The sequence below is a fragment of the Micromonospora sp. HM134 genome, assembly GCF_007833915.1.
GTDB classification, from domain to species: Bacteria; Actinomycetota; Actinomycetes; order Mycobacteriales; family Micromonosporaceae; genus Micromonospora; species Micromonospora wenchangensis.
On record NZ_CP041061.1, the window covers coordinates 506,145 to 563,013 of the forward strand.

The following is a 56,869-nucleotide window of genomic DNA, read 5'->3' on the forward strand; positions in this document are numbered from 1 at the left end:
GGGCCTGTGCATGCAGTCGCTCATCCTCGGCGTGCAGAACGCGGTGGACGTGCGGAACCTGGGCGCGGCGACCTCCTCGGCGACGTTCTTCCGGTCGCTGGGCGGCTCGTTCGGGGTGGCCATCCTGGGTGCGGTGCTCTCCACCCGGCTCGCCGGCGGGCTCGCCGACCGGCTTCCCGGTGCGATCGCCCAGCTCCCGCCCGAGCAGCGGGCGGCGGTGGCGGGCGGCGGCACGAACATCTCGATCAACGACCCGGCGACGATCCTGGCCCTGCCCGGTCCGGTCCGGGCGGCCATCCAGGCGTCCTTCGTCGAGTCGCTGCACCTGGTGTTCCTGACCACCGGCCTGATCGCGCTGCTCGCCGTGCTGGTCACCCTGGCCCTGCCGAACGACCAGCTCCGGGGTGCCGGCCCGCAGGGCGCGACCGGCGGCACCGACCCGCTCGGCGGCCCGGCCCCCGCCCCCGGCGGCAAGCCCCTGACCAGGGAGTCCAAGGAGGAAGCCGCCGCCGACCTCAACGCCAAATCCCAAACCATGCTCTGACCCGCGCCCCACCCGGCCCCGCCCCGCGTGGCCCGCCCTGTCCCGCCCCGCCCCGGTGATCAAGAAGTTTGCGTCAGAAATCGCGCGGAGGCTGACGTGAACCTCTTGATCACCGGGGCGAAAATGGGCACCAACTGGGCGAAACGGGCATCGCTGGGGTGAGGCGAGATGGGGCCTCAGCGGGGAAGCCGGCCAGGGTCAGCGGGGACCGGGGGCTACTTGAGGATGAGGCGGTTGGTCTGGGTGAAGACGTCGAGGTCGGCGAGGGTTTCCGGGACCGAGAGGGAGAGCGGGGCGGGGAACTCGTGCGGGTGCAGGAACGCTGCGTCGGTCGTCTCGTCGGTGACCCGGGCCAGCTCGCCGTCCCACTCGTCGACCCGGAACGCGGTGGTGAAGATCTGGTAGGTGTGGCCGTACATGTTGGTGTGGGTGCGGTCGGGGCCGGTGTAGAGGGCGAAGGCGCTGACCCGCAGGGCGCGCAGCCCGGTTTCCTCGCGTACCTCGCGCACCGCGCAGTCGGCGATCGACTCGCCGAGTTCCATCGCGCCCGCCGGGAGTGCCCACTGGCCGTTGTCCGAGCGGCGGATCAGCAGCACCCGCCCGTCGTCGTCGCGCACCACGGCCCGGGCGCCGACGAACATCAGCGTCCGGTCACCGGCCAGGGCGCGTAGCTGTCCCACGTACGAGTCGGCCCAGGAGATACTCACCCGGACAATCTACGCACCGGTCCGAGGATGGTCCGGCGTTCCGGGGGTTCCCAACGTGTGACCGGCGACACTAGCTTGTCACCCATGCGTAGCACGATGATGGACGCCCCGCTCCAGGTCGCCCGGATCCTCGAACACGGTGTCACCGTGCACGGCACGGCCGAGGTGGTCACCTGGACCGGGGCCGAGCCGCGCCGGTTGTCGTACGCCGAGGTGGGGCGGGTGGCGGCCCGGCTGGCCCACGCGCTGCGCGACGAGTGCGGGGTGACCGGCGACGAGCGGGTCGCCACCTTCATGTGGAACAACACCGAGCACCTGGTGGCGTACTTCGCGGTGCCGAGCATGGGCGCGGTGCTGCACACCCTGAACATCCGGCTCTTTCCCGACCAGGTCGCCTACATCGCCAACCACGCGCAGGACCGGGTGGTGCTGGTCGACTCGACGTTGATCCCGCTGCTGGCCCGGGTGCTCGGCGAGCTGACCACGGTGCGGCACGTGGTGGTGGTCGGCGGGGGCGACCCCGGGCCGCTGCGGGCGGTCGCCGGTGACCGGGTCACCTTCCACCACTGGGACGACCTGCTGGCCGGCCGGCCCGAGCACTACGACTGGCCCGAGGTCGACGAGCGGGACGCCGCCGCGCTCTGCTACACCTCCGGCACCACCGGCCACCCCAAGGGCGTCGCCTACTCGCACCGGTCGATCTACCTGCACTCGTTGCAGGTGTGCCTGCCGGAGGGCTTCGGGCTCGGGCCGGGTGACCGGGAGCTGGCCATCGTGCCGATGTTCCACGCGATGTCCTGGGGGCTGCCGTACGCGGCGTTCCTCTCCGGCGCGTCGCTGATCATGCCGGACCGGTTCCTCCAGGCCGCGCCGATCGCCGAGATGATCGCCGCCGAGCGGCCCACCCTGGCCGGTGCGGTGCCGACCATCTGGAACGACCTGCTGGCCCACCTGGACGCCCACGAGGTGGACACCTCGTCGCTCAAGGAGGTGATCGTCGGCGGTTCGGCCTGCCCGCCCGCGTTGATGCACGCGTTCGCCGAGCGGCACGGCATCGAGGTGATCCACGCCTGGGGGATGACCGAGATGTCCCCGCTGGGGTCGGTGTCCCGCGCTCCGGCCGGGGCGACCGGCGACGACGCCTGGCGGTACCGCTACACGCAGGGGCGGGTGCCGGCCGGGGTGGCCGCCCGGATCGTCGGCCCGCTGGGCGAGCCGCTGCCCGCCGACGGGGCGTCCGTGGGGGAGTTGGAGGTACGTGGCCCGTGGGTGACCGCCCGGTACGTCGGCGACGACGCCCCCGACCCGGAGAAGTTCCGCGACGGCTGGCTGCGTACCGGTGACGTGGGCACGCTCTCGCCGGACGGGTTCATCACCCTCACCGACCGGGCCAAGGACGTGATCAAATCCGGTGGGGAGTGGATCTCCTCGGTGGAGCTGGAGAACGCGTTGATGGCCCACCCGGACGTGCAGGAGGCCTGCGTGGTGGGGGTGCCCGACCAGCGGTGGGGTGAGCGTCCACTGGCCACCGTGGTGGTGCGGGAGGGCGCGTCGACCAGTGTGGAGCAGCTCCGTGCGTTCCTCGCCGGTTCGGTGGCACACTGGCAGCTGCCGGAGCGCTGGGCGGTCATCGACGCGGTGCCAAGACCAGCGTGGGCAAGTTCGACAAGAAGGTGGTGCGTTCGCGGTACGCCGACGGCGACCTGGAGGTACGGGAGCTGGCGGGGCCGTAACACTTTTCGGCGCTCCGTCGCCGATAGGGGTAGGGACGTCACTCCTGAAACATCCCTCCCCACGGGGCGGCCCCGGCGTTCGCACCGCGCCGGGGCCGCCCTTCCTCGCGGGTGACCCGCCATGTCATTGTTGCGAGAATTGCTCGCGTCTGTCCGGGCGATTGCGAAATGTCCTCGGAACTACTGCCCGGCGGTGTCGATCAGCACCTTCCCCACCACCGCGTCCTCCACCGCCCGGTGCGCGTCGGCGGCCTGTGCCAACGGGAAACGGTGCAGCGGCAGGCCGGCCTCGCCGCCCACCCGTACCGCCCCCTGGGCGACCGCCGCCGCCACGTCGGTCACCGCCTGCGCCTTGGCCGCCTTCGGCGCCGTGTAGACCAGCACGAACTGCCAACGGGCGTTCGGGGCCATCAACGGCCGGATCGGCGGGGTCACCTCGCCGCCCCCGTCGTCGGCGTAGACGCAGACCGCCCCACCGGGACGCAGCAACTGCACGTCGGTGGCCGCGTTGCGGGCCGCGGAGACCTCCACGACGGTGTGCACCCCGTCGGGCGAGATCTTGCGGACCTCCTCGACCACGTCCTGCTCCCGGTAGTCGACCACGAAGGACGCCCCGGCCGCCGCCGCCAGTTGCGCCTTCTCCGGGCTGCTCACCGTTGCGATCACACAGGCGTCTCCCCAGCGGGCCAACTGGATCGCCGCGTTGCCGACCGCGCCCGCCCCACCCTGCACCAGCACCACATGGTCGCTGAGCGCCCCGGCGTGCAGGGCGTCCGGCATGTACTCCCCGACGGTCAGGCAGCGGTGCGCGGTGAGGAACGGGATGCCCAGGCAGGCGCCCAGCTCGAAGGAGGCGTCCCCCAGCGGCACCACCTGCCGGACCGGCACCACCGTGTACTCGGCGGCCGTACCCCACGGGCGCTGCCAGGCGGCCTCCCAGACCCACACCCGTTCCCCGGTCAGACCCCGGTCGACCCCCGCGCCGACCGCCTCCACCACGCCCGCCCCGTCCTGCCCCGGGGTCTGCCAGCCGACCGGCAACGGCTGCTGCCGCCGGCTCTTCCAGTCCGTCGGGTTCACCCCGGACACCGCCAGCCGGACCAGCACCTCCCCCGGGCCCGGCTCGGGCACCGGCCGGTCGACCAACCGGAGCACCGACGGGTCACCGGTGCGTTCGTACACGATCGTCTGCATGCCGTCTCCTCAGGCCGCCGGTTTGAGCACCACCTTCGAGTAGCCCGCCTCGCGGCGGTCGAAACGCTGGTACGCGTCCGGCGCCGCGTCCAACGGCAACTCCTTGCTCACCACGAAGCTCGGCGTGGCCCGCCCCGCCGTGATCAGGTTCCGCAGGTACTCGTTGTAGGTCTTCACGTTGGCCTGCCCGGTGCCCATCCGCAGACCCTTCTCGAACAGCTTGCCCACCTTGAACAGCAGCTCACCCTTGCCGGAGTGCTCGTCCGGCGCACCCGGGTCGTTGGCCAGATAGAGGCCGACCACGCCGATCGCGCCGGTGGCCCGGACCACCTCGACCAGGCTGTTCAGCACCGCCGCCGGCTGCTCCGCGCCACCCTCCCCGGTGGCCTGGTAGCCGACCGCGTCCACTCCGTGGTCGGTGCCCACCCCGTCGGTCCGGTCGAGGATCTGGGCGACCGGGTCCCCGGCCGAGAGGTCGATCGGGGTCGCCCCGATCGACCCGGCCAACCGCAGCCGGTCCGGCACCCGGTCCACCAGGAACACCTCGGCGGCGCCCATCAGGAGCGCCGAGTACGCGGCCATCAGCCCGACCGGCCCACCACCCATCACGGTGATGTTCTCGCCCGGCCGCAACCCGGTCATCGCCACCCCGTGGTAGCCGGTGGGGAAGATGTCGGCGAGCATCGCGTAGTCGTTCTCGTGCTCGGTGCCGGGCGGCAGTTGCAGGCAGTTGAAGTCGGCGTACGGCACCCGTAGGTACTCGGCCTGCCCGCCCCGGTACGGCCCCATCGCCACGTAGCCGTACGCGCCACCGGCGAAGCCGGGGTTGACGGTGAGACAGAAGCCGGTCTTCTGCTCCCGGCAGTTGCGGCAGAACCCGCACGCCACGTTGAACGGCATCGACACCCGGTCGCCGACCTTGATCCGCCGTACCCCCGTGCCGGCCTCGACGACGGTGCCCATGTTCTCGTGGCCGAAGACGATGCCCGGCTCGGCGAGCGTGCGCCCCTCGTACATGTGCAGGTCCGAGCCGCAGATCGCGGTCGTGGTGATCTGCACGACGACGTCGTCGGGGTGCTCGATGCGCGGGTCCTCGACCTGGTCGACCGTCACCTCGTGCGGCCCCTGGTAAACCACAGCTCTCATGGGTCCGACGCTAGGCGGCCCGGCCGGGTCGCGGAGGCGGTTCAGCCGAGCCGGTCCACCACCTCCGGGGTGAGGTCGTGCACCGAGGAGAGCACCGTCGCGGCCAGCTCCGCCGCGTCCGGGTCCAGCGGGTACGACCCGTGCGGCACCGCGACCACCCGCATCCCGGCGGCGGCGGCCGAGCGGACCCCGTTGGAGGAGTCCTCCACGGCGGCGCACCGGGCCGGGTCGACCCCGAGCCGCTCGGCGACGGCCAGGTACACGTCGGGCGCGGGCTTGCCCCGGGCGGTCCGCTCGGTCGACAGGGTCACCCGGAACTCGGCGGCGAGGTCCGCGGCGGTCAGCGCCGCCGCGATCAGCCGGGTCGGCGAGGAACTGGCCAACCCCAGCGGCCACCGCGCGGCCAGCCGGCGCACCACCAGGTCGGCGTCGTCGATCAGCGGTACGCGCACCGCGTACCGCCGGGCCATCTCCTCGACCACGTCGACGGCGACCTGCTCGGCGCTGCGGTCGACGCCCAGCTCACCGCTGAGGTACTCGGCCCACTCGCCGGTGCTCATCCCCATCAGCCGCCGCTGGGTGTCGGGCTGCCAGGTGCCGCCCCGCGCCGCCACGTACGCCCGGCGCACCTCCTCCCAGACCGGCTCCGAGTCCACGATCACGCCGTCCAGGTCGAACACCACCGCATCCACCGTCACCCCGCCATCCTCCCCGACCCCGCCCGTCGGTCTTGTGGTGGCCCCTGGTGGGGTCAGCCCTGCTCGTCCTCGTCGGCTGGCGGCTTGGGGCGGCGGTAGTCCCTGATGTAAGCCTCAACGTCCGACCGCAGCCAGATCGCGCCGGCCTGCAGGATCTGGAACGGGCGCGGGAAGTACGGCTGCAAGATGATCTGCCTGAACCGCGACCGGCTCACGCCGAGCATGTCCATGATCTCGCCCGGACCAACGAGCGGTCCCGGAACCTCCGGCTCACCCATGCGCACGACGGTAGACACGAGCTTTCCTACCCAAGTCGGTGCGGCATAAGCGGCCTGCCTGTAGGCATCTACGTCTACAGGTCTACCTGTATTGACAGGTCGGCACCCTGCGGTGTGGAATCGGTGACGCGGGACCCCCGCCCTGGTGGAGCTGGGCTCGGCGGGGCGGGGTGCCGCAGTGGCCCGAGCCCTGGGAGGCGACCGTGACGCGCGAGGTGCCGTTGCTGGTGGAGCTGGCGTGGTGCTGCCTGGAGTGCCACCGCTACGAACGGTGCGAGAAGTGCACCGACAGCGGCTTCTGCCCGGCGCTGGAGGCCGCCCGCACTCGGATCAGGGCGTGGCGCAGGTACCGCATCGTGTTCGGATGGCGCTGATGGGGGTGCCACTGCCTGCGGCTCGCCAGCCTTGCCAGGTTCGTACGGAGAGCGTGGTAGCCCCGGCGGGGTCAGTCCTCGGCGGCGGGGCTGGGGCGGTTCGTGGCGATCCAGGCCCGGACGGTCTTGCCATCCCAGACCCGGCCCATTTTCAAGGTGACGAGGGGATCGGGGAATCCCTTGCGGCCCACGATGATCGTGGCGCGCTGCTTGCTGATCCCGCCGAGCAGGTCGCGGATCTCATCCAGCCCAAGCAACTCCACGATCTGACGGTATGGTCTGAAGGACTTGCACAAGGCAATAGTGGGACAGGCAACCCTTTGAGGGGTTGCCCTCGTACAACTCCTTCTGCTGTGGTGGACCGATGACGAACCACGGACCCGTTCTGCCTGCCTGGACGTGTGCCGGGTGTGAATCGCCCTGGCCGCTGTTCGTCAACCAGCGCTGCCTCGCCGATCATGGAGTTGTGGTGGGTAACAAAACGCCCGTAAAACCCCCAAAATCGGCACCACAACTCCATGATCGCCAAGCGGGCCCACCCCGCTCCCCGATCGGGCACTTCCTGTCCCTGGTTGACCAGCCGCCCACGGCGTTAGCGCAACGGTGTTGCGACCGCCCTCCGGTGTCCCTCGCCCTCTACCTGGGCGGGCCGTGAGTCGTGACCGGGCAGCTAAGGGACCTGCGATGACCACACTCCGCGCAGGTGACCTGGTTCAGGTGGGCCGGGCCGCCAGCGTGCAGTTCGTCAAGCCCATCCGGTGCCGGGTCATCCGGGTGCTGGACTGGATCACCTACGACGGGTGGTGCTGGCTCGACGTCTACCAACTGGACGACAAGGGTGACGCGGTGGCCCGACGGTCGATCTTCGTACGGCCGGCGGGGTTGGTCGTCCACCGACGGACCGCCACCGTACCGGTCGGGCGACAGCGGCGGCCCAGCTCGAAGGTACGGCCATGAACTCAGCGGTAGGCTGCGGCCTGGGTGCCGTAGAGGGTGGCGTACACGCCGCCGAGGCGGATCAACTCGTCGTGGGTGCCCACCTCGCGTACCCCGCCGTCGCCGATCACGATGATCAGGTCTGCGGTGCGGACCGTCGAGAACCGGTGCGACACGAACACCGTCACCCCACCGCTGTCGGCGGCGACCCGGGCCGCCCCGTCGGCGTACCTGGCGAACAACCGGTGTTCGGCCTCGGCGTCCAGCGCCGACGCCGGCTCGTCCAGCACCATCAGCAGCGGGGCGTCGCGCATCATCGCCCGGCCGAGCGCCAACTGCTGCCACTGCCCGCCGGAGGCGTCCACCCCGCCGTCGGCGTGGCTGCGCCCCAGCCGGGTGTCCAGCCCGTACGGCAGCCGGTCGGCGACCTCGCTGTGCGCGCGGGCCAGACCGGTGCGGACCGCGTCGTCGTCGGTGGCCCGGGGCAGGTCCCCGATGCCGACCGCCAGCCGGGCGGTCAGCTCCGGCCGCGCGTAGTCCTGGAACGCGGCGGTGGTCCGCGCCCGCCAGGCGGCCAGGTCGAGGTGCCGCAGGTCGACCCCGTCGACCAGGATCGCGCCCCGGTCGGGTTCGTAGAACCGGTTGAGCAGCTTGACCAGGGTGGTCTTGCCCGCGCCGTTCTCGCCCACGACCGCCACGGTGCTGCCGGCGGGCAGCAGCAGGTCGACGTCGCACAGCACCGGTTCCGCCGCGCCCGGGTAGGTGAAGGTCACCTGCCGCAGCCGGATGCCCTCCAGCAGGCGCGCGGGCGGGCGCAGCGGCGTGGCGGGCGCGTCGGGCGGGGTGACCGGCTGCGGCACCAGCTCACGCACCTCGTCCAGGCGTTGCAGGGAACGGCCACTGCGCGCCAACTGCTGCGTGATCGTCACGGCGGCAGCGACCTGCTGGTTGAGCTGCGAGGCGAGCATGATCGCCAACACCACGTCGCCGACGTCCGCCCGGCCGCGTACGGCGTCGCGGACGACCAGGACCAGGGCGGCGACGTACCCGAGGGCGAACACGGCCTGCCCGGCGGCCCGCCACAACCCGGCGGCCAGCTCGCCGCGCCAGAGCCGGGCGGTGGCGCGCTGCCAGTGCGTGGCGTAACGCTGCTGGAGATGCCCCACCAGGCCCAACAGGCGCAGCTCCTTGGCCGAGGCCGCGGTGGTGGTCAGCTCGAACAGGTGCCGGGCCTGCCGGGTGTCGACGACGCTGTCCGCGCGGGCCCGGTCGGCGGCGGCCTGCGCCCGGCGACCGGCCAGCACCGGCAGCGCGGCCAGCAGCGGCAGCACCACCAGCGCCGGATGGGTCAGCGTGAGCAACACGGTGGTCAGCAGCAGGCCGACCGCCAGCGACCCCCCGGTCAGCAGCGCCTGGAGGCCCTCGCCGATGCGTTGCAGCTCGTCCTGGGCCAACGCCATCCGGTCGGCGTGCTCGGGCCGCTCGTGGTGGTCCAGGTACGGCGTGCCGTTGCTGATCGCGATGAGCTGCTCGTCGGTGCTGAGCACGTTGAGCTCGGACACCTCGAAGTACCCGATGTGCGCGAAGTGCGCGCAGGTCAGAGCGGCGATCGCGGCCACCGCGACGGCCAGCCCCGCCCAGGCCGCCGCCCCGGACCGACCGGCCGCCGCCGCGTTCGTGAGGTGTTTGAGCGCCACCGCGCTCGCCGGCACCGCCACCGCGTTGCCCACCATCAACGCCAGCGCCACGGCCATCTTGCGCCGGTCCTGCCGCCACGACAGCCGCAACAGCCCGGTGATCGCCCGCATCATCGCCTCAGCCCACCCGCTGCGCCAGCGGCCCGGCGCCCTCGTCGGTGTCCCGGTCGGCCCCGTCGTCGGCGAACCGCTCCGCCTGGAGGGTGAACATCGCCGCGTACCGGCCGCCCGCCGCCATGAGCTCGTCGTGGCTGCCCTGCTCGACGACCCGCCCCCCGTCGAGCAGGACGATCCGGTCGGCCAGCCGGACGCTGGACAGCCGGTGCGAGATGAGCACCGTCGTGCGGCCCCGGGTCAGCTCGGCGAACCGGGCGAAGAACTCGGCCTCGGCCCGCACGTCCAGCGCCGCCGTGGGCTCGTCCAACACCAGCACGCTGCTGCCGTGGTAGAGCGCGAACAGGGCACGGGCGATGGCGATGCGCTGCCACTGCCCGCCGGACAGGTCCACCCCGCCGTCGTACGCTCGCGACAGCAGCGTGTCCATGCCGTCCGGCAGCGCGTCGAGGGTGTCGAGCAGCCCCGCCGCCTCCGCCGCGCGGCGGATCCCGGCCCGGTCGTCGAGATGTTCCACCGCGCCGAACCCGATGTTGGCCGCCACCGACAGTTCGTAGCGGACGAAGTCCTGGAACACCACGGCGATCCGCCGCTGCCAGTCCCGGGCCGGCAGGTCGGCGAGGTCGACACCGTCGGCGCGCACCGTACCGGCATCCGGCGAGTAGAGCCGGGCCAGCAGTTTCACCAGGGTCGTCTTGCCCGCGCCGTTCACCCCGACCAGGGCGGTGCAGCGTCCGGCGGGGATGTGCAGGTCCAGGCCGTCCACCACCGGCGTGGCCCCACCCGGGTAGCCGAAGCGCACCCCGGCGAAGTCGATGGCCGGGGCGGTGGTGGCGGGTGGCCCGGCACCGCCCCGGTCGGCGGGTTCCGGGTAGCGGGCCATCGCCTGCTCGAACGCGGTGATGGCGGTCTCGGCGTTCATGCCGTACTGGGTCTGGGTGTCGGAGTCCGGGTAGAACTCGCCCAGCCGGATCAGGGCCAGCACCGCCTGCAACACCAGCGCCAGCGCGGCCAGGTCGTACGCCCCGTCGGCGGCGCGGACCCCGGCCAGCGCCAGCACCGCCGCCACGCCGACCAGCCCCACCGCCGTGTACGCCAGGTAGGGCCGCAGGTAGATCCGGCGGCGCTCGGCCCACACCGGGGCCAGGGCCCGGCGGTAGACCTGCCGGTAGCGTTCGGTCAGCCAGCCGGTGAGCCCGAAGACCCGCAGCTCCTTGGCGGCGGCCGGGCCCATCGCCAGCCCCCGCAGGTAGCGGCTCTCCCGGCGCAGGGCCGCCACGTCCCGGATGACCCGGGCGTAGCGGCGCAGCCCGCCGCGCTGGCCGTGCCGGAACAGCAGCACCACCGCCAGCATGACCAGCGCCGCCCACGGCCCCAGCACCACCGCGACCACCACCGTGAACCCGGCGACCTGGGTGTACGGCCCGACGAGGGCGATCAGCCCGGCGTAGGCCGCACCCGGGGTGCGGAACGCGAACCGCAGCTCGTGCCCGGCCTCGCCCAGCTCGTCCAGCACCGCCGGGTCCTCCAGCGGGGTGATCTCCCGGGTCGACAGCGACGCCTGGATGAGCCGCCGGTACATGTGCCCGTCGACGCGGCGGCTGAGCTGCTCGGCGACGGCCTTCTGCGCCGCCTCCGCCAACTGCGCCGCGATCAGCGCCGCGCCCGCGACGGCCAGCGGCCACCACACCCCGGCCGGTCCGGCCGTGCCGTGCAGCACCGGGCCGATCCGGCCGACGGTGGTGCTGACGGCGATCGCGAAGACGACCGGCAGCACCCCCCGGGACACGCTGAGCGCCAGCGCGACGGCACTCCAACCGGCTCCGGCGGCGGGCCACTGCCGGGCGATGCGCAGCCGGGCGGCGGCGGCCTCACGCCACTGCCCGACGCCGGAGGGGGAGGCGGCCATCGCGGTCAGCCGAAGATCTCGTCCCGCAGGGGCGCGGGCAGGGCCAGCTCCTGCGCGCAGGACCGCACCGAGACCTCGTAGGACCCGACCACCTCGGCGCTGTCGGCCACGGCCAGTTCCGCGTCGGTCAGGACCGTCACCGACCGGGGCCGGAAGCGGTACTCGTCGGCGTTGCCGTGCAGACCGGGCACGACGTAGGGCTCCGGCTCCACCGGGTTGTGGATCTTCGACTGGTCGGAGTTGAGGTCGCCGGCCGCACCCCAGCCGGTGAGCATCTCCGGCCGGTACAGGTGGCCGATGCCGAGGCGGTCGAACAACCGGGACACGGTCTCCTGCGGGGCGCGGCTGCACTCGTACGGGAAGTGCGTCACCGCCAGCCCCTCGGCCCCGGCCCAGGCGCGCATCCGCGCGTAGTTGAGCGTGCTGAGCACGAAGTTTTCCACCACCCGCTCGCGCCCGATCCTGCCCTCCCACTTGGCCATCCACGAGTCGAGCGAGGCGCGCGGCTGCCGGTCCAGCACCAGCAGGCGCAGCCGGTCGACCGGCCAGCCCGCCTCGACGAGGCAGCGGGCCGGGTTGAACAGCGCCTCGAACGGCACGTACGGCCCGGCCATCTCCTTGGCGAACAGCACCGGCTCGCCGTCGGGCAGCTTCCACGGCGAACCCTCGCCGCCGGTGAGCGCGAACCGGCCGATGGTCTTGACCGGCTGGTAGTAGGCCGCCGCCCGTGCCATGCCGAACAGGTTGGTCACGGCGGTCGAGCCGACCCGGCAGCGTCCCCAGCCGAGCACCAGCAGCGGGAAGTCGTCCGGGCCACGACCGGCGAACCCGTCGCGCAGGGTACGCACGATCTGGGCGGTGACCTCGTCGACGGTGGTGGTGACGACCTGGTAGCGGCCGTCGGGCGGCAGCGCGACGGTGGTGAGCGCGTCGTCGTCGGCGGCGGCCAGCCGGTGCAGCAGCGGATAGGGGTCGGTCATCGGGACTCCCGGTGGTCGGAGGGGCGGGTGCGACCGAGGTCGAGCAGCGCGGCGACGTCCCGCAGGGCCACCGGGCGCGACGCGGCCTCGCACAGCAGCGTCTCGATGCCCCGCAGCGCCCGCTCGCAGACGGAGCCGGGCACCCGCCGGGTGTCGGCCAGCAGTTGCAGCGCGCAGCCACCGGCCAGGTAGGGCATGGCCAGGAAGAAGGTCATGTCGTGCCGGGCCACGGCGGTGACCTGCCGCACGGTGGTGTGCGCCGCCAGGGCGGTCAGCGTGGCCCGGTCGGGCGGTTGCGCCGGGACGTCGAAGTCGCGGCCCAGGCGGGCGTCGTTGAAGTACACCGACAGGTCGGCCTGCGCGCCCTCGGCCGCGACCAGCGCGTCCAGGGCCTCCGGCGGGTAGGTGGCGTGGAAGTAGGACTCCGTCGAGTCGCGGTAGCAGCGCCGCACGGCGTCGTCGACGTCACCGTCGCCGATCTCGAAGACCAGCAGCGCGTTCTGGGCGATGCCGGTGGCCAGTTGCCGCTGGCGGGGGGTGTTCCGGTTGCCGGCGATCAGCTTCACCACGGCCCGGTCCCGGCCGGTCAACGCCGCCTGGACCAGCAGCGCGGCGGTCAGCACCACGGTGGACGACGACGCGCCCGTCCGCTCGGCCAGCGTGCCGGCGGCAGCGGCCACCGCGGTGGACTCCATCCGCCAGGTGACGACCGGCAGTGGGCCGGCGTCCTGCTCCGGCCCGTCGAAGATCCGCTGCGGCACCAGGGGCAGCCGCTCCCGCCAGTACGCCAGGGACCGGTCGGCCCGACGCTGCCCGGCCGGTGACGCCTCGTAGCCGGCCTGGTCCAGTGGCTGCCAACCCGGTGCGGGCAGGGTCCGTTCGCCCTCGATCAGGGTGCGCAGCTCCGCCAGCAGCAGCTCCAGCGACCAGCCGTCCAGCGACACGTGCGAGGCGGCCACGGCCACGGCCTCGACCTGGCCGTCGACGCGCAGCAGCGCCCACCGCACCGGCCAGTCCCGGTCCAGCCGGAACGCGGTGCCGGCCAGTTCGGCGGCGGTGGTGTCCGCCACCGCCGGCAGTTCGGCGGCGGTGGTGTCCCGCACCAGTGGCGCGTACGACCCGTCGGCCAGCAGGTGCTGGCGGGGTCCGTCGGCGTCCTCGGTCATCAGGGTGCGCAGCACCTGGTGCCGTAGCACCAGCTCCGACCAGGCCGTGGTGACCCGCTCGGTGGTGACCGGGGCGGTCAGCCGCAGCACCCGCCGGATGTTGAAGTCCCGGCTGGCCTCGCCGAACCACTGCATCGGCCGGTACATGGCCATCTGCCCCCAGGTCAGTGGCGCGGAACCGGCGGACGCTCCGGAGAACCGGGCCTGCACCGCCGCGTCCCCGACCGCCGGCTGGCCGGTGTCCGCCCGCCGGGACCGGTCCGGGTGCTCCCCGGCGGGCGTCGGGGTCACGGGGCCCGGCGGCCGGTGGTCGGGCAGCCCGGCGGCCAGGGCGCGCACCGTACGGCGGTCGAACAGGTCGGCGATGCCCACCGGCAGGCCCAACTCCTCGTCCAGCCGGGTGACGACCTCGACCACCTGCATGGAGTCGCCGCCGAGTTCGAAGAAGTCGTCGTCGACACCGAGCCGGTCCACCCGCAGCACCGCGCCGACCACCCCGGCCACCGCCGTCTCCAACTCACCGGAGGGCGCGACGTACGCGGTGCTCAGCGCGGGCCGTACCGTCGGCGTGCCGGGCAGCCGACGGGTGTCGACCTTGCCGTTCGGGGTGAGCGGGTACTGCGCCACGTACAGGAACCGGCTCGGGACGGACGCCTCCGGCAGCAGACCGGCGGCGTGGGCGCGCAGCTGCGCCTCGGTCGGCCGGGGCTCCTCCTCGGACCGCAGGTAGGCGACCAGGTGCAGGTCGTGGCCGTCGGGTTCGGCGATCACCACCGCCTCGGCGACGCCGGGGCAGCGGCGCAGCGCGTCCTCGACGGCGGGCGGCTCGACGCGCTGACCCCGGATCTTCACCTGCCGGTCGGCGCGGCCGAGCACGTCCAGCACCCCGTCCGGGCCCAGCCGGCCCAGGTCGCCGGTGCGCAGCAGCCGCCTCCCGTCGCCACCGGGGTGCGGGATCCACCGCTGGGCGGTCAACACCGGCTGGCCGTGGTAGCCCCGGCCGATCACCGCCCCGCCCAGGCAGATCTCGCCGGTCTGCCCCGGCGGCGCGGGCCGGCCCTGCTCGTCGAGGATGTGCACCTCGGCGTTGGGGATGGGGGCACCGACCGGCAGCCGCCGCCCGACCGTACGGTCCGCGCCGATCCAGTACCAGGTCGCGCCGACGGTCTCGCTCATGCCGTAGTGGTTGCCGAAGCCCGACTTGGGGCTGCCGCTGATCCACGCGTCGAACTCGGGGGTCAGGTACAGCGGCTCGCTGCCGATCATGACCTGGCGGGCGACGTCGTCGACACCACCCAGGGCGGTCATCGCCCGTACGTGTGACGGGGTGAGCTTCAGGAACCCGCACGGGGCGGCGGCGGTCAACGCGATCAGGTCGTCGAACGCGACCGGCTCGGGCGCGACCTCCAGCTCCCAGTCCGCGACCAGCGCCGTGAACAGCGTCATCACCGACCCGACGAAGTACAGCGGGGCGTGCAGCACCGCCCGCTCCCCGGGCTGGAACGCGAACTCCTCGGCGCACCAGTGCACATAGTTGACGAGCTGCCGATGGGTGCCGAGCACCCCCTTGGGAGCGCCGCTGGTGCCGGAGGTGTACATGATGAACGCCAGGTTCTCCACCCGGCAGCCGCCGTCACCGTCGTCGCCGGCCGGCTCCGGCAGGTCGGTCACGTCGAGCACGGTCGACGGGTAACCGGCATCCACGAGGCCCCGGTGTTCCGGGCCGGTCAGCAGCACCGGATCGCCCGCGTCGGCCAGGATCCGGGCCCGCCGCTCCGCCGGGTCGTGCACCGACAGCGGCAGGTACGCCGACCCGGCCGCCAACACCGCGAGGATCGCCACCACCGCGTCCACCGAGCGGGGGAGCAGCACCGCGACGGGGGTCTCCGGTCCGGCGCCGTGGCCCCGCAGCACCCGGGCGGCGTGCCGAACCCGGGCCCGCAGTTCCCCGGCGGTGGCCGCGACCCCGGCACAGCGCACCGCGACGCGCTCCGGATCGGCCGCCAGCGCCCGGTCGACGAGGACGTGCAGCGGGGTGTCACCGAACGGGCGGCGCGGGCCGGTGGCGACCGACGACGCGGCGTCCACCGTGGCCGGCTCCGGCCGGACGGCGGGGCCGGCGCCGGCACCCCCGGTGGTACGCAGCGAGGCGGGCCGCAGGTCGGTCCAGTGTGCCGCGACGTGCTCCAGGCACGCCTCGACCGGCCCGGTGAACACCGTCGTCCAGCCGCCCGGCAGCGGCCGGTCCGCCGGCCACAGGGAGTACTGGTCCTCGCCGTTGACGACGACCTGGTGCGGGGCGACGCTCACGCGAGCCCTCCGACCGTCTGCTGTGCCGCGTCGAGCCGCTCGACGGGGTCCCGCCAGGACTCCTTGGTGTACCAGTCGCCGCCGAACGCGGTGATCGTCGGGGTCCAGCCGTCGTGCGCGTCGGCGTAGCCGGCGATCTCGCGCCAGAACACGTCCACCAGCGCCGAGTACCGGCAGGCGGTCCGCAGGTCGGCCAGGGTGAACGGCGGCCCGTCCATGCGGACCAGCCGGATGTCGAACGCGCCCCGGTACTGCCGGCCGCCGACCGTGAACGGCTGCTTCCACATCGCCGCGCCGGGGGCCCGCAGGGTGTAGCGGACGCGGGAGGTGCTGTGCCCACCGTGGCGCAGGTCGCCCCACTCGGCGATGTCGGGCACCAGCGGCGGGAAGAAGTAGTGCCGCTGCCGGGGCACCTCGACCCGGTCGAAGTTGCCGGGCACGAAGTGCCAGCGGTTGTACATCATCCGCTGCGCGACCTGCCACAGGATGTCGGTGACGGTGGGGGCGGGCAGGTCGGCGGCCATCTCGGGGCTGGGCAGCACGCAGCAGAAGAAGTCGGGTTTCTTCAGCCCCGCCACCTCCTCGTCGTACCGCCCGACCGGACCGTCGAGGCGGGACAGGTCCCGGATGCCGCTGGACATGCCGTAGTCGGCGCGGCTGTCGACGACCGCGCCCAGCACGATGCCCTCCAGGATGCCGGTCAGCTCGCGCTCGTCGCCGCCCGCGTGTACGCCGCGCAGGGCGGCCGTGGTGGCACGTCGCACCCAGGCGGCGGCGTCCTCGCCGTCGACCGGCCCGGGCCGGGTGCCGGTCAGCGTGCGCAGGGTCGGCGGCAGCTCGACCTGACTGCGCTGCTCCTCCTCCCAGGGCAGCAGGTACTCGTCCTTGGCGTAGGTCAGCCCGTTGATCCGCCGGTAGCGGATGTGACCGCTGCCGTCGACGAGTTCGACCAGCTCACCGGCGAGCGTGGCCAACTCGGCCAGGGTGGCGGTGCTCAGCTCCCCGGTGGCCTGCTCGCCGAGCGCGCGCAGGTACGCCGCGCAGCGGGTGGTCAGCACCTTCCGGAGGCTGACCGCGCTGAGCTGGCGGCCGTTGAACTCCTCGAACCGGACCGCCCGGCCGGTGCGGAACAGCAACTGGATGGACGCGACGAAGAGCCGCTCCTCCGGGCTCCAGTCGGCCGGTGGACGTTCCCGCAACGCGGGCAGCACGCCGTCGCGGATGAGGGTGCTGGAGCCGGAGTCGGAGCGGGAGAACACCCGACGTTCGATGAAGATCAGGACGGTCTCGACCCGTTCGACCCAGTCGATGACCTCCTCCAGCCGCTCGGCCAGGCTGCCGTCGGCGTGCCAGGTGTGCAGCATCCGGTCGAGCTCGCGGCGCTGGTACTCCTCCTCGGCCTGGGCCGGCAGCCACTCCTCGTCGATCATCTCGATCATCCACCCGGGCAGGGCGAGTTCGGCCACCACCTCCTCGACCGGTAGGTCGCCGCGCGCCGGTTCGTGGATGGTCAGCCTGCCCAGCGCCGAGTGGGCCAGCACGAACCGGGCGGGGGCGGCGTCGGCACCCGGCGCGGTCAGCCGGAGTTGCTGCCGGCCGAGCAGGTGCCGGACGATCGCCTGCTCACGCAGGGTCAGGCCGTCGAGAGCGGACCGGAAGGGCACCTTGCCGGCCATGGTGAGCAGTCGCAGCACGGCCGTCTGGGCGCTGCCGCCGAACAGTTCGACGGGGTCACGCACGTCGCGCAGTTCCTGGCTCCACTGGTCGAACTTCGTACGTCGCACGGTCCCGCCTTTCTCGACCGGGGCAGGCTGCGGCGTTCGCACGATGCGGCTCGTACGACGACGGCCACCGCCGCGCGGTGACGACAGGGCATACGGCGGCCGGCAGCCGACCTGGAGGGTGGAGGGCTCGCGTGGCAGTGCCACGGCGAGAAGGAGACGACACTCCACCCCGGTGTGGGAGCGCTCCCGATCACGAAGTCTCGCCGACGATGAAACATGTGTCAACAACGTGTGTCGGCCACCGACGACCTGCTACGACGTGTCTGCCCGGTACGACACCGATGGTCCGACTCGGGCGACGGGCCGCGGTGGTCAGGAGGAGAGCGCGGGAAGCCCGATCGGGCTGTCCGGGGGGATGACCGTGTGGCAGGCGCGGGCGACCGGGACCAGCAGCTCACGGAGCCGTTCCGTGCCGTCCGGGCCGAGGGCCAGCCAGGGACGGGCGGCGGCCCGGTCGGTCGCGTCCTCCACCGCCCGCAGGCCGGCGCGCCCCGCCTCGGTGGGGGCGCCCCCGTCGGTCAGCCACCCCCGGTCGACCAGCCGGGCCCGCGCCTGCGCCCACTCGTCCCGGGTCCAGCCCCGGCCGAGCAGATGCTCCTCCGGCCGGTCCAGGGCGACCCGGAACGCCAACGTCTCGACCGGGTCGAGACCGGCGGCGACCAGGGCGGCCACGTGCCCGTCGCCGCGGTGCTCGCGCAGCGTGGTGGCCGCCTGCCAGAGCCGGGCCAGCGGGTAGTCGCCGCGCGGCAGGGCGGCGTTGGCCGCGCCGAGCACCCGGCCGGCGGTGTCCGCCCCGACGGCCGCGGCCTCCAGCAGCGTGGCCGCCTCGGCCAGGTGCGCCTCGGGGAGTTCGTAGGTGAGCTCGGCGAGCGCCTGCACGGCCCCGGTGAGCCGGGCGCGCAACGCCTCCTGCGGGGCGGCGAGCTGCCACACCGCCGGCAGCGCCCGGCTCACCATCGGCGGGGCGAAGGTGAAGAAGACGGCGGTCACCGGGGCGGCGTCGACCGGCCCCAGCGGGGCGGCCCGGCCCGCGAAGTAACCCCGCCAGTAGCCGCGCAGCCCGATCGCCTCGTGGGCGGCGCGGGCCCGGGGGTGGAAGTAGGTGATCGCGTGCAGAGGTTCGACGTGCGTCCACATCAGCCGGGCGGTCCGCCCGGGGTCGTCCAGCGGCGGCACGCGCACCTCCGGGTCGGTGAGGGTCACCGTGGCGCGGACCGGCCGCCCACGGTGACCCCGAACCTACTGCCGGTAGGTGCCGGCCGGAAGACCCGTGTGGTCTACTGCACCGCCAGCACGTCGACGATGAACCGCAGCGGGCCGGCGGGCGCGCCGGGACGCTGCGGCTTGTCGCCGTACGCCAGGTCGGCGGGGATGTCGAGCTGGACCCGGCTGCCCACGGTCTGACCCTGCATGCCCTGGTCCCAGCCGGGAATGACGTTGCCCTGGCCGAGGCCGAAGGTGAACGGCTCGGACCGCTTCCAGGAGGCGTCGAACTCCTCACCGGTCTTGTACGACACACCCACGTAGTTGACGGTGATCTGCTGGCCGGCCTGGGCGGCCGGGCCGGTGCCCCGGATCAGCGGGGTGGCCTTGAGCCCGGTCAGCTCGCCCTCGCCCTTGGTGGCCTGCGGCTTGGTGCACAGCGCCTGGTCGGCCCCGTCGGGCAGCTTGGGGAAGTCACCCGCGCAGCCGGCCGGCGCCGCCGCCGGCTTCGGGTCGTCCTTCTCGCCGTTGCGGACCACCACGAACACCCCGACGATCACCGCGATGACGGCCACGCCGGCAACGGCGCCCAGCCACGCCTGCCGGCGCTTGCGCGCCTCGGCGGCCTTCTGCGCCGCCAACTGGGCGGCGAGTCGCCGCTGTGCCTTCGTCTCCGGGGCCTGACCCTGGCCCGCCGAACGGTTCTCCGTACGCTCGCTCACGTCCTCGACTCCCTGCTGATGTGGGTGGCCGGCCCGGCGACCCGGTTCCGTGGCCAGCGCACACGGTACCCGGATCGATGCCGAGGGTGGGCCGTCGCCCGCCCGTCGTGCCCCCGAACGGGCCGGGGCGTGCCGTTACGTGCCGCTCTTTCCGGGTGCCGGGAGCCGTCCGGCGGTAGGTTCTCGACCATGGCGATCCTCACCGACGAAGACAAGACCCTGCTCGCCGAGCCGCAACTCGCCCACGTGGCGACCATCGAGGCGGACGGCACGCCGCACGTCACCCCGGTCTGGGTGGACGTCGACGGCGAGCACATCCTGTTCAACACCGCCAAGGGGCGGCAGAAGTACCACAACATCGCCCGCAACCCGGTGGTCGCGGTCTCCGTGGTCGACCGGGCCGACGACTTCCGCACCCTCTGGGTGAAGGGCACCGCCGAGTTCGTCACCGAGGGCGCCGACGCGCACATCGACCGGCTGGCCAAGAAGTACCTCGGGCAGGACACCTACCCGTTCCGGCGGCCCGACGAGGAGCGGGTGATCGTCCGGATCACCCCCACCGAGAAGCTCGGCCGGGGCTGACCGACGCACGACCCCCGGCGGACGGCCCACCGTCGCGCCGGGGCGTCGGGCGGGTCCGCCGCTCAGGCGCTGCGGCGCGGGGTGGCCTTCTTCTCGGCGGTCTTCTTCGCGGCGGCCTTGGTGGCCTTCTTCTCCGTGGTCTTCTTCGCGGCGGTCTTCTTGGCCGGCTCCGCCTGCTTGGCCGGGGTCTTCTTCGCGGTGGTCCTGCGGGCGGTGGTCTTCTTCGCCGGTTCGGCCTTCGCCCCCGGTGCCTTCGCCGCCTGCTTGGCCGACCGGGCCGACGAGATCGGCGTCGGCTCGCCGGCCCCGCCGGACGGCGTCTCGCCCCGGGCCACCCGGGCCCGCTCCACGGACGCCTTCAGCGCCGCCATCAGGTCCACCGCTGCGGCCGGCGCGGCCTCCTCCTCCGCCGGCTGGACCACCTCGCGCCCCTCGACCTTGGCGTCGATGACCTCCTGTAAGGCCGCCCGGTAGTCGTCGGTGAAGGCGTCCGGCTGGAACTCGCCGGCCATCGAGTCGATCAGCGAGGCGGCCATCGCCAACTCCGGCGGGCGGACCTTCAGGTCCTCGTCCAGGAAGCCGAAGTCGGGGGTACGTACCTCGTCGGGCCAGAGCATCGTGTTGAGCAGCAGCACCCCGTCGCGGACCCGCAGGGTGGCCAACTGCTCCCGCTGGCGCAGCGCCACCTTGACGATCGCCACCCGCTCCGAGTCGGCCAGCGCGTCGCGCAGCAGCACGTACGGCTTGGTCGCGGTCCCCTCCGGCTCCAGGAAGTACGCCTTGTTGTAGAGGATCGGGTCGACCTGCTCGGCGGGGACGAACTCCAGCACGTCGATCGCCCGGGAACTGGTCAGCGGCAGGTCGGCGAAGTCGGCGTCGGTGAGGATCACCAGCTCGCCGCCGCCCAGGTCGTAGCCCTTGGCGATGTCGTCGTAGCTGACCTCCTCGCCGCAGACCGAGCAGGTGCGCTTGTAGCGGATCCGGCCGCCGTCGTCGCGGTGCACCTGGTGGAACCGGATGTCCTTCTCCTCGGTGGCCGAGTAGAGCTTCACCCCGATCGAGACCAGCCCGAACGACACGGCTCCCTTCCAGATCGCCCGCATCCCGATGCTCCTCTCCCCGACCTGACCAGGATCGCAAACGATCGAAGCCCCCGCACGTGCTTCCGTGCGCAACTACAGTCGGACAGGTGCCCGGCGCGCCGTTGAAGCCGATGCTCGCGATGACCGGGCCGCTCCCGGTGGGTGCCGGCTGGGCGTACGAGTTCAAGTGGGACGGGGTCCGCGCGCTCGCCGACCTGACCGGCGGCCACCCGCACCTGTTCGCCCGTTCCGGCGTGGAGATCACCGCCGCGTACCCGGAGCTGGTGACCCTGGCCGAGCAGGTCGACGACGCGCTGCTCGACGGCGAGGTGGTCCTCTTCGACCCGGCCGGGCAGCCCTCGTTCACCGCCCTCGCCGAGCGGATGCACGTCCGGGACCGGGCGAAGGCGGCCCGGCTGTCGGCGACCATCCCGGTCACGTACATGATCTTCGACCTGTTGCGGCTGCGGGGCGAGGACCTCACCGGGTGGCCGTACCACGAACGGCGGGCGGCGCTCGACGGCCTGGGGCTCGGCGCGGCCCGGTGGGCGGTGCCACCCTCCTTCACCGACGGCGCGGCGACCTACCAGGCGGCCGGGGAGCACGGTCTGGAGGGGGTGCTGGCCAAGCGGGCCGACTCGGTCTACCGGCCCGGGGTGCGCTCACCCGACTGGGTGAAGGTCAAGCTGGAGGTGACCGGCGACTTCGTGGTCGGCGGCTGGCGGCCCGGCGCGCGGAAGATCGGTGGGCTGCTGGTCGGGGTGCCCGGCCCCGACGGGCGGCTCACCTACCGGGGCCGGGTCGGCGGCGGGATCGGTGCGGCCCTGGAACGGGAACTGCTGCGCGAACTCGAACCGCTGCGCACCGACGGGTCGCCGTTCGCCGGGGACGTGCCGCGCGAGGATGCCCGGGGCGCGATGTGGGTAACCCCCCGGATCGTGGTGGAGGTCAGGTACGGCCAGCGCACCCCGGACGGGCGGCTGCGCTTCCCCCGGGTGCTGCGGCTGCGCCCCGACAAGCCGCCCGGGGAGGTCGAGGATGCCTGAGCGGGTGAAGGTGGAGGTCGACGGCCGGGCGTTGGAGCTGTCCAACCTGGACAAGGTGCTCTACCCGGAGGCCGGTTTCACCAAGGGCGAGGTGATCGACTACTATACCCGGATCGCCCCGGTGCTGCTGCCGCACCTGGCCGACCGGGCGCTGACCCGGATCCGGTTCCCCAACGGCGTCACCGGTGGCTCGTTCTTCGAGAAGAACGCCCCCGCCGCCACCCCCGCCTGGGTACGCACCGAGACGCTGCCTGTGCCCGGGTCGAGCAGGGGCCGGGAGACCATCGACTACGTGGTCGCCGACGACCTGCCCACCCTGGTCTGGCTGGCCAACCTGGCCGCCCTCGAACTGCACACCCCGCAGTGGCGGATCGGCACCCACCCGGACCTGATGGTGGTCGACCTCGACCCGGGCCCGCCGGCCACCCTGCGCCACTGCTGCCAGGTGGCCGTCCTGCTGCGCGACCGGCTCGCCCGCGACGGGGTGACGGCGTACCCGAAGACCTCCGGCAAGAAGGGCATGCAGCTCTGCTGCCCGATCAGCGCCACCCAGGACGCCGATCTCGTCTCCGACTACGCGAAGCGGATCGCCCAGGAGCTGGAACGCGAACACCCGAAGCTGGTCGTGTCGCGGATGGCGAAGAACCTGCGGCCCGGCAAGGTCTTCATCGACTGGAGCCAGAACAACGCGGCGAAGACGACGGTCGCGCCGTACTCGCTGCGGGCACAGGCGGTGCCGGCGGTGTCCACGCCGCTGACCTGGGACGAGGTCGAGGCGGGGGCGGCCGGGAAGCGGCCTTCGGCGAAGCCGTACCCGGCGGGGGAGGTGCTGCGGCGGGTGGAGAAGCAGGGAGATCTGCTCGCCCCGCTGCTCGACGGCGGCCCGGTGCTGCCGGCGTGAGCTGCGCGACGGCCCGGCCGACCCACAGCTACGGCGGGTCGGCCGGGCCGTCGGCTCAGCGGCCCCCGAAGACCTTCCGGTACGTGCCGAGCCGCAGCAGGACGGTCTCGCCGGTGGCGTCCAGGACGCCGTCGTTGTCGGTGACCGCGTACACCTGGCCGTCGCCGCCGACGGTCAGCCCCTCCAGCTTCTCCTGGGTCCACCCGTCGGTGGCCCGCAGCGCCGGCAGCACGTCCACGGCGAGCGTCTTGGGCAGCACCGTCAGCGGGCCGGCGGCGGCCGGGCCGGTCGGCAGCGGCACCGTGTAGATCCGCTTGACGGCGGCGGCCGGGCCGTTGAGCTTGTCCCGTTCGATCACGGCGAGCCGGTCACCGACCACGGTGACCTCGGAGAGCCCGATCCAGTCACCGGGGACGGAGGTGCCCTCCAGCCGGTAGCCGAACCAGCTCCAACTGTCGGCGGTCACGTCGTACCGGCCGATCCGGACGATGCCGGTCGGGTCGGTGGCGACCTCCCGCTGGAGCACCGCCCAGACGATCTCCCGGCCGTGCCGGTCGGTGCTCGCGGTGACCCCCTCGAAGCCCTGCTTGCCCAGCCCGGCGGCGACCTGGGCCGGCAGCGGCACGGTCTGCTCGGTACGCCCGTCGCCGTTCAACCGGACCAGCCTGTTCTCGCTGCCCTTCGCCCCCTCGACGGCCAGCCAGAACCCGCCCTGCGGCCGGGCGAAGATCCCCTCCGCGTCGTACCCGACGGGGGTGCCGGCGGCGTCGGTCACGGTGGTCGCGTCGGTGATCACGGCCGGCGAGCGTCGGGTGTCGACGGTCAGAATCCGGGTCGGCGTGTACGCGGCGTCGGTGACGGTGTAGAGCTGCTGCGGCCGGCCCGGTACGGCGGACAGCGCGCCCAGCGCCCCCCAGCCGATCGGCGCGCCCGAGGCGTCGTCGGCCGAGACGATGCTCGGGAAGCCCGGCTTGTCCGCACCCAACCGGTAGAGCGACACCGAGGCGCGGACACCCACCGAGGCGTCGTCGGTCTCGCTGGAGACCGCGAGCAGGTCACGGGAGGGGATGGGCAGCAGCCCCTCCGGGCCGTTGGTGGTGGGCAGCACCTGGCGCAGCACCGGGGCGGTGGGCCGGGTGAGGTCGTAAACGGCGACGAAGTTGCTCCGCTCCGAACCGACGAACGCGTACCGCACGCCGTGGTACTCGGCGATCGCCACGCCCTCCGGCTCGGTGCCCTTCTTCGCGGCCCGGTCGTTGTTGTGCAGCCCGTAGCGGACGGCGAGCCGCTCGAACGTGTTGCCGGCGTCCCAGACCACCTGACCGGTCCGGCTGTCGAAGACGGACCAGCCCCGGGTGCCGCCCCGCCAGTCACCCTCGTTGGCGGTGGCCAGGTAGCGGTCGTTGATCCAGGCCACCGCGTCGGGCTCCCGGGGGACGTCGGTGATCGACCCGGTCAGGTCGATCCGGCCGTCCTTGACCGTGTCGATGCCGCTGACCGAGGCGGTACCGGCGATGAACGCCCGGGTGATCCGGCCGGTCGGCAGGTCCACCAGCACGACCCCGTTGTTCTCCTGGAGGGTCACCGCGAGCTGGTTACGCCCGTTGATCGAGACGTACTCGGGTTCCGGGTCGGTGGGCTCGGTGATCCCGGCGGCGGCCAGCACCGGCAGCGCCCGACCGTCGGGCGCGGTCAGTGCGACGGTACGCAGCTTCCACCGCTGCGGCGTCGCCTTCCCGTCGAGGTCGATCAGCTGGACGAAACCGGCGGGGGCCTGCGGCAGGTCACCCTTCTTACGACCGGGCGGGGTGGCGTCCTCGTCCCGCTCGTTCTCGATGGCGATCGCCGCGTACCGCTCGTCGTGGCTGATCGCGATGGAGTCGGGTTGCCCACCGAGGTCGATGCTGCGTACCCGCTGCCGGGTGGCCAGTTCGATCACGTCCAGCCGACCGGACGGGGTGGTGTAGCCGGCGCTGGTGTTCACCACGACCAGCACGTAGCGGCCGACGACCGCCACCGAGGTCGGCTCGTCCTCGGCGTTGCCGAGCTGCGCCAGGGAGAGGGTGCCGAGGCCGCGCGGCTGATCCGGCCTGCCGATGTCGAGGAAGCCGATCCGCCGGGCCGCCGCGTCGGTGTAGACCAGGGTACGGCCGTTCGGGCTGACCGCGGAGATCTCGGCCACCGTCGCGGTGCCCGGGTCCTCACCTTCGGGCCGGTTCTGGAACACCGGGTAGGTGGCGGTGCGGTCGAAGGTGAGCTTCCGGTCCGGGTAACCCTGGGTGGCGTCCGCGCTGCCCGTGCCGGTGCGCCCCTGGGCGGCGACCGTGCCACCCGGGGCGGGGTGATCCGGGGCGGCGACCGCACTGCCCGGGGCGGTCAGGGTGGCCAGCGCCAGGCCGGCCACCACCGTCGAGGCGAACACTCTTCTCGCTGTCACTGCTCCTCCGAACGTTTCGATTCGGACGGAGGCTGGCAGGCGTGACCGAGCGCAGGTCGACCAGCGGGTTAACTGCCGGCGACGGGCCGGCGGTGAGCTGGCTCGCCGGCCTCGTCGTTTCGGCTGGTCTTCCCTGGTCGAAGCGGTGGCCGGGCGGGGCCGCTCCGGTCACCCGTCGATGATGACGCCGTTCGCGTCGATGCCGTGGTCGCGCCAGTAGACGTCCCACTCGTCGTCGACGTGCTGGGGAACCTTGCCCTCCGGGTAGCGGACGTAGGGCGCGGTGGGCTCCTGACCATCGGGGAAGCAGGCGCTGCCGCCCTGCCCGCCCACGGCGATCGCCGGGTACTCGCCATCGTTACAGATGTCCTCCCGGTAGCCGCAGCCGCTGGTCAGCATCAGTGCACTCAGACCCACTCCGGCAAGGGCGATCATGATCCTCGTTCGCATGGGTCGAGTCTGGTCGCGGCGGACGGCGCTGTCATGCGCACGCGTACTCACCTCTTCCCGGCTCGGTAGGGTGGGGCGTTCCGTCCGGACAGGAGGACCGATGGTTGCCCCGCTCGCCGTGACCCCGTCGACCGATGCGCCTGAGCAGGCCGACCGGCCCCTGCTGACCTACTGCGACGACGCGACCGGGGAGCGGACGGAGCTGACCGCGAGCGGGCTCGGTGACTGGGCGGCGCGTACCGCCGGGCTGCTGCGCGACGGGTGCGGGCTGGGGCCGGGCAGCCGGGTCGCGGTGCTGTTGCCGCCGCACTGGCGTACCGCCGCGGTGTTGCTCGGGGCCTGGTCGGTGGGGATGGCGGTGTCGTTCCGGCCGCGCGCCACCGCCGGGTTGCCGGTCCTCGAACCGGGCGGCGAGCGACCGTACGACGCGGTCTTCGTGACCCCGGAACGCCTGGACGACTGGCTGGAGGACGTGCCGGAGGGGGTGCACCGCTACCTCGTCGGCACCGCCCCCGGACCACTGGCCGACGTGCCGGTGGGCTGGCTCGACTGGTCCGCCGAGGTGGCCCGGCACACCGACACCCCGCCCGACTACGCCGCCGTCCACCCGGCTGCCCCGGCCACCCCCGACGGCACGAGCTACGGTGCCTGGGGACGCCTCGCCCGGGAGGTCGCCGACCGGCTCGACCTGCGCCCCGGCGACCGGCTGCTGGTCGACGCCGCCGAACACGAACAACCGGTGAAGTGGCTGTTGGCCCCGCTGGCCGTCGGCGCCTCCGTGGTCATCTGCGCCAACCTCGACCCCACCACCCTGCCCACCCGGATCGCCACCGAACAGCCCACCCACACCCTCTGACCCACCCCGCCCTGCCTCGCACGCTGGGGGGTGCTCCCGGTGATCAAGAGGTTTGCGTCAGTCTTGATCTTCAAGTTGACGCAAACCTCTTGATCACGGGGGCTGGGGCGGCGGGTGTGGCGGGGTCCGGGGTGGCGTGTGGGGCGTTGGGTTGTGATCAACTCGGGGGAGTCGATGTAGTGGTGTCGGGATGAGTCGGACAGCGCTACGTCGACTCCCCTGAGCGGATCATGGTGTGCGTGTCGGCCAGGGGGTCAGCAGGTGGTGTTGCCGGCGGGGACCCAGCCGTCCAGGGACGGGTCCTCCGCGCCGTGGCCGTAGATCCAGGTGTCGTTGTCCTCGGACCAGCCCTGGCCGTGCCAGCGGAACCCGCGCCCGGCGGTCAGGGTGCGCAGCACCTGGCCGTGCGGAGCCGTGCGCAGCCAGGTGTTCTGGGTGAGGTTGCACAGGTAGCCGGGTGCGTCGCTCGCCGAGGCCGGCGAGGCGGCCACGGCGGTGCCCGGGATGACGACGATCGTGATCGCCAGTGCGTGCAGGAGTCGGCGCTTCACTCGGATTCCCTTCGACGTGACGGTGTCAACTGTCTACTGTGGACACCGTACCCCTCGGGCGACGCGGACGCCGGTCGGGCGAGACGAGAGTCTGCCGGCCAGCCGGAACGGTTGCCTGCCGGGCTGGGCTGCCTCCCCGGGCCGGGCGCGGCCGGGGAGGCAGCGGCTGGCTGAATCGTTGACGTCATCAGCTCGAAAGGACGCGCGAGGGACAACCCACACCCGCCGCACGCAGCGCAGAGGGCGGCGGTGAGGGGCGCAGAACACCCGCGCCTGGGCGCAGCCGCCCGGCGCGTTGATCAAGACGGCCTGTCGGCTACCCGCACCCCGCCGCGCCGGTCAGTCGACCGTGGGCAGCTTCGGGCCGAGGACGTCGTCGGCGTCCACGATCGTGTACGCGTACCCCTGCTCGGCGAGGAAGCGCTGCCGGTGGGCCGCGTACTCGGTGTCGATGGTGTCCCGGGAGACCACCGTGTAGAAGTGCGCCTGCCGGCCGTCGGCCTTCGGGCGGAGCACCCGACCCAGCCGCTGCGCCTCCTCCTGCCGGGAGCCGAACGTGCCGGACACCTGGATCGCCACCGCCGCCTCGGGTAGATCGATGGAGAAGTTGCCGACCTTCGAGATGACCAGCGTGCGCAGTTCACCCGAGCGGAACGCGTCGAACAGCCGCTCGCGCTCCTTGTTGGTGGTGGAACCCTGGATGATCGGCGCGTCGAGGTACTCTCCGAGCTGGTGCAACTGGTCGATGTACGCCCCGATCACCAGTACCTGGTCGTCGGGGTGCCGCTGCACGAGGGCGCGAACCACCGGCAGCTTGGTGCGGGCGGTCGCCGCCATCCGGTAGCGCTCCTCGGCCTCCGCCGTCGCGTACGACATCCGCTCCGCGTCGGTCAGGGTGACCCTGACCTCGGTGCACTCGGCCGGGGCGATCCAGCCCTGCGACTCGATGTCCTTCCACGGCGCGTCGTACCGCTTGGGGCCGATCAGGCTGAACACGTCACCCTCCCGGCCGTCCTCGCGGACCAGGGTGGCGGTCAGGCCCAGCCGGCGGCGGGCCTGGAGGTCCGCGGTGAACCGGAAGATCGGCGCGGGCAGCAGGTGCACCTCGTCGTAGACGACCAGACCCCAGTCGCGGGCGCCGAACAGGTCCAGGTGGGTGAACGCGCCGCCGCGCCGCGAGGTGAGCACCTGGTACGTGGCGATGGTGACCGGACGGATCTCCTTGCGCTCGCCCGAGTACTCCCCGATCTCGTCCTCGGTGAGCGAGGTGCGGGCGATCAGCTCCCGCTTCCACTGCCGGCCGGCGACCGTGTTGGTGACCAGGATCAGCGTGGTCGCCTTCGCCTCGGCCATCGCCGCCGCGCCGACCATGGTCTTGCCCGCCCCGCAGGGCAGCACCACCACCCCGGACCCGCCGGCCCAGAACGCCTCCGCCGCCTCCCGCTGGTACGACCGCAGCGTCCACGGTCTACCGCCGTCCTTGCCGGCCTCGGTCAGCTCGATCGGGTGCGCCTCACCGTCGACGTAGCCCGCCAGGTCCTCCGCCGGCCAGCCGAGCTTGAGCAGCGCCTGCTTGAGGCGACCCCGCTCGGACGGGTGCACCCGGATCGTGTCGTCGTCGATCTTGTCACCGAGCATCCCGGCGAGCTTCTTGCTCTTGGCGACCTCGATCAGCACCATCCGGTCCAGCCCCCGCAGCACCAGGCCGTGCGCCGGGTCGTTGGCGAGCTGGAGCCGGCCGTACCGGTCCATCGTGTCGGCCACGTCCACCAGCAGGGCGTGCGGCACCGGGTAGCGGGAGAACTTCAGCAACGCGTCGACCACGGCCTCGGCGTCGTGTCCGGCGGCGCGGGCGTTCCACAGCCCCAGCGGGGTGAGCCGGTAGGTGTGCACGTGCTCCGGGGAACGCTCCAGCTCGGCGAAGGGCGCGATCGCCATCCGGCAGGACTGGGCGTCCGGGTGGTCGATCTCCAGCAGCAGCGTCTTGTCGGACTGCACGATCAGTGGCCCACCGCTCACGCCAGGTCCTCTCCTCGGCCGGATTCCCCGATCGGCGACGAATCCCGCCGCAGGTCGACCATCCAGTGTTGCACGGGGGTGGGAGACTGCCAGAAAATCTTCGCAATGGGTGCAACGTTTCCCAGAGCGCACGCGTCTACCAGTGGGACGACCGACCCGGGGAGGCACACGATGCAGGTCCGCCACAGAGCCCGGGTCGTCGCCCTGGCCATGGTCATGCTGGTCGGCGCCGGTGGGTGTGCGTCCGTGCCGCAGGCCGACCCGGGTGGCACAGGAGGAGGGCTCGCCCCGGTCGGCAGTGCGGAACAGGTAACGGGGGCGGGTGCCTCCTCCCTGCCCGACCAGCTGACCGGGTCCGACACGAAGCCCCGGCCCCGGGAGAAGCCGCAGCCGAAGGTCCGCGCCACCAAGACCCCGAAGGCGTCGACCGGACGTCGCCCGCGCGTCCCGCAGAAGGCCAACCTGACCCGCTGCCAGCAGGGCGAGCACCAGCGTGAGGTGGAGACGTACCTGGCCCGGCTGGGCGGGTTCGGCACCGTCACCGTGGACGGCCGGCAGACCGACGCCGACTGCGCCGCGATCAAGAAGTTCCAGCAGCGGTACGACATCCGCCCCGCCGAGGGTCGCGCCGGCCCACTGACGTACGACGTGGCGAAGCGACTGGCCACCACCGACGTCAAGCGCTGCTCCGCCGGCTCCGGCACCACCTTCTGCATCGACCTGACCCGGCAGACCACCTGGGTGATGCGCGACGGCAAGGTGGTCGCCAAGCCCACCGTCACCCGCACCGGAATGGCCGGATACGCCACCCCCGCCGGCACGTACAGGGTGAACTTCCGCAACCTGAAGGAGTGGTCCAACCCGTACGAGGTGTGGCTGCCCTACTGGCAGCGCTTCAACGGCGGGATCGGCTTCCACGAGACCACCACCTACCTGCACAACGCGGGCATCGGCTCGCACGGCTGCGTCAACCTGCTGCACACCGACGCGGTGCGCTGGTGGGAGTTGGGCAAGGTCGGCGCCCGGGTGGTCCTGGTCGGCCGCCGCCCCGGCACCTGACCCGCCCGTCCGCCCTGCCCGTCTCGGTCCGGCCCGTCGGTAGTTGTCAATAGGGGCCGGATCGGGGGTATTTCCCCCTGTCCGTCCTGGCGACCGGGTGCCACCCTGGAAGCCGGGGCCGGACGGGGTGGGAGGGCTGGGATGACCGTCGACCATGAGATGATCGCCGAGGACGCGGCGAACGGCGAGCAGGCGACACCGACCGACGAGGTGTCCACGGCCACCATGGTCGGGTACGCCGTCGCCGGGATCGCCGTCGTCGGCTGGTTCCTCTTCGGGTGGCTGGTGCAACGACAGGGCTTCGTCGACTCGGTCGGTGAGGCCGCCGGCACGGGCTTCGCCCTGCTGCTCATCGTCTCCGTCATCGGCACCGTACGCCGCAGCCGCCGCTGAGCTGAGCGGCAGCAGCAGCGGCAGACGGTGCCGCCGGGCGGTCAGTTCTCCCGGACGGCTGCGGTGATCCGGTGCAGGGCGAAGGTGTGCAGCATCTCGGTCCGTTCGTCCTCGGCGCGCAGGTAGCCGGCACCGATCGACACCGGCCGCAGCAGCCGGGACAGCGTCGCCCCGTGCGCGTCGACGTAGCCGACCCAGACCAGCGCCTTGTCCCGGACCGCCTGCTGGAGCACCGCCAGAGCCTCGGCGTGACCGTGCGCGGGCATCGGGCCGGCCGCCGCACGGGCCGCACCGCCACGGACCACCGCCGGGGCCCGTCGGGCCGCCCGCGCCGCCGCCTCGCCCCGCCGGATCTGCTCCACCACACCCAGCAGCCGGGGCAGCGCCAACCGGGGCGTGGCCAGCGGGTCCACCGCCCGCCCGGTCAACGGCACCCGGGTCGGGGCCCGCCGGACCCGGGGCCGGGCCAGCACCGTCGTGCCGCTGGCGTCCTCCGGCACCGGGGAATACCCGGCGTCGCGCAGCGCGGTCAGCATCCGCCCCACCTGGTACGGGGTGCACAGCACCGTCGGAGCCAGCCGGCGGAACGCCAACGCCGTCAGCCGCCGGTCGGCCAGCACCTCCGCGAGCAGCGCCTCGTCGTCGCTGCGCACGTACCCGCCGGCGGAGCCGACCCGCAGCCCACCGTGCTGACGGGCCACGTCGTCCACCAGGTATGTCAACCCCTGCGGAATCGGGGTACGCGACCGCCGCCGGAACAGGTCGTGCAGGTCATCGGCCGTGTAGCCGGAGTCCAGGGCACGCCGGACGCTGGCCGTGGTGACCCGGTGCACGCTGGCCCCACCCGCCGACTCCGGCTCGGTCACCGTCTCCAGCTCGGCGGCTAGCGTCGGATCGGGTGGGCCGGGCACCACCACGCTCAGGTCGGCCTGCACCAGGAAGTGGTCGACCGGGGCGGGGAGCAGGGCGTCCAGCGCCCGGACCGTACCCGACGAGTCACCGCCGTCGGCGTCGGCGCGCAACCCGAGCGGGTCGTCCCCACCCCGCTCGTCGGTGTCCGTCACGTCGGCGAGCAGCAGCCGCCCGTACGAGGTGAGCGCGCCGAGGCCGGTCACCCCGAGCCGGGCCGCCTCGGTCAGCACCTCCCGGTGCGCGGCCTCCCGACCCCGGCTGCGTCGGGGCGCCCGCCAGTCGAGCAGCGCCAGCACCTCCTCGGCGGTGGGGGCGGTGGCCGGCTCCAGCTCGGCCAGCACCCCGAGCACCGCCCGGCGGGCGGCCGGCGCACCGGCCCGCTCCGCCTCGGCGGAGAGCACACTGACCGGCCGGTCCCGGTCGTCGCGCTGCCCCACCAGACCGGCCTGCCGGCTCATCGTCAGCCAGGCGCGGGCCAGCTGCTCCCAGCGGTGGGCCAGCGACACCGCCCGCCACACCTCGTACGCGCCGGTGGGCAGCACCTGCTGTTCGCCGCCGTACCGGCTCGCGGCGGCGGGGAGGTCCAGCTCACCGAGGAGACCGGCCGCGTACGCCACCTCGACCAGCAGCGCGGTCGTCGACTCGTCCAGGGCCACCGTACGGGCCAGCCGGCGCAGGTCGCGTACCCCGATCCCGCCGGACCGCAGCACCGGCGCAGGCTCGGCGGTCAGCGCCTCCAGCAACGCCTCGGTGTGCCGTACCACCTCCATGGTCTGCCCGACCCCGGCGGAGTCGACGGCCTTGGGTTCCCGGGGCGGGGCGGCGACCGGCGGCGGGTCGATCCGCAGCGGTCCGAGCGGGCCGGTGTCCCGGCGCAGCAGCAGCCCCACCTCGCGGGGCAGCTCGACCGTTCCGGCGGAGACCGCCACCAGCAGTCGGGCCTCGACCAGCCAGCGCACCGGCGATCCGGTCGGAGCGCCACCGTTGGTCGGGTCGGGTGGCACGTCGCCCTCCGCGCCGAGCGCCGGCGCCTGAAGCGAACCGGGCGGCACGCTGCCGACCGGTGGACCGGCGGCGAGCCGGTCCAGGATCGCCCGCGCCGACGGGGGCGCGGCGAGCAGCGTCCGGCGCAGTTTCGCGGCGTCCGCGCAGAGCGCCGCCGCCCGCAGGTCCAGCTCCTCCGCCGGCCGACCCAACCCCGCCGGGTACGGCGCCAGCTCGTCCACGCTGCCGGTGACCCGGAGCGCCTGCTCCGGGCCGTATAGCAGGAACCGGGCGCGGAGCCGGTCGAGTGCGCCACGGACCGTGGCCGGGGCGGGCGGGTGCGGCCCGGCGGTGGCCAGGGCGAGGACCGCCTCGGTGGAGGTGGTGCCGTCCGAGGCGTGCCGGGTCAGCCGGGCGGCGTCGAGGATCTGGAGGGTGAACTGGTCCAGCCCGTCGAGCGCGCGGGCGACCGACACCCGCGACTCGGCCCGCAGGGCGAGCGCGGAGACGTCGGCCGGCACCGGCACGACGAGGTCGGGCCGCAGTTGGAGCAGTGCGGCGAGCGCCTCGTCGGGCAGCGCGCGCAGCTGGTCGGCGAGTGAGGTGGTCATCGTCGTTCCACGCTAGCCCGCTGCCGCCCGATCGCGCCGCCCGGACGTCCGGCTCGGGCGACCTGTCCGGGTACCTTCGCAGGATGTCCGCGCTGATGGTCGGGTTCGACCTCGACATGACTCTGATCGACTCCCGTCCCGGCATCGCCGCCGCCTACCGCGCGCTCACCGCCCGTACGGGCGTGCCGGTCGACGCCGAGCTGGCGGTCTCCCGGCTCGGCCCGCCGCTGCGCACCGAACTCGCCCACTGGTTCCCGGCCGAGCAGGTCGAGGAGGCGGTGACGCTCTACCGGGAGCTGTACCCGGCGTACGCGATCACCCCGTCGGTGCCGATGCCCGGGGCCCGGGAGGCGGTCGACGCGGTGCACGCGCACGGCGGACGGGTGATGGTCGTCACCTCCAAGATCGGCCGGTTGGCCCGGCTGCACCTGGACCACCTCGGGCTGGCGGTCGACGAGTTGGCCGGCGACCTCTTCGCCGAGCAGAAGGCGACCTCGTTGCGGGAGCACGGTGCCGCGCTCTACGTCGGTGACCACGTGGCGGACATGGTGGCGGCCGGAGCGGCCGGCATCCCGGGCGTGGGCGTGGCCACCGGCCCCTGCCCGGCGGACGACCTGCGCGCGGCCGGCGCACAGGTGGTGCTCGACGACCTCACCGGATTCCCGGCGGCGCTCGACCGGATCATCGGGCTAGCCTTGGAGCAGTAGACGTATCGAGTGAAGCAGGGGTCTCCAAGGTGCCGACGGGGCGAGTGAAGTGGTATGACGCGGCCAAGGGATACGGGTTCGTCACCAGCGACGAGGGTGGCGACGTGTTCCTGCCGAAGGGCGCGCTGCCGGCGGGTGTCACCGACCTCAAGGGTGGGCAACGGGTCGACTTCAGCGTGGTGGACAGCCGGCGCGGTGCCCAGGCGATGGGGGTCAAGCTGCTGGACGCGCCGCCGTCGATGGCCGAGCTGCGCCGTCGGCCGGCCGAGGAACTGCACGGCCTGGTCGAGGACATGATCAAGGTGCTGGAGGCGAAGGTCCAGCCGGATCTGCGCCGGGGCCGGTTCCCCGACAAGAAGACCGCGCAGAAGATCGCTCAGCTGGTCCACGCGGTGGCCCGCGAGCTGGAGGTCTGAGGCACCAGCCCGGCGTCGGCGGCCCGGCCCAGCAGCGCCTCCACGGCGGCGAACCCCGCGTCCCCCAGGTCGGCGGTGAACTCGTTGACGTAGAGGCCGATGTGCCGGTCCACCACGTCGGGCTCCATCTCCTGCGCGTGCGCGAGCACGTACTCCCGGCTGGCCGACGGGTCGGCCCACGCCTGGCGTAACGACTCGCGGACCCAGCCGGTGGCGGCCACCGGGTCGACCGCGCCCTTGCGGGCCAGGATCGCCCCGAGCGGGATGGGCAGGCCGGTGTCGGCCTCCCACCATTCGCCCAGGTCCACCAGCGCGGTCAGCCCGTGCCGGTGGTAGGTGAACCGGGCCTCGTGGATCACCAGCCCCGCGTCGTACCGGCCGGCCGCGACGCCCGGCATGATCTCGTGGAACGGGACGATCTCGATCCGGGCCGGCGGCCGTCCGACCGACCAGAGCCGGAACAGCAGGTACGCCGTGGTCCGGTCGCCGGGCACCGCCACCGTGGCCCCGCTCAGGTCGACCCGGTCGGCCTCCCCACGGGTGAGCACGAGTGGGCCGCAGCCACGGCCGAGCGCACCGCCGCAGGGCAACAGGTGGTAGTCGTCGAGCAGCCAGGGGAGGGCGGCGTAGCTGACCTTCACCAGATCGAAGGCACCCCGTTCGGCAGCGGTGTTGGTGACGTCGACGTCGGCGAAGGTCACCTCGACCGGCGGCGCACCCGGCACCCGGCCGTGCACCAGCGCGTCGAAGACGAACGTGTCGTTGGGGCAGGGCGAGATCGCCAGGGAGAGCGCCACGCCTCCACGGTAGCCCCGCTCCCGACCGTCCTCCCGCCGCGCCCGCCCCGATGTGACCCCGCCCCCTGCCGACGACATTCGTCCCGTCGACGGCCGGCTGTGGCCGGGGCTGCTGTGCCCCGGCCCGGCGTGGCCCGGCCCGACCCGACCCGGCCCGGCGTGACGTGGCCCGGCCCGGCCCGGCCCGGCGTGACGTAGCCCGACCCGGCGTGGGCGGGGCCGCTGGCCATGCTCCCGGCCGTTCCGCAGGGTAGGTCGGGGTCGAGTTCCGGGCAGGCCCGGGCGGGGTGGGGAGTACTCCTACGCGTCCTTTCGATCTGACGGCGTCAGCGATTCAGGAACCGGCTCCCGAGTCTGGGCATCCGCCCCGCCTGGTGGTTGGCTTCCCGGTGGCCCGGTGGCCCGGTGGTCGGGTGGTCGGGTGGTCGGGTGGTCGGGTGGCCCGGTGGTCGGGTGATTCGGTGAGGTCATCAGCTCGAAAGGATGTGACCTCGGTACCCTGTCCCCAGCTCCGGCGGGTTTCCACAGGGTTATCCACAGCCCGGGGTGGGGCTGTTGAAACCGCGCTTACGCAACGGGAGCATGGCGGGGTGACGACGGAGGATGCCCCGCTGGCCGACCTCGGCCGGACGGTCCGGGCGCTGCGCCGTGAGGCCGACCTGAGCCAGCGGGAGCTGGCCCGGCGTTCCGGGGTGCCCCAGGCGACCATTGCCCGGATCGAGTCCGGCAGGGCGACCGACCCACGGTTCCACACGGTCGAGCGCCTGGTGCGGGCGGTCGGTGGGACTCTGACGGTCGCACTGCCGGCCGGGCCTGCGTCGTCGGTGGCCCCGGCCACAGCTCCGACCGCGGTGTCGGCCGCCGAGGTGACCTGTGCGCTGCCGCCGGTCCCGCACGACGAACTGCGGGACACCGCCGGGCGGCGCTATCCGGCCCACCTCGACGTCTGGCCGGTGCGGGAGCCGAAGGACTGGCCGGGTGCCTGGTGGGCGGACTGGTACAACCTGCCGCCCCCGCTGTGGCCGCTGCGGTTGCCGCCGGCGGCGTACGAACGGAATCGGGGCCACCGGGACCGGCGGCGGGCGGCGGATCGGGTCCGTCGGGACGTCAGGGTCCGGTGGGTGGAGGGTGACGGGCGGCCTGCGACGGCCTGGCGGTTCGTGGCCGAGCTGCCCGACGGCACCCTTTTGGGGGAGTTGCGCGCCCACGAGCGTGACCTGCACCTGGTTTATGGGGACGACTGGGACTGGCCGCGTGAACTCGTACTCGACGGGGTGCTGGTCGCGGCCGGGCACCGCCGGATCGGCATCGGTGACCGGTTGGTGGCGGCCATGGCTCAGCGGATGGACGACAGGGGCATCGGCCTGGTCCGCACGGTGGTCGAGGAGCACATCGCCATCCGCTTCCTGTCGGCCTGCGGTTTCCGGGTCGCGTCCGCTCGTCCCCTCGCTATGACCCTGAAACGCCCGGCCGGCCCTGCGCCCCGACCGCCGTAGCCGCCCGGCCGTCCCGATTGCCGCAACCGCCCGGCCGCCCGACCGGAGTAAGCGCCCGGCCGTCGACCGGCGCAAACCGTGGCGGCCAACCCGCTGTGCGTCCGCTGGCACGGGGCTGTCGGGTGCCTCTCAGGACAGCGCGTGGGCCGCCTCGGTCAGGGCGGCGAACGCCTCCCGCATCCGCCAGCCGTCGCGGTCCCGGGGGCCGACCGGGTTCGAGACGGTACGCAGCTCGGCGAAGGGGATGCCGGCCTGGGCGGCGGCGACCGCCACCGCGTACCCCTCCATGGCCTCGGCCACCGCGTCAGGGTGCCGGTCGGCCAGGGCGGTGGTGCTCGCGGCCGTGCCGGTGACCGTGCTGACCGTCAGCACCGCCCCGACGACCGCCCGGGGGAGGGCGGCGCGCAGCGCGCCCAGCAGCACCGGGTCGACGTCGATGGTGGGGCCGCCGCCGAGCAGCTCCGGGGGCATGCCCAGTTCGTCGACGGGGATGAAGCCCGTCGGGGACTCGGCCCCGAGGTCCGCCGCGACGCTGCGGGAGGCGAGCACCGTGGCGCCGACCGGGGCGCGGCCGGCGAAACCGCCGGCGATCCCGGCGCTGACCACCGCCCGGTACGGGCGGCCGGCGGCCTCGGCCAGGGCCAGCATCCGGGCCGTGGTGGCACCGGCCACGGCCGGGCCCACGCCGATCGCCCGGACGGTCACCGTCGGATCGGTCAGCCCCGCCCGGACGGCCTCCGCCTCGGCCGGTACGGCGGTCAGCACCAGCAGGCCCGTCACGACACCGACCCCGGTGACTGCCGTCGCTGGTCGTCGTCGGCACCGCTGCCGCTGCCCGGGACGGCCGAGGACGGCCGGTAGATGTGGTAGCCGGGTGGGGCCAGCCCGTCGCCGGAACGCCCGGAGTCGCCCGCCCCGCTCGGTGCCGGTGAGGTCGGTGCGGCGCGGGCCGCCGCCTCGGCTGCCGCGTCGTCGGCGCTGTCGGCCAGGTGATCGGTGGTCAGGTCGGCGCGGTCGCCACCCGGTCGGTCGGCGGCGTCCCCGCCGGCTCGGGCCGCCGGGTCGGCGGGGTCGCGGCGGGCGCGACGGGCCGCGGCGTCGGCGGCGTCGGCCTGGTCCTGGGCGGCCAGTTCCTCGTCGGTGAGCGGCCGGCCGAGCAGCCGCTGGGCGCGGAGCCGACCGGCGACGACGACTCCCCGGACGGCGGCGAGGACACCCACCCCGGCGGCGACCGCGATGCCGATCCGACCCTCGAACGGGACGAGGCCGAGCCCACCCCCGGCGACGAAGGCGAGCATCAGGACGGTTTCCGAGTGGGCGAAGGAACTGGCCCGCAGCCGTTCGGGAATCCGTTCCTGGATCGAGGCGTCGACGGCGAGTTTGGCGATCCCGCTGGACAGGGCGGCGACCAGGCAGAACAGCGCCACCATCGGCAGCGAGAACTTCAACACGGTCAGGATGCCCACCCCGGCCACGATGATCATCGTGCTGGACTGGATCGCCGCCGGCCGGTGGATGCGCAGCCGGGTGCCGACCGCGGTGGCCAGGAAACCACCGACCGCCAGCGCCCCGCCGATCATGCCCAGCGCCGCCTGGTCGTTGAGTTCCCGGCCGAACAGGTCGTTGGTCAGGTCCCCCTTCTTCAGCGCGAACGCCAGGAAGAGCAGGAGGAACCCGTAGAGCGCGCGGAGCCCCGCCGCCCCGATCAGGGTGGCGATCACCAGCCGGCCCGCCGGTCGCCCCCGACCCAGCGGACGGTCGCCCTTGCGGCGCAGCGCCCGCAGTGGTCGGGGCACCCGCTCGGGCGGCTCGGAGTCCGCCCGGGGCGGCAGCCGCAGCGCGATCACCATGCCGACCAGGAAGATGACCGAGGCGACCCGCAGCGGCCACTGCGGCCCGAACCAGAACGCCGCCAGCCCCAGCGGTGCCACCAGCGCCCCGGCCACCGTGCCGTAGACGCTGGCCCGCGCCCCCACCTGGGACAACCCGAGCCCCTCCGGCAGCAACCGGGGCACGGCGGCGGACCGGGCCACGCCGTACGCCCGGGAGAGTGCCAGCACGCCGAACGCGGCCGGATAGAGCCCGAGGCTGCCGAGGTAGTCGGAGATCAGCCAGGCGAGGAAGGCTCGGCCGAGCATGGTGGTGGCGAGCGCGTACCGGCGGCCGTGCCGGAAATGGTCGAGCAGCGGGCCGACCACGGGGGCCAGCATCGCGAACGGCACCATCGTGACCAGCAGGTAGAGCGCGACCTTGCTGCGGGCCTCGCCGAGCGGGACGTCGAAGAAGATGGTCCCCGCCAACCCGATGGCGATCAACGTGTCGCCGGCGCAGGAGACGGCGTGCAGGTCGAACAGGCGAACCATGCCGGCTTCGCCGCCGGCCCCCCGCGCGCGGGCCGAGCCGGCGCGGCGGGTCACCCAGCGCCCGCCGTTGACCGAGCCGCGCAGCAGCAGGCGGGTGGCGCGGATGCCGGTGCCGACGGTCCGTCCCAGTACGGACGACCCGGAGCGGGAGAACAGCGGCATGTGCACCATCCTTGCCCATCTGCTCCAGGTACGCCGCACCACGGGGGAAGACTCACTCGGGGAGTGCCTGTCGGTGCGCGGCGCGCATGGGGAACAATGGTCGGGTGACCAGGCCCGCTCCCGCCCGTGCCGCCCGCCTCGACCAGGTCTGCGCCGCCGCCGTCGAGGTGGCCCGCGACGCCATCACCGAGGTGGAGCCCTCCGACATCGGCGACCACCTGCGGGCCGTCGCCGAGGGCGACCGGGTCGTCACCCACTACTTCGAATGTCTGCTCGGTGGCTACCGGGGCTGGCGCTGGGCGGTGACGGTCACCCGGGTGCCGCGCAGCCGGCAGGTCACCGTCTGTGAGACGGTGCTGCTGCCCGGCTCGGACGCGCTGCTCGCGCCGGGCTGGCTGCCCTGGCAGGAACGTCTCCAGCCGGGTGACCTCGGCCCCGGTGACCTGCTGCCCACCCCGTCGGACGACGACCGGCTCGCCCCCGGCTACCTGCTCTCCGACGACCCGGCGGTCGAGGAGACCTCCTGGGAGTTGGGCCTGGGCCGTCCACGGGTGCTGTCCCGGGAGGGTCGCGCCGAGGCGGCCCAACGCTGGTACGACGGTGACCACGGCCCGTCGGCGGCGATCTCCACCGCCGCCCCCGCGTCGGCCCGCTGCGGCACCTGCGGCTTCTACCTGCCGCTGGCCGGCGCGCTCCGGCTGGCGTTCGGGGCCTGCGGCAACTTCTACGCCCCCGACGACGGTCGGGTGGTCAGCGCCGACCACGGCTGCGGCGCGCACTCGGAGACCCTGGTGGAGACCCCCGAGCCGGCGATCGACGAGCTTCCGACGGTGTACGACGACAGCGCGGTCGAGTCGATGACGGTGGACGGCGCGTCCGCAGCCGACGAGCCCGCACCGGTGGAGTCGACCGACCCCGCCTGACCACCGACCGGTCAGCCCCGGGGGGCGGATTCCCGACGGCGGCGGCGGTGGGCGTCGTGCCGCATCATCGTGGCCAGACCGGGAAAGCCCCACAGGAAACCGGCCAGGCAGGTCCAGAGCCAGTCCTGGTGGCCGTGTTCGGTGAGCCAGTCACGGAAGAAGACCAGCAGGAACAGGCCGGCCACCGCCCAGGCGATCAGCCCGGCCACCGCGAACGGGACCATCGGCGGGTCGAGTGGCTCGGGTCGGGGTGGTTGCTCCTGCGGCACGGGCAGAAGCGTACCGCGAAGCACCTTCCCGGCCCGCCGCTGATCTGGGACGATGCGCGCGACAACGGTAGATCACCTGCGAGGACCTGATGGCCATTGCGCCGCCGGACAACGGCATTCCCCCTGATCCCGCCCACCCGCGGAACGGTTTCGACCGGTTCTTCGAGATCTCCGCCCGTGGCTCGACGATGAGCCGCGAGGTACGGGGTGGCCTGGCTACCTTCTTCACGATGGCGTACATCGTGGTGCTGAACCCGCTGATCCTGGGCGGTGCCGCCGACGGTGACGACCAGAAGCTCTCCATTCCCGCGCTGGCCGCCGCGACCGCGCTGGTGGCCGGCCTGATGACGATCCTGATGGGGGTCGTCGGGCGGTTCCCGATGGCGCTGGCCGCCGGTCTGGGCGTGAACGCGCTGGTCGCGTTCGAGATCGCCCCGCAGATGACCTGGGCGGACGCGATGGGGCTGGTGGTGATCGAGGGTGTGCTCATCGCGATCCTCGTGCTCACCGGCCTGCGTACGGCGGTGTTCCGTTCGGTCCCGACGCAGCTCAAGACCGCGATCGGGGTGGGCATCGGGTTGTTCCTGACCATCATCGGGCTGGTCGACGCCGGTTTCGTCAGGCGGGTGCCGGACGCGGCGAACAGCACCGTGCCGGTGGGCCTCGGCATCAACGGCAAGATCGTCAGTTGGCCGATGCTGGTCTTCGTGGTCGGCCTGCTGGTGACGTTGGTGCTGGTGGTACGCCGGGTCCGGGGCGCCATCCTGATCGGCATCCTGGCCTCGACCGTGTTGGCGATCATCGTGGAGGCGGTCGCCAAGGTGGGGCCGTCCTTCGTCGACGACAAGCCGAACCCGCACGGCTGGTCGTTGAACGTGCCGAAGCTGCCCGAGCGGATCGTCGACATCCCCGACCTGTCGCTGCTCGGCAACTTCAACGTGCTGGGCTCGTGGAGCCGGGCGGGCTGGCTGATCCCGCTGATGTTCATCTTCACCCTGTTGATCACGGACTTCTTCGACACGATGGGCACGATGGTCGCGATCGGCCAGGAGGGGGGCATGCTCGACGAGCAGGGCACCCCGCCCCGGGCGAAGGAGATCCTGCTGGTCGACTCGATCGCCGCGGCGGCGGGTGGCGCGGCGAGCGTCTCCAGCAACACGTCGTACATCGAGAGTGCCTCGGGGGTCGCGGAGGGTGCCCGGACCGGGGTGGCCAACCTGGTCACCGGCGCGCTGTTCCTGCTGGCGATGTTCCTGTCGCCGCTGGCGACGGTGGTGCCGTTCGAGGCGGCCTCGACGGCGCTGGTGGTGGTGGGCTTCCTGATGATGACCGCGGTGCGGACCATCGACTGGACCGACTACGAGATCGCGATCCCGGCGTTCCTCACCATCACCCTGATGCCGTTCACCTACTCGATCTCCAACGGCATCGGCGCGGGCATCATCAGCTACGTGGTGCTCAAGCTGGCCAAGGGCAAGGGGCGGGAGATCCATCCGCTGCTCTACGCGGTGGCGGTGCTGTTCGTGCTGTACTTCCTGCGTGGGCCGATCGAGTCCGCGGTGCTGTAGTCCACCCGTCGGCCTCCGGGCCGGGTGACCCGTCGGGGTTGCCCGGCCCGGGGCGGCGGCATTCCCCCTCGTGAGCATGGTCATATCGCATGTCGTTAGCCAGGCTCATTAGTTAAGCTAACGACTGTGACGGAGCGGACGGTGACGGCGAACCGCGTGCCACCGGCGCAGCTGGCACCCCAGCTGCGTGATGCGATCACCCGACTCAACCGGCGGGTCCGGCAGGCCCGCCCGGTCGGCGACCTGACGGTCACCCAGCTCTCCGCGCTCACCAGCCTCCGGCTGGCGGGTGCGCTGACGCCCCGGGAACTGGCCGACGTCGAACGGGTCCAGCCACCGACGATGACCAAGATCGTCGCGAAGCTGGAGGAGCGCGGCCTGGTGCAGCGCACCCCCCACCCGACCGACGGCCGGCAGGTCATCCTGGCGGCCACCGAGGGAGGCCGGGCCGTACTCGACCAGTTCGAGCGGGCCCGCAACGAATGGCTGGCCAGCCGGCTGGCCGCGCTCACGGAGGACGAACGCGACACGCTACGGCGGGCCGCCGACATCCTCCAGCAGCTCGCCCGCGCCTGACGCCCCACCGGGTCCGCGCCGTCCGCCGTCGATGACGCGTACCCGGCCCGAGGAGGCGCACCAAGAGTGCAGGCGAAGCTGAGCACGATGTTCCAGTCCCTACGAGTCCGCAACTACCGACTCTTCGCCACCGGACAGCTGATCAAACTGATCGGCGTCTGGATGATGTTCATCGCCCAGGACTGGCTCGTCCTTGAGCTTTCGGACAACTCCGCCACCGCGCTCGGCGTGGTGACGGCCCTGCAGTTCACCCCGGTGCTGCTGCTCACCCTGCTCTCCGGCCGCCTCGCCGACCGGTACGACAAGCGGATGCTGCTCTTCGTCGCCAACGCCTTCTGGACGGTGCTGGCGCTGGGGATGAGCCTGCTGGTGCTCACCGGCCTGGTCGAGCTGTGGCACGTCTTCGCGTTCGCCGCGCTGCTCGGCACCGCCAACGCGGTGGAGACCCCGGTCCGACAGGCGTTCGTCAGCGAACTCGTCGGCACCACCCTGCTGCCCAACGCGCTCTCGCTCAACGCGGCCGTGTTCAACTCGGCCCGGATCATCGGCCCCGCCGTCGCCGGCCTGGCCATCGCCGCGTTCGACGTCGGCCCGGTCTTCCTGTTCACCGCCGTCAGCTCCATCGCCCCGCTGGCCAACGTGGTCCGGATGCGCCCGGCGGAGCTGTGCCGCAAGGAACTCCCCCCGCTCGGCGAGCGGGACTCGGCGAAGGTCGTCGACGGGCTGCGCTACGTCCGCAGCCGCCCCGACCTGCTGCTGCCGATGGTGGTCATGTCGGTGATCGGGATGTCGCTGTTCAACTTCCAGCTCACCCTCGCCGCGCTGGCCAAGACGGTCTTCCACACCGGGGCCGCCTCGTTCGGCCTGTTCAGCACGGCGCTGGCGGTCGGCGCGCTGGTCGGGGCGCTCGCCGGCACCGGCCGGCGCAGCCGCCCCTCGGTCTGGCTGGTGCTCGGCGCGGCCGTCGGCTGCGCGGTCTTCGGCACCCTGGTCGGCCTCGCCCCGGCGTACTGGCTGGTGGTGACCCTGCTCCTGCCGACCGGCTTCTTCATGGTCTTCTTCGCCCAGGCCGCCAACCAGCGGGTGCAGCTCGGCACCGACGCCGCTTTCCGGGGTCGGGTGATGGCCCTGTGGGTGCTGGTGTTCCTCGGCACCAACCCGGTCGGCGCGCCGATCATCGGCTGGGTCGCCGAGACCTTCGGCGCCGGGGCGAGCATCTGGATGGGTGGGCTCATCTCCCTGGCCACCGCCCTGCTCGCGCTCACCTGGCAGCTCCGCCGCTCCGGCGCCCGGCTGCGCTTCCGGGTGCTGCCGCTGCCCCGCTTCTACGTGGTGTCCCGCCCCCGGCTGCTCACCCCCAGCGGGCGGTGAGCGGTGCCGTGCCGCCCGGGGGCGGACACGCACAGCGTTCAGATAGCAACAAAGCGGTGGCGCGCGGCCCCGCCGGGCCTTAGCGTCGAGGTGTGGCAGGCGGGAGCGCGCTGACGCTGGTACTGGCGTTCCTCGCCATGGCGTGCGTGCCGTTGGCGTTCGCCCTGGTCTTCTGCTTCGACGAGATCCTCGACCGGGTGGCCTGCGGCTGGGCCGAGTGGCGGGAACGCCGCCGGGAACGCCGTACCATCGCCCGGCTCGACCGGGCCCTCGCCACCGACCCGGTCACCCGCGACCTCGACCTGACCGAGCTGGACCGGGCCGACCGTCGCCCCCTCGAACTCCTCGCCGCCGACCTGCGCCGACTCGGCCGGCACCGGCTCGCCGCCGGCGGCCGTTCGGTGGTCTGGCACAGTTCGGTGATCGAGGCGTACGACGACCGGCTCCGCGCGGCCTGCCGGGCGCTGGGGATCCCCGAGCACCTGGCCGAGCTGACCGGGGTCGACCGGGAGATCGAACGGGTCCGGGTCGAGGGCCTGCTCGCCCGGGCGGGGCTCGTGCTGCCGGCCACCCGCGCCGACCGCCGCCCCCGTGACCGGCGGGCGTGAGACTCTTCGTCGCGGTCTACCCGCCACCGTCCGCCGTCGCCGACCTCACCGCCCGGGTGTCCCGGCTGCGGGTGGGTGCGGCCACCGCCGCCGGCCTCGACGTACGCCTGGCGCAGCCGGCGCACCTGCACGTCACGCTGGCCTTCCTCGGCGAGGTGGCACCCGGTCGACTGCCCGAGGTCCAGGGTGCCCTCGCGGCGGCGGCCGGGACCGCCCGCGCCGGGTGGACCGGTCCGCCCCGGCTGCGGCTGGGCGGCGGGGGCTGCTTCGGGCAGGGACGCTCCACGGTGCTCTGGGTGGACGTGCTGGGGGAGGTGCCGGCGCTGCGTACCCTGGCCCGGCTGATCCGCGCCGAGCTGGACCGGGCCGGTCTGCCGTACGACGGGAAGCCGTTTCGCCCGCACCTGACGGTGGCCCGCCCCGGTGACCGGCTCGCCCCGTCCGAGGTGGAGGCGGACCGGCTCGCCCTCGACGATTACCTCGGCCCCCCGTGGCCGGCCACCGGCCTGGTGCTGGTCCACAGCCGCCCCGGCCCCCACCACACCCACCTGACCACCTGGCCCCTGTGACCGCGCCGCCTGGACGCGCTGCCCCGGCGCGACGGGGGCGACATAGCGGTGACCTGGCGCTCGGACACCGCCACATCGCCCCCGTTGAGTTGATCATCACGAGCCGGGGGCACCCGGCGGGAGCGTCGGCCCGGCGCGATCGAACAGCCCGGTCAGGGCGGCGTCCGGGTCACCAGGCCCAGGCCTCCGGGCCGGGGCCGCCGTTGCCGACCGGCGGGAACAGCTCGTCGAGCCGCTGCTCCGTCGCCTCGTCGATCTCCACCGAGAGCGCACCCAGGGTGTTGTCGAGCTGCGCCACCGTACGCGGGCCGATGATCGGGGCGGTCACCCCGGGCCGGGAGAGCAGCCACGCCAACGCCACGTCGGCCGGGTCCCGACCCAGCTCCGCGCAGAACTTCTCGTACGCCTCGATGGCCGGCCGGTGCGCGGCGAGCCCGTCGGCGGCGCGACCGGCGGCACCCCGCGCGGCACCGCCCTCGGCCATCTTGCGCAGCACCCCGGAGAGCAGCCCGCCGTGCAGCGGCGACCACGGGATGACCCCCAGCCCGTAGTGCTGCGCGGCGGGGATCACCTCCAACTCGACGTGCCGGGTGAGCAGGTTGTAGATGGACTGCTCGGCGACCAGGCCGAGGAAGTTGCGTTTCCCGGCGGCGGCCTGGGCCTGGGCGATGTGCCAACCGGCGAAGTTGGACGACCCGACGTAGATCACCTTGCCCTGCGCGACCAGGGTCTCCATCGCCTGCCAGATCTCCTCCCACGGGGTGCTCCGGGAGACGTGGTGCATCTGGTAGAGGTCGATCACGTCGGTCTGGAGCCGACGCAGCGAGTCCTCGCAGGCCCGGACGATGTGCCGGGCACTGAGGCCCTGGTCGTTGGGCCACTCGCCCATCTTGCCGTAGACCTTGGTGGCCAGGACGACCTTGTCCCGCCGGCCCCCGCCCTGGGCGAACCAGCGGCCGATGATCTGCTCGGTGATCCCCTCACCGGTCTGCCAGCCGTACACGTTGGCGGTGTCGAAGAAGTTGATGCCGTGTTCGAGCGCCCGGTCCATGATGGCGAAGCTGTCCGGCTCGGAGGTCTGCGGCCCGAAGTTCATCGTGCCGAGGCAGAGCCGGCTCACCGACAGGCCGGTGCGTCCCAGATTCGTGTACTCCATGACCCCACCCTGACACGCGCGGCGGAACGCCGCCGTGCACTGCCCGGGTGGAGCCCCGGGTCAGGAGGACTCGCGGGCCGCCGGGCCACTGCCGAACAGGACGTCGTCCCAGCTCGGGAGGCGCTTACGCGGCTTGCCCGAGGCGTCCGTCGCCTCGCCGCCGGCGGCAGCCGCAGCCCCGCCGGTGCGACGCGGCCGGAGCACCGCCAGCGACGGTACGGCCGGGACCTCCTTCGGCGCGTCCGAGTCGTCGTCGAAGGCGGAACCCTGCCCACCGCCGAGCAGCGCGGCGGCCCCACCGCCCACGGCCCGCTGACGGGGGGCGTCGGAGCCGGCCAGGGCAGCCGGGGAACGCGGGTCGAGACCCCGCCCCGAGGTGCCGCCGAGCGGCCGGTCCAGCGAGGCGAGCAGGGCGTCCCGACCGGCCCGGATCGGGTCCCGGCCCGGCCGGGCCTGCTCGCTGGCGGCCGGCAGGCCGTGCCCGCCCCGGCTCGGCTCGCCGCGCGACGGGCCGGGCAGCGCGTGACCGCCCCGCTCCGGCGCCGGCTCCTGGCCGAGGATCGGCGTGGGACGCTCGGCGCACAGGTACTGCGCCATGTCGTCGTGCGGGGTGACGTTCTGCCGGAGCTTGTCGAGATCCCAGACGGCCTGCGCGGTGGCCTTGCCGGACGGCCAGGTCGCGATGATCCGCCAGGTGCCGTCGTCGCGCCGGAACGCGTCCCAGGAGATCTTCTCGGTGTCGATGCCGTGCTGGGCCAGCCGGCCGTTGACCACCTCGGCCAGCGGGGTGGCCTTCTCGGCGCCCTTGAGCCGGGTGCGCCGGGCGTGCTGGGCGAGCATGGCCCGTTCCTGGAGCACCGGGCCGGCGTAGCGCAGCACCCGGTCGACGGGGACGCCGGCGATCCGGGCGACGTCCTCGGCGGACTCACCGGAGCGGATGCGGGCCTGGATGTCCCGGGGGGACAGTGACGGGGTCGGATCGGCCCCGACCGGAACGACGGCGAGCGGCGGCGTACCGGGCTCGGCGTGCAGCACGGTCGCGATGCGTTCGTCGATCGGGAGGGCGAGCAGGCGCCCGACCTCGTCGGCGAGCACCAGCGCCTGGCCGTCCTCGGAGAGGGCGACGAAGCGTACTGGGCGCATGGCGTAGCCTCCGTCCCGCTTCGCTGGCCGTCACGCCACGAGCCGGCCACCCGGGCGTCCTCGCACCACCGTACGCCCATCTGCCCACAGGTGGGGGAGGTGAATCCGCATGTCGCGACTGAGCTGCGGCAATGATCACAGTGGGTGGCCGCAGCAGCCGCTGCGACCACCCACGGTGACGGGTGTGATCAGAGCCGCTCGACCACGTAGTCGATGGCGGCGGTGAGCGCCTCCACGTCGGACGGCTCCACCGCCGGGAAGAGCGCGACCCGCAGCTGGTTGCGGCCGAGCTTGCGGTACGGCTCGGTGTCGACGATCCCGTTGGCCCGCAGCACCTTGGCGATCGCGGCGGCGTCGACCTCGTCGGCGAAGTCGACGGTGGCGACCACGTTGGAGCGCAGCGTCGGATCGGTGACGAACGGGGTGGCGAACCCGGACCGCTCGGCCCAGCCGTAGACGATCCCGGCGCTCTCGGCGGTGCGCTTGGCCGCCCAGCTCAGGCCGCCCTGCGCGTTCATCCAGTCGGTCTGCTCGGCGGCCAGGAAGATGGTCGCCAGCGCCGGGGTGTTGTAGGTCTGCTCCAGCCGCGAGTTGTCGATCGCGGTGACCAGGTCGAGGAAGGCCGGGATGTAGCGGCCGGAGCCCTTGATCTCGGTGGCCCGCTCCAGCGCGGCCGGCGACATCAGGGCCAGCCAGAGGCCGCCGTCGGAACCGAAGCACTTCTGCGGGGCGAAGTAGTAGACGTCGGTCTCGCCGACGTTGACGTCCAGACCGCCGGCCCCGGAGGTGGCGTCGACCAGCAGCAGCGAGCCCGGGTCGGCGTCGGCGACCCGGCCGATCGGCACCGCGACACCGGTGGAGGTCTCGTTGTGCGGGGTGGCGTAGACGTCCACCCCGGCCTCGGCGACCAGGCGGGGGGCGCTGCCCGGCTCGGCCTTGCGCACGGTCGGCTCGCCGAGGAACGGGGCGTCGGAGACCGATTTGGCGAACTTGGCGCCGAACTCGCCGAAGCTGGCGAACTGGGCCCGGTCGCGGACCAGCCCGAAGGTGGCGACCTCCCAGAAGGCGGTGGTGCCGCCGTTGCCGAGGACCACCTCGTAGCCCTCGGGGAGGGAGAAGAACTCGGCCAGGCCCCGGCGGAGCCGGGCGACCTCGGCCCGGACGGTCTGCTGCCGGTGCGAGGTGCCCAGGAAGCTGGTCGCCACGTCGGCGAGCGCGGAGACCGCCGCCGGACGGACCTTGGACGGCCCGCAGCCGAACCGCCCGTCGGCGGGCTTGATGTCGTCGGGAATCCGGATGGTCGGTGCGTCAGCCACGGTTTTCTCGATCCTTCCGCATGGGCGAGGGCGGGCCCTTCAACGGGCGCGGAGCCGCGGCGGACGCGCGTTGGCGCACGACGTGGCCGGGTCCGGGCCTGGTCCGGCGACACTGCCGGCCTTCATCCTCGCACCCGTGGCGGCCCGGATGCCGGCTGGTCCCAGGCCCGGGGCTGAGGCGTCGGACACACCGGGGGCGGGTGGTCGGCCACGCGTGAGGGGCGTCGACCGGCCGGTCGACGCCCCTCACGGAGCACGTGTGCTCAGACGCCGTGCGGGATGGCGTCCCAGCCCTCGACCTGCTGCGGCTTGCGGGTGCCCGGCCCCACGTAGCGGGCCGACGGCCGGACGAGCCGCTGGAGCTTCTTCTGCTCCAGGATGTGCGCCGACCAGCCGCCCATCCGGGCACAGGTGAACATCGAGGTGAACATGTGCGCCGGCACCTCGGCGAAGTCGAGCACCACGGCCGACCAGAACTCGACGTTGGTGGCGAGGACGCGGTCCGGGCGGCGGGCCTGGAGCTCGGCCAGGGCGGCCTTCTCCAGCGCCTCGGCGACCTCGAAGCGCGGTGCGCCCAGCTCCCGGGCGGTGCGCCGGAGCACCCGGGCGCGCGGGTCCTCGGCCCGGTAGACGCGGTGGCCGAAGCCCATCAGCCGCTCTCCCCGGTCGAGGACGCCCTTGACGTACCCCTCGGCGTCGCCGCTGCGCTCGACGGCCTCCAGCATGGTGAGCACCCGCGACGGCGCGCCGCCGTGCAGCGGGCCGGAGAGCGCGCCGATACCCGAGGAGATGCAGGCCGCCGCGTCGGCCCCGGTGGAGGCGACGATCCGGGCGGTGAAGGTGGAGGCGTTCAGGCCGTGCTCGGCGGCCGAGATGAAGTACGCGTCGACGGCCTTGACGTGCCGCGGGTCCGGTTCGCCCCGCCAGCGCTTCATGAACCGCTCGACGATGGTCTCCGCCTTGTCGATCTCCTTCTGCGGCACCGCCGGCAGACCCAGCCCACGGGCGGACTGGGCGACGAAGGACAGCGCGGTGACCGAGACCCGGGCCAGGTCGGCGCGGGCCTGGGCGTCGGAGATGTCGAGCAGTTGACTGAGCCCCCAGTACGGGGCGAGCATGGCGACCGCGGACTGCACGTCGACGCGGATGTCACCGGAGTGCACCGGCACCGGGAACGGCTCGGCGGGCGGCAGGCCGGGGCCGAAGCGCCCGTCGACCAGCAGCGCCCAGACGTTGCCGAAGGAGACCTGGCCGATCAGATCCTCGATGTCCACGCCCCGGTAGCGCAGCGCGCCACCCTCGCGGTCCGGTTCGGCGATCTCGGTCTCGAAGGCCACGACGCCTTCGAGGCCCGGTTTGAAGTCGGCCATGTCGTCTCCTGGCTTCTGGCTCGGTGCGCCCGCCACGGGCTCGGTCCGGCCCGGTACCTACGGCGACCCTCAGGGATGTGTTCGTGTCATCTTGCCTGGTGAGTAACCAAGCGCGCGACCCGCTGCGACTGTGCTGCACGCGACATCCCCGCCGCTGGACGCCGGGGTGCGCTCCGTGAGACTGATCGGTGGGCTGACCAGCGTCGTCGGGACGCGGACGGCCGGCGTGAGGAGGACGACGTGACGGGCGACACACCCGCCCTGGCGGCCATGCGGCACGAGTACGCCGCCGACCTGGGGCTTTCCGAGACGGATCTGGCCGCCGACTGGCCCACCCAGTTCGGCCGCTGGCTCGCCGACGCGGTCGCCGCCGGCCTGCCCGAACCGAACGCGACGGTCCTCGGCACCGCCGACGCCGCCGGTCGGCCCAGCGGCCGGACCGTGCTGCTCAAGGAGTACGACCCGGACGGGTTCGTCTTCTTCACCAACCACGGCTCGCGCAAGGGCACCGAACTGGCCGACAACCCGTGGGCCAGCCTGGTCTTCCCCTGGTTCCCGATGCAGCGGCAGGTGGTGGTGACCGGTCGGGTGACGCACGTCGGGCGGGGTGAGACCGAGGCGTACTTCGCCTCCCGGCCGCGCGGCTCCCAGCTCGGGGCCTGGGCGAGCACCCAGTCGGCGGTGGTGCCGGACCGGGCCGCGCTGGAGGAGGCGTACCGCGAGGTGGCGGAGCGGTTCCCGGCCGGCACGCCGGTCCCGGCGCCCCCGCACTGGGGCGGGTTCCGGGTCCACCCCGAGACGGTGGAGTTCTGGCAGGGGCGGGCCGGGCGGCTGCACGACCGGCTGCGGTTCCGTCGGGTCGAGGGGGGCGACTGGGTCGTCGAGCGGCTGGCCCCGTGACCGCCGTCGAGACCGCCCGGACGGGTCGGGCCCGTCGGCTGGCCATCGACCTGCGTCCGCTGCGGGTCCCCGCGTTCCGCCGGATGTGGCTCGGCAACACGGTGGCGATGTTCGGGTTCCAGTTCACCGCGGTCGCCGTGCCGGTGGAGATGTACGCGCTGACCCGGGACTCGTTCTGGGTCGGGCTGCTCGGGGTGGCCGGTTTCCTGCCGCTGCTGGTCTTCGGCCTCTGGGGCGGGGCGGTGGCCGACGCCCGGGACCGGCGGCGGGTGCTGCTCGTCGGCTCGGCGCTGCTCTGGCTGTCGGTACTCGGCCTGCTCGGCCACGCGCTGTCCGGTTTCGGCAGCCCGGTGCTGCTGCTGGCGCTGGTGACGGTGCACTCGATCGCGTTCGCGATCAGCTCGCCGGCCCGGTCGGCGATCCTCCCCCGGCTGCTCCCACCCGAACTGGTCCCGGCGGGCAGCACCCTGAACTACACCACCTTCACCGCCGCGTCGGTGGCCGGCCCGCTCGCCGCCGGTCTGGTGTTCGCCGGGCTCGGCACCGACGCCGGGCTGCCGGTGGCGTACGCGGCCGACGCCCTGCTGTTCACCGCGCTGGTGGTGGCGACGGTACGGCTGCCCGCGATGCCTCCGGCCCCACCGGCCGAGGGGGAGGTGCGCCGGGGTGGCCTGGCCGGCATCCTCGACGGGTTCCGCTACCTGGCCACCACGCCGGTGCTGCTCTCCTCGTTCGCCATCGACCTGATCGCGATGATCCTGGCCATGCCCCGGGCGCTCTTCCCCGAGGTGGCGCAGGAACGGTTCGGCGGCGGGGCGGCGGTGGGGTGGCTCTACAGCGCCATCGCGATCGGCGCGATGCTGGGCGGGCTGACCTCCGGCTGGATCGGCCGGCTGCGGCGGCAGGGGCTCGCCCTGGTGGTGGCGGTCGTCGGCTGGGGGCTGGCCATCGCGGCGGCCGGGCTGGCCCGGCAGCTCTGGCTCGTGGTGCTGCTGCTCGCGGTGGCCGGGGCGGCGGACCTGGTCAGTGCGGTGCTGCGGCAGTCGATGCTGCTGGTCTACGCGCCGGACCGGATGCGCGGTCGGCTCCAGGGGGTGAACACGGTGGTGGTGGCCGGCGGGCCCCGGCTGGGCGACCTGCGGGCCGGGGCGATGGCCGCCGGGTTCGGTGGCTCGGTCGCCTGGGTGGCCGGCGGGCTGCTCTCGGCCGGGCTGGCGGTGCTGCTGGTGGTGAGTTTCCCGGCCCTGCTGCGCTACCGGGCGGGCGCGGCGGCGCAGGGGCGCGGCTGACTCCCGCGCCCGCTGGGACGGGTGCGCCGGGTCCGGTGGGCGGCCCGGGGCACGGACTAAGGTCACGGCATGGACAACGCTGCGCACCGCCCGCCCTCGGGGACACAGTGGACCATCGCCGCCGACGGCCACGAGGCCGTCATCGTCGAGGTCGGCGGTGGGGTACGGACCTACCGGCGGGACGGGGTCGACTACCTCGACGGGTACGCCGAGGACGAGATCAGCCCCGGTAGCGCCGGGCACGTGCTGGCCCCCTGGCCGAACCGGATCAGGGACGGCCAGTACTCCTTCGGCGGCCGGTCGTTGCAGCTCGACCTGACCGAGCCGGCCCGGGGGGTCGCCCTGCACGGCCTGGTCAACTGGGTGCGCTGGCAGCCGGTCGAGGAGTCGGCCGACGCGCTGACCCTCGGCTACGACCTGCCGCCGACCCCCGGCTACCCGTGGTCGCTGCGGCTGCGGACCCGGTGGAGCGTGGGGGCCGACGGGTTGCGCGGCGAGCACGAGGTGACCAACACCGGGGCCGAGGCCGCGCCCTTCGGGTTCTCCGTGCACCCGTACCTGCGGCTGGCCGGGGTCGCGGTGGACGACCTGACGATGCGGCTGCCGGCCCGCAGCCGGCTCCAGGTCGACGCCCGGCTGCTGCCGATCGGGGCGACCCCGGTGGCCGGCACCGAGTACGACTGGACCACCGCCCGGCCGATCGGCGACGCGCAGCTCGACCTCTGCTTCGGCGACGTGATCCGGGACGACGACGGTGGTTCGTCGGTGACCCTGACCGCCCCGGACGACGCGGACGGGGTGCGCCTGTGGGCTGACCGGCAGTTCGGCTGGTGGCAGGTGTTCACCGGTGACGCGTTGACCGGCGAGCGGCACCGCCGGTCGGTGGCGGTGGAGCCGATGACCTGCCCGCCGGACGCGTTCCGGTCCGGTCGGGACGTGATCGCGCTGGCCCCGGGGGAGACCTGGCGGGGCACCTGGGGCATCCGGCCCGGGGTCTGAGCATGGAGTTCGGCGAGGTGGTCCGGCGTCGCCGGATGGTGCGTAACTACGACCCGGACCGTCCGGTGCCGCCGGAGGTGGTGCAGCGGCTGCTGGACCACGCGGTCCGGGCGCCGTCGGCCGGCTTCGCCCAGGGCTGGGGTTTCCTGGTGCTGGAGGAGCCGGCGGACCGGGACCGGTTCTGGGCGGCGGCCACGCCCGGCGGTGGTGGGCGGGACCGGTGGCTGGCCGGGATGCGCCGGGCCCCGCTGATCGTGGTGCCGCATGCCAACCGCTCGGCCTACCTGGAGCGGTACGCCGAGCCGGACAAGGGCTGGGTGGACCGTTCGGAGGACCGCTGGCCGGTGCCCTACTGGTACGTCGACACCGGCTTCGCCGCGCTGCTGATGCTGCTCACCGCCGTGGACGAGGGGCTGGGGGCGTGCTTCTTCGGCATTCCCCCCGACCGGCTGGCGGCGTACCGGGAGGCGTTCGGGGTGCCGGGGGAGTACCACCCGATCGGCGCGGTCACGATAGGTTATCGGGCGGTTGACCATCGGTCACCGTCGCTGCGGCGGGGGCGTCGGCCGGTGGACGAGGTGGTCCGGCGCGGCCGGTGGAGTTGATGCCGGTTCGTACCCTGCGCGGTGGGGTGCCGGGGCGACGGAAACCGACAACGGGGAGCAGAACGCGGTGTGGCGGGGGCGGATAGGCTGGCACCGTGATCGGTGCCGCACGGTGCGGCAGCTCGGCGTGACCCGGCACCACGCCGAGGGTCGGCCCGACCACGGGGAGGGGAGCGTGCCGTGATCTTCAAGGCGGTCCGGGACGGGCGTCCCTATCCGGAGCACAACCTGACGTTGAAGCAGTGGGCGGAGATCCCGCCCCGCCCGTTGCGGTTGGACCAGCTCATCACCACCAAGCGCGAGCTGGCGCTGGACAAGCTCCTCGCCGAGGACTCCACCTTCTACGGCGACCTGTTCCCGCACGTGGTGCAGTGGAACGGCGGCCTCTACCTGGAGGACGGCCTGCACCGGGCGTTGCGCGCGGCGTTGCAGCAGCGCAACCAGATCCACGCCCGGGTGCTGGTCTACAACGGCCAGCCCGAGTGACGCCCGCCTGAGCAGTCGTTAAGGTGGCGGCCATGGGCACCCCGCTGGACCTGCTGGACGTCGACGCCTCGCTCAGCGAGGAGGAACGTCAGATCCGGGCCGTCGTCCGCCGGCTCGTCGACGACCGGGTCCGCCCGCATGTCGCCGGCTGGTACGAGGACGGCGACGTACCGGCCCGGGAACTGGCCCGCGAGTTCGGCCGCCTCGGCCTGCTCGGCATGCACCTGACCGGGTACGGCTGCGCCGGTTCCTCGATGGTCGCGTACGGGCTGGCCTGCCTGGAGCTGGAGGCCGGCGACTCCGGCGTCCGCTCCCTGGTGTCGGTGCAGGGTTCGCTGGCCATGTACGCCGTCTGGCGCTTCGGCGGCGAGGAGCACAAGCAGCGTTGGTTGCCCGCGATGGCCGCCGGTGAGGCGATCGGCTGCTTCGGGCTGACCGAGCCCGACCACGGCTCCGACCCGGCCTCGATGACCACCCGGGCCCGCCGCGACGGCGACGACTGGATTCTCGACGGCGCGAAGATGTGGATCACCAATGCGCCGATCGCCGACGTCGGGGTGATCTGGGCGCGTACCGACGAGGGGGTGCGGGGTTTCCTCGTACCGATGGACACCCCCGGGGTGACGGCGCGCGAGATCCGCCGCAAGATGTCGCTGCGGGCCTCGGTGACCGGCGAGATCGCCCTCGACGGGGTGCGGCTGCCGGCGGACGCCCTGCTGCCCGGGGCGGTCGGGCTCCGGGCACCGCTGAGCTGCCTGACCGAGGCCCGGCAGGGCATCGTCTGGGGGGCGCTCGGCGCGGCCCGGGACTGCCTGGAGACGGCGTTGTCCTACGCCGGCACCCGGACCCAGTTCGGCCGTCCGCTGGCCGGCTTCCAGCTCACCCAGGCCAAGCTCGCCGACATGGCCGTGGAGTGGAACAAGGGGTTGCTGCTCGCCCTGCACCTGGGCCGGCTGGCCGACGCGGGCACGCTGCGGCCGGACCAGGTCAGCGTGGGCAAGCTGAACAACGTGCGGGAGGCGCTGGCGATCGCCCGGCAGTGCCGGACGATCCTCGGCGCGAACGGGGTCTCCGGCGAGTACCCGGTGATGCGGCACGCCAACAACCTGGAGAGCGTGCTCACCTACGAGGGCACCTCCGAGATCCACCAACTGGTCGTCGGGCAGCGGCTGACCGGGTTGTCGGCTTTCGGCTGACGACCGCCCGTCACCCGTTCGGGTCGCTCGCCGCGCGCGCGTCGTACGGTGGCCGTACCGTCATCGACAGAGGTACGTGTCTGACGAGGACGGTGAGGGCGATGGCCCGCGACGGTGAAACCCCCCAGAGTGAGTTCCCCGGCTACCCGACCGCCGACACACTGCGCACCCGGTCGGGCGACCCGGTCGACCCCGACACCCCGCCGACCGACCCGCCCCGCTCGGGTGGCGGCCCGGCCCGGGGGCTGCTCTGGGTGCTCGGCGCGGCGGCGTTGGTCGTGGTGGTGCTGCTCGGCACGCAGGTGACCGGGATCTTCCCGGACTTCCGCAACCCGTTCGCCAAGGAACAGACCGACCGCAGCCAGCCGCCGCTGCTCAAGTCGATCCAGGATCTGAGTCGCTACGTGGCGGCCGAGGGCAACTTCCAGGTCGTGGTCGACCTCCAGAACGACCGCAACAATGTGCCGGAGTTCCTGCTCAACCAGCGGACGCTGTTCGTCGGGGCGGGCAGCGTCGAGGCGTACGTCGACTTCGGCAAGATCGGCGAGGGGGCGGTGGTGCCGTCCGCCGACGGCAAGTCCGTCGAGATCAAGCTGCCCGCGCCGCAGCTCGGCGAGACCAACCTCGACATGGACAAGAGCTACGTCTTCGCCGAGGAGCGCGGCCTGTTCAACCGGATCGGTGACCTGGTCAAGGGCGACCCCAACCGGCAGCAGCAGGTCTACCGGATGGCCGAGGAGCGGATCACCACGGCGGCCCGGGACAGCGGCCTGGCCCAGCGCGCCGAGGAGAACACCCGCAAGATGCTGGAGGGCCTGCTCCGCTCGCTCGGCTACGAGAAGATCACCATCACCTACACGGCCTCCTGACCCGAAGCGCCACCGCCTCGCGGCCCCGGGGCCGCGAGGCGGTGGCGCTGTAGGGGGTGCGACGGCGGTCTTGGTGATCAAGAGGTTTGCGTCAGTCTTGATCTTCAAGTTGACGCAAACCTCTTGATCGCCGGGCGCAATCCCGCCGGGGGACGCCCGGCGCGGTCAGTAGCTGGTGGTGGCGTAGCGGTCCTCGTTGGGCATCAGGATCCACAGCACCAGGTAGACGATCACCTGCGTGCCGGGCAGCAGCAGCGACAGCAGGAACAGCAGCCGGACCAGGGTGGCCGAGGTGTTGAACCGGCGGGCCAGGCCGGCGCAGACACCGGCGAGCATG

53 protein-coding genes and 1 pseudogene (2 of these 54 only partly in view) are annotated in these 56,869 nt (G+C 73.3%); 26 read left to right on the forward strand and 28 right to left on the reverse strand.

All coding sequences use genetic code 11. The annotated features are described in order from the left end of the window. Positions 1–544 carry the final stretch of an MDR family MFS transporter gene (locus tag FJK98_RS02620; protein WP_145917585.1) on the forward strand. Its footprint begins 1,130 nt before the window's first position, so the window shows 544 of its 1,674 coding nt (coding positions 1,131–1,674); its start codon lies beyond the left edge, outside the window; it ends in the stop codon at positions 542–544. A gap of 215 nt (positions 545–759) precedes the next feature. Here the strand turns inward: FJK98_RS02620 and FJK98_RS02625 are convergent, their stop codons facing one another. Then, positions 760–1,251, reverse strand: coding sequence for an NUDIX domain-containing protein (locus tag FJK98_RS02625; protein ID WP_145917586.1), 492 nt, complete (start codon positions 1,249–1,251; stop codon positions 760–762). A gap of 99 nt (positions 1,252–1,350) precedes the next feature. On the opposite strand from FJK98_RS02625, the pseudogene FJK98_RS02630 reads away from it, so the two are divergent. Beyond that, positions 1,351–2,984, forward strand: a pseudogene (locus tag FJK98_RS02630) (fatty acid--CoA ligase). Between the two features lie 180 nt (positions 2,985–3,164). Here FJK98_RS02630 and FJK98_RS02635 read toward each other — a convergent pair. From FJK98_RS02635 to FJK98_RS02650, 4 genes are read right to left on the reverse strand one after another with little or no spacing between them, the layout of a single operon-like run. Beyond that, positions 3,165–4,178: an NADPH:quinone reductase gene (locus tag FJK98_RS02635; protein ID WP_145917587.1), complete on the reverse strand. Its 1,014-nt coding sequence runs from the start codon at positions 4,176–4,178 to the stop codon at positions 3,165–3,167. A gap of 9 nt (positions 4,179–4,187) precedes the next feature. Next, a complete protein-coding gene (locus tag FJK98_RS02640; RefSeq protein ID WP_145917588.1) occupies positions 4,188–5,324 on the reverse strand; it encodes a glutathione-independent formaldehyde dehydrogenase in 1,137 nt (378 codons plus the stop codon). A 41-nt stretch (positions 5,325–5,365) separates the two neighbouring features. Beyond that, complete coding sequence (locus FJK98_RS02645) at positions 5,366–6,022, reverse strand: HAD family phosphatase (protein ID WP_145917589.1); 657 nt, start codon at positions 6,020–6,022, stop codon at positions 5,366–5,368. 53 nt (positions 6,023–6,075) lie between these two features. Beyond that, positions 6,076–6,300, reverse strand: coding sequence for an AlpA family transcriptional regulator (locus FJK98_RS02650; protein WP_145917590.1), 225 nt, complete (start codon positions 6,298–6,300; stop codon positions 6,076–6,078). A 203-nt stretch (positions 6,301–6,503) separates the two neighbouring features. Between FJK98_RS02650 and FJK98_RS33050 the strand changes: the two genes are divergently transcribed. Continuing rightward, on the forward strand, positions 6,504–6,674 hold the full coding sequence (locus FJK98_RS33050) for a hypothetical protein (RefSeq protein WP_168222373.1): 171 nt from the start codon (positions 6,504–6,506) through the stop codon (positions 6,672–6,674). Between the two features lie 71 nt (positions 6,675–6,745). Here the strand turns inward: FJK98_RS33050 and FJK98_RS02655 are convergent, their stop codons facing one another. Beyond that, a complete protein-coding gene (locus tag FJK98_RS02655) occupies positions 6,746–6,937 on the reverse strand; it encodes a hypothetical protein (RefSeq protein WP_145917591.1) in 192 nt (63 codons plus the stop codon). Positions 6,938–7,358: 421 nt separating this feature from the next. Between FJK98_RS02655 and FJK98_RS02660 the strand changes: the two genes are divergently transcribed. Next, entirely contained in the window at positions 7,359–7,631 is a 273-nt protein-coding gene (locus FJK98_RS02660) for a hypothetical protein (RefSeq protein WP_145917592.1), read from the forward strand. Between the two features lie 2 nt (positions 7,632–7,633). Here FJK98_RS02660 and FJK98_RS02665 read toward each other — a convergent pair whose 3' ends face one another. The 7 genes from FJK98_RS02665 to FJK98_RS02695 all read right to left on the reverse strand — a co-directional run bounded on the left by FJK98_RS02665 (position 7,634) and on the right by FJK98_RS02695 (position 19,495). Then, positions 7,634–9,421 carry an ABC transporter ATP-binding protein gene (locus FJK98_RS02665; RefSeq protein ID WP_145917593.1) on the reverse strand — a complete coding sequence of 596 codons (1,788 nt, stop codon included), beginning with the start codon at positions 9,419–9,421 and terminating at the stop codon, positions 7,634–7,636. Positions 9,422–9,425: 4 nt separating this feature from the next. Continuing rightward, the gene (locus FJK98_RS02670; protein ID WP_145917594.1) at positions 9,426–11,330 is read right to left on the reverse strand and encodes an ABC transporter ATP-binding protein; all 1,905 of its coding nucleotides are present in this window, start codon (positions 11,328–11,330) and stop codon (positions 9,426–9,428) included. A 5-nt stretch (positions 11,331–11,335) separates the two neighbouring features. After that, a complete protein-coding gene (locus FJK98_RS02675) occupies positions 11,336–12,310 on the reverse strand; it encodes a sulfotransferase family protein (RefSeq protein ID WP_145917595.1) in 975 nt (324 codons plus the stop codon). Continuing rightward, positions 12,307–15,786 (reverse strand): AMP-binding protein, encoded by a 3,480-nt coding sequence (locus FJK98_RS02680; RefSeq protein WP_145917596.1) that lies wholly within the window; start codon positions 15,784–15,786, stop codon positions 12,307–12,309. The genes FJK98_RS02675 and FJK98_RS02680 overlap by 4 nt, the downstream gene beginning before the upstream one ends. Beyond that, positions 15,783–17,570, reverse strand: coding sequence for a hypothetical protein (locus FJK98_RS02685; RefSeq protein WP_145917597.1), 1,788 nt, complete (start codon positions 17,568–17,570; stop codon positions 15,783–15,785). Before FJK98_RS02685 ends, FJK98_RS02680 begins: the two co-directional genes overlap by 4 nt. A 312-nt stretch (positions 17,571–17,882) precedes the next feature. Next, positions 17,883–18,707: a hypothetical protein gene (locus FJK98_RS02690; protein WP_145922532.1), complete on the reverse strand. Its 825-nt coding sequence runs from the start codon at positions 18,705–18,707 to the stop codon at positions 17,883–17,885. Between the two features lie 140 nt (positions 18,708–18,847). Then, positions 18,848–19,495 carry an FKBP-type peptidyl-prolyl cis-trans isomerase gene (locus FJK98_RS02695; RefSeq protein WP_145917598.1) on the reverse strand — a complete coding sequence of 216 codons (648 nt, stop codon included), beginning with the start codon at positions 19,493–19,495 and terminating at the stop codon, positions 18,848–18,850. A gap of 189 nt (positions 19,496–19,684) precedes the next feature. Here FJK98_RS02695 and FJK98_RS02700 point away from each other — a divergent pair, with 189 nt between their 5' ends. Next, on the forward strand, positions 19,685–20,077 hold the full coding sequence (locus tag FJK98_RS02700) for a PPOX class F420-dependent oxidoreductase (protein ID WP_145917599.1): 393 nt from the start codon (positions 19,685–19,687) through the stop codon (positions 20,075–20,077). A 62-nt stretch (positions 20,078–20,139) separates the two neighbouring features. Here FJK98_RS02700 and FJK98_RS02705 read toward each other — a convergent pair whose 3' ends face one another. Then, a complete protein-coding gene (locus tag FJK98_RS02705) occupies positions 20,140–21,180 on the reverse strand; it encodes a Ku protein (protein ID WP_145917600.1) in 1,041 nt (346 codons plus the stop codon). Positions 21,181–21,266: 86 nt separating this feature from the next. Between FJK98_RS02705 and ligD (FJK98_RS02710) the strand changes: the two genes are divergently transcribed. Next, positions 21,267–22,205 carry a non-homologous end-joining DNA ligase gene (gene ligD, locus FJK98_RS02710; RefSeq protein WP_145917601.1) on the forward strand — a complete coding sequence of 313 codons (939 nt, stop codon included), beginning with the start codon at positions 21,267–21,269 and terminating at the stop codon, positions 22,203–22,205. Further along, the gene (gene ligD / locus FJK98_RS02715; protein WP_145917602.1) at positions 22,198–23,106 is read left to right on the forward strand and encodes a non-homologous end-joining DNA ligase; all 909 of its coding nucleotides are present in this window, start codon (positions 22,198–22,200) and stop codon (positions 23,104–23,106) included. The genes ligD (FJK98_RS02710) and ligD (FJK98_RS02715) overlap by 8 nt, the downstream gene beginning before the upstream one ends. A gap of 55 nt (positions 23,107–23,161) precedes the next feature. Here the strand turns inward: ligD (FJK98_RS02715) and FJK98_RS02720 are convergent, their stop codons facing one another. After that, positions 23,162–25,543 carry an esterase-like activity of phytase family protein gene (locus FJK98_RS02720; protein WP_240762572.1) on the reverse strand — a complete coding sequence of 794 codons (2,382 nt, stop codon included), beginning with the start codon at positions 25,541–25,543 and terminating at the stop codon, positions 23,162–23,164. Positions 25,544–25,711: 168 nt separating this feature from the next. Further along, positions 25,712–25,993 carry an SCO0607 family lipoprotein gene (locus tag FJK98_RS02725; RefSeq protein ID WP_205789364.1) on the reverse strand — a complete coding sequence of 94 codons (282 nt, stop codon included), beginning with the start codon at positions 25,991–25,993 and terminating at the stop codon, positions 25,712–25,714. Positions 25,994–26,093: 100 nt separating this feature from the next. Between FJK98_RS02725 and FJK98_RS02730 the strand changes: the two genes are divergently transcribed. Beyond that, complete coding sequence (locus FJK98_RS02730) at positions 26,094–26,849, forward strand: TIGR03089 family protein (RefSeq protein ID WP_145917604.1); 756 nt, start codon at positions 26,094–26,096, stop codon at positions 26,847–26,849. A 254-nt stretch (positions 26,850–27,103) separates the two neighbouring features. Here the strand turns inward: FJK98_RS02730 and FJK98_RS02735 are convergent, their stop codons facing one another. Both FJK98_RS02735 and FJK98_RS02740 read right to left on the reverse strand, forming a co-directional pair. Next, positions 27,104–27,400, reverse strand: a complete 297-nt coding sequence (locus tag FJK98_RS02735; RefSeq protein ID WP_145917605.1) for a hypothetical protein — start codon at positions 27,398–27,400, stop codon at positions 27,104–27,106. A gap of 339 nt (positions 27,401–27,739) precedes the next feature. After that, positions 27,740–29,419 carry a DNA repair helicase XPB gene (locus FJK98_RS02740; RefSeq protein ID WP_145917606.1) on the reverse strand — a complete coding sequence of 560 codons (1,680 nt, stop codon included), beginning with the start codon at positions 29,417–29,419 and terminating at the stop codon, positions 27,740–27,742. A gap of 171 nt (positions 29,420–29,590) precedes the next feature. On the opposite strand from FJK98_RS02740, the gene FJK98_RS02745 reads away from it, so the two are divergent. Together FJK98_RS02745 and FJK98_RS02750 are read left to right on the forward strand one after the other, a co-directional pair. Then, positions 29,591–30,478 carry a L,D-transpeptidase family protein gene (locus tag FJK98_RS02745; protein ID WP_145917607.1) on the forward strand — a complete coding sequence of 296 codons (888 nt, stop codon included), beginning with the start codon at positions 29,591–29,593 and terminating at the stop codon, positions 30,476–30,478. Between the two features lie 141 nt (positions 30,479–30,619). Beyond that, on the forward strand, positions 30,620–30,871 hold the full coding sequence (locus tag FJK98_RS02750) for a hypothetical protein (protein ID WP_145917608.1): 252 nt from the start codon (positions 30,620–30,622) through the stop codon (positions 30,869–30,871). Positions 30,872–30,912: 41 nt separating this feature from the next. Here FJK98_RS02750 and FJK98_RS02755 read toward each other — a convergent pair whose 3' ends face one another. Further along, positions 30,913–33,378 carry a helicase-associated domain-containing protein gene (locus tag FJK98_RS02755; RefSeq protein WP_145917609.1) on the reverse strand — a complete coding sequence of 822 codons (2,466 nt, stop codon included), beginning with the start codon at positions 33,376–33,378 and terminating at the stop codon, positions 30,913–30,915. 83 nt (positions 33,379–33,461) lie between these two features. On the opposite strand from FJK98_RS02755, the gene FJK98_RS02760 reads away from it, so the two are divergent. Beyond that, the gene (locus tag FJK98_RS02760; protein WP_145917610.1) at positions 33,462–34,085 is read left to right on the forward strand and encodes an HAD family hydrolase; all 624 of its coding nucleotides are present in this window, start codon (positions 33,462–33,464) and stop codon (positions 34,083–34,085) included. Positions 34,086–34,114: 29 nt separating this feature from the next. Then, entirely contained in the window at positions 34,115–34,501 is a 387-nt protein-coding gene (locus FJK98_RS02765) for a cold-shock protein (RefSeq protein ID WP_088643517.1), read from the forward strand. Here FJK98_RS02765 and FJK98_RS02770 read toward each other — a convergent pair. Next, a complete protein-coding gene (locus FJK98_RS02770) occupies positions 34,462–35,298 on the reverse strand; it encodes a 1,4-dihydroxy-6-naphthoate synthase (protein WP_145917611.1) in 837 nt (278 codons plus the stop codon). The genes FJK98_RS02765 and FJK98_RS02770 overlap by 40 nt on opposite strands. A gap of 590 nt (positions 35,299–35,888) precedes the next feature. On the opposite strand from FJK98_RS02770, the gene FJK98_RS02775 reads away from it, so the two are divergent. Next, a complete protein-coding gene (locus tag FJK98_RS02775) occupies positions 35,889–36,794 on the forward strand; it encodes a GNAT family N-acetyltransferase (RefSeq protein ID WP_145917612.1) in 906 nt (301 codons plus the stop codon). Between the two features lie 129 nt (positions 36,795–36,923). Here the strand turns inward: FJK98_RS02775 and FJK98_RS02780 are convergent, their stop codons facing one another. Both FJK98_RS02780 and FJK98_RS02785 read right to left on the reverse strand, forming a co-directional pair. Continuing rightward, complete coding sequence (locus tag FJK98_RS02780; protein ID WP_145917613.1) at positions 36,924–37,574, reverse strand: futalosine hydrolase; 651 nt, start codon at positions 37,572–37,574, stop codon at positions 36,924–36,926. Further along, positions 37,571–39,319, reverse strand: a complete 1,749-nt coding sequence (locus FJK98_RS02785; RefSeq protein ID WP_370516988.1) for an MFS transporter — start codon at positions 39,317–39,319, stop codon at positions 37,571–37,573. Before FJK98_RS02785 ends, FJK98_RS02780 begins: the two co-directional genes overlap by 4 nt. 86 nt (positions 39,320–39,405) lie before the next feature. On the opposite strand from FJK98_RS02785, the gene FJK98_RS02790 reads away from it, so the two are divergent. Further along, on the forward strand, positions 39,406–40,242 hold the full coding sequence (locus tag FJK98_RS02790) for a DUF3027 domain-containing protein (protein ID WP_145917615.1): 837 nt from the start codon (positions 39,406–39,408) through the stop codon (positions 40,240–40,242). Between the two features lie 11 nt (positions 40,243–40,253). Here FJK98_RS02790 and FJK98_RS02795 read toward each other — a convergent pair whose 3' ends face one another. Next, positions 40,254–40,511 (reverse strand): DUF2530 domain-containing protein, encoded by a 258-nt coding sequence (locus tag FJK98_RS02795; protein WP_145917616.1) that lies wholly within the window; start codon positions 40,509–40,511, stop codon positions 40,254–40,256. Positions 40,512–40,600: 89 nt separating this feature from the next. On the opposite strand from FJK98_RS02795, the gene FJK98_RS02800 reads away from it, so the two are divergent. The 5 genes from FJK98_RS02800 (at position 40,601) to thpR (ending at position 45,203) form a co-directional block, all read left to right on the forward strand. Then, positions 40,601–42,079 (forward strand): NCS2 family permease, encoded by a 1,479-nt coding sequence (locus FJK98_RS02800; protein WP_145917617.1) that lies wholly within the window; start codon positions 40,601–40,603, stop codon positions 42,077–42,079. A gap of 126 nt (positions 42,080–42,205) precedes the next feature. Then, complete coding sequence (locus FJK98_RS02805) at positions 42,206–42,655, forward strand: MarR family winged helix-turn-helix transcriptional regulator (RefSeq protein ID WP_204925864.1); 450 nt, start codon at positions 42,206–42,208, stop codon at positions 42,653–42,655. 66 nt (positions 42,656–42,721) lie between these two features. After that, on the forward strand, positions 42,722–44,026 hold the full coding sequence (locus FJK98_RS02810; RefSeq protein ID WP_145917618.1) for an MFS transporter: 1,305 nt from the start codon (positions 42,722–42,724) through the stop codon (positions 44,024–44,026). Positions 44,027–44,118: 92 nt separating this feature from the next. Continuing rightward, a complete protein-coding gene (locus tag FJK98_RS02815; RefSeq protein WP_370516990.1) occupies positions 44,119–44,634 on the forward strand; it encodes a hypothetical protein in 516 nt (171 codons plus the stop codon). Further along, the gene (thpR, locus tag FJK98_RS02820; protein WP_145917619.1) at positions 44,631–45,203 is read left to right on the forward strand and encodes an RNA 2',3'-cyclic phosphodiesterase; all 573 of its coding nucleotides are present in this window, start codon (positions 44,631–44,633) and stop codon (positions 45,201–45,203) included. The genes FJK98_RS02815 and thpR overlap by 4 nt, the downstream gene beginning before the upstream one ends. Before the next feature lie 169 nt (positions 45,204–45,372). On the opposite strand, the gene FJK98_RS02825 is transcribed toward thpR, so the two are convergent. The 4 genes from FJK98_RS02825 to FJK98_RS02840 form a co-directional block, all read right to left on the reverse strand. Beyond that, on the reverse strand, positions 45,373–46,359 hold the full coding sequence (locus FJK98_RS02825) for an aldo/keto reductase (RefSeq protein WP_145917620.1): 987 nt from the start codon (positions 46,357–46,359) through the stop codon (positions 45,373–45,375). A 60-nt stretch (positions 46,360–46,419) separates the two neighbouring features. Then, on the reverse strand, positions 46,420–47,502 hold the full coding sequence (gene sepH / locus FJK98_RS02830) for a septation protein SepH (RefSeq protein WP_145917621.1): 1,083 nt from the start codon (positions 47,500–47,502) through the stop codon (positions 46,420–46,422). Positions 47,503–47,690: 188 nt separating this feature from the next. Next, entirely contained in the window at positions 47,691–48,818 is a 1,128-nt protein-coding gene (gene serC, locus FJK98_RS02835; RefSeq protein WP_145917622.1) for a phosphoserine transaminase, read from the reverse strand. A 263-nt stretch (positions 48,819–49,081) separates the two neighbouring features. Further along, entirely contained in the window at positions 49,082–50,188 is a 1,107-nt protein-coding gene (locus tag FJK98_RS02840; RefSeq protein WP_145917623.1) for a citrate synthase 2, read from the reverse strand. A gap of 270 nt (positions 50,189–50,458) precedes the next feature. Between FJK98_RS02840 and pdxH the strand changes: the two genes are divergently transcribed. From pdxH to FJK98_RS02875, 7 genes are all read left to right on the forward strand, one after another. After that, positions 50,459–51,088: a pyridoxamine 5'-phosphate oxidase gene (pdxH, locus tag FJK98_RS02845; protein WP_145922535.1), complete on the forward strand. Its 630-nt coding sequence runs from the start codon at positions 50,459–50,461 to the stop codon at positions 51,086–51,088. Beyond that, the gene (locus FJK98_RS02850; protein ID WP_145917624.1) at positions 51,085–52,377 is read left to right on the forward strand and encodes an MFS transporter; all 1,293 of its coding nucleotides are present in this window, start codon (positions 51,085–51,087) and stop codon (positions 52,375–52,377) included. Before pdxH ends, FJK98_RS02850 begins: the two co-directional genes overlap by 4 nt. A gap of 69 nt (positions 52,378–52,446) precedes the next feature. Then, complete coding sequence (locus FJK98_RS02855; protein ID WP_145917625.1) at positions 52,447–53,376, forward strand: aldose 1-epimerase family protein; 930 nt, start codon at positions 52,447–52,449, stop codon at positions 53,374–53,376. A 2-nt stretch (positions 53,377–53,378) separates the two neighbouring features. Next, on the forward strand, positions 53,379–53,981 hold the full coding sequence (locus FJK98_RS02860) for a nitroreductase family protein (RefSeq protein ID WP_145917626.1): 603 nt from the start codon (positions 53,379–53,381) through the stop codon (positions 53,979–53,981). 180 nt (positions 53,982–54,161) lie between these two features. After that, positions 54,162–54,467 (forward strand): type II toxin-antitoxin system VapB family antitoxin, encoded by a 306-nt coding sequence (locus FJK98_RS02865; protein WP_145917627.1) that lies wholly within the window; start codon positions 54,162–54,164, stop codon positions 54,465–54,467. 32 nt (positions 54,468–54,499) lie between these two features. Beyond that, a complete protein-coding gene (locus FJK98_RS02870; RefSeq protein ID WP_145917628.1) occupies positions 54,500–55,663 on the forward strand; it encodes an acyl-CoA dehydrogenase family protein in 1,164 nt (387 codons plus the stop codon). 101 nt (positions 55,664–55,764) lie between these two features. Then, positions 55,765–56,532 carry a DUF4230 domain-containing protein gene (locus tag FJK98_RS02875; RefSeq protein WP_145917629.1) on the forward strand — a complete coding sequence of 256 codons (768 nt, stop codon included), beginning with the start codon at positions 55,765–55,767 and terminating at the stop codon, positions 56,530–56,532. 165 nt (positions 56,533–56,697) lie between these two features. Here the strand turns inward: FJK98_RS02875 and FJK98_RS02880 are convergent, their stop codons facing one another. Then, on the reverse strand, positions 56,698–56,869 hold the 3' portion of the coding sequence (locus FJK98_RS02880) for a PspC domain-containing protein (protein ID WP_088643568.1). The gene runs 35 nt beyond the window's last position; only the last 172 of its 207 coding nucleotides appear in the window; its start codon lies beyond the right edge, outside the window; the stop codon is at positions 56,698–56,700.

Coding starts and splice junctions, on each gene's coding strand:
- FJK98_RS02660 (WP_145917592.1), top strand. CDS start 7,359: ATGACCACACTCCGCGCAGGTGACCTGGTTCAGGTGGGCCGGGCCGCC.
- FJK98_RS02670 (WP_145917594.1), bottom strand. CDS start 11,330: ATGGCCGCCTCCCCCTCCGGCGTCGGGCAGTGGCGTGAGGCCGCCGCC.
- FJK98_RS02700 (WP_145917599.1), top strand. CDS start 19,685: ATGGCGATCCTCACCGACGAAGACAAGACCCTGCTCGCCGAGCCGCAA.
- FJK98_RS02855 (WP_145917625.1), top strand. CDS start 52,447: ATGGACAACGCTGCGCACCGCCCGCCCTCGGGGACACAGTGGACCATC.
- FJK98_RS02875 (WP_145917629.1), top strand. CDS start 55,765: ATGGCCCGCGACGGTGAAACCCCCCAGAGTGAGTTCCCCGGCTACCCG.
- FJK98_RS02755 (WP_145917609.1), bottom strand. CDS start 33,378: ATGACCACCTCACTCGCCGACCAGCTGCGCGCGCTGCCCGACGAGGCG.
- FJK98_RS02825 (WP_145917620.1), bottom strand. CDS start 46,359: ATGGAGTACACGAATCTGGGACGCACCGGCCTGTCGGTGAGCCGGCTC.
- FJK98_RS02860 (WP_145917626.1), top strand. CDS start 53,379: ATGGAGTTCGGCGAGGTGGTCCGGCGTCGCCGGATGGTGCGTAACTAC.
- FJK98_RS02640 (WP_145917588.1), bottom strand. CDS start 5,324: ATGAGAGCTGTGGTTTACCAGGGGCCGCACGAGGTGACGGTCGACCAG.
- FJK98_RS02650 (WP_145917590.1), bottom strand. CDS start 6,300: ATGGGTGAGCCGGAGGTTCCGGGACCGCTCGTTGGTCCGGGCGAGATC.
- FJK98_RS02840 (WP_145917623.1), bottom strand. CDS start 50,188: ATGGCCGACTTCAAACCGGGCCTCGAAGGCGTCGTGGCCTTCGAGACC.
- ligD (WP_145917602.1), top strand. CDS start 22,198: ATGCCTGAGCGGGTGAAGGTGGAGGTCGACGGCCGGGCGTTGGAGCTG.
- FJK98_RS02750 (WP_145917608.1), top strand. CDS start 30,620: ATGACCGTCGACCATGAGATGATCGCCGAGGACGCGGCGAACGGCGAG.
- FJK98_RS02675 (WP_145917595.1), bottom strand. CDS start 12,310: ATGACCGACCCCTATCCGCTGCTGCACCGGCTGGCCGCCGCCGACGAC.
- FJK98_RS02760 (WP_145917610.1), top strand. CDS start 33,462: ATGTCCGCGCTGATGGTCGGGTTCGACCTCGACATGACTCTGATCGAC.
- FJK98_RS02725 (WP_205789364.1), bottom strand. CDS start 25,993: ATGCGAACGAGGATCATGATCGCCCTTGCCGGAGTGGGTCTGAGTGCA.
- pdxH (WP_145922535.1), top strand. CDS start 50,459: ATGCGGCACGAGTACGCCGCCGACCTGGGGCTTTCCGAGACGGATCTG.
- FJK98_RS02870 (WP_145917628.1), top strand. CDS start 54,500: ATGGGCACCCCGCTGGACCTGCTGGACGTCGACGCCTCGCTCAGCGAG.
- sepH (WP_145917621.1), bottom strand. CDS start 47,502: ATGCGCCCAGTACGCTTCGTCGCCCTCTCCGAGGACGGCCAGGCGCTG.
- FJK98_RS02665 (WP_145917593.1), bottom strand. CDS start 9,421: ATGATGCGGGCGATCACCGGGCTGTTGCGGCTGTCGTGGCGGCAGGAC.
- FJK98_RS02730 (WP_145917604.1), top strand. CDS start 26,094: ATGGTTGCCCCGCTCGCCGTGACCCCGTCGACCGATGCGCCTGAGCAG.
- FJK98_RS02745 (WP_145917607.1), top strand. CDS start 29,591: ATGCAGGTCCGCCACAGAGCCCGGGTCGTCGCCCTGGCCATGGTCATG.
- FJK98_RS02790 (WP_145917615.1), top strand. CDS start 39,406: ATGGGGAACAATGGTCGGGTGACCAGGCCCGCTCCCGCCCGTGCCGCC.
- FJK98_RS02800 (WP_145917617.1), top strand. CDS start 40,601: ATGGCCATTGCGCCGCCGGACAACGGCATTCCCCCTGATCCCGCCCAC.
- FJK98_RS02705 (WP_145917600.1), bottom strand. CDS start 21,180: ATGCGGGCGATCTGGAAGGGAGCCGTGTCGTTCGGGCTGGTCTCGATC.
- FJK98_RS02690 (WP_145922532.1), bottom strand. CDS start 18,707: ATGTGGACGCACGTCGAACCTCTGCACGCGATCACCTACTTCCACCCC.
- FJK98_RS02635 (WP_145917587.1), bottom strand. CDS start 4,178: ATGCAGACGATCGTGTACGAACGCACCGGTGACCCGTCGGTGCTCCGG.
- FJK98_RS02785 (WP_370516988.1), bottom strand. CDS start 39,319: ATGCCGCTGTTCTCCCGCTCCGGGTCGTCCGTACTGGGACGGACCGTC.